Below are 45,299 nucleotides of genomic sequence, written 5' to 3' on the forward strand. Positions count from 1 at the left end.
ATGGTGACCTTGGTTGCGGGCCAGATTTCCTGCACCGCACGCGCCATGACATGGGCGAGGTCGTGGCGGATCAGCTCGTTGGCCTGCGCCTCGTCCTTGAGGGTGTGGATGGCGATGTCGGCGTCGGTCTCGATGGGCCATTGCAGGTCCCAGTGCCGGCCGTTCACCGTGGCCGAGATGGCCTTTTTCGCGAGCGAAGTCGAAATGTCGGCGGCGACCTGCGCGGGCGTGACGCCTGCGTCATAGGATCGTGCATTGCCATCGGGAAAGGTTAGGGAGACTGACTGTGAGTCCAGGGCCATATCGGCTCTCCTCGTCGGTTTGGCGCCCACTGAACGCCCGGTTGCGGGTTATTTGCGTTCGGGTCGTTTGGCAGGTGCCGGTGCCTGTGTCAAGGGCGGGAGCGAGGGGCGCTGCCCCTCGCGCTCCCCGGGGTATTTTGGACCAGAAAGAAGGCAGGGGCGATTGCGCTTGCGGGACCCGCGTGCATGATGCGGGCGATGAAGGAGACTGTTTGATGACGGCAACGAATTTTCTGGAGACGGAGCAGGGACGGCGGCTGGCCTATCACAAGACTGAGGGCGCGGGGCCGGTGATCGTTTTCCTGGGGGGCCTCAAGTCGGATATGGAGGGCACCAAGGCAGTGCATCTGGAGGCCTGGGCGAAGGCGCGCGGGCAGGCCTATCTGCGGTTCGACTATTCCGGTCACGGGGAAAGCTCGGGTCACTTCGAGGAAGGCTGTATCGGCGATTGGCACGAGGATACGGTGGCGGCGGTTTCGGCGCTGACCGATGGGCCGCTGATCGTGGTCGGCTCATCCATGGGAGGGTGGCAGGCATTGTTGCTGGCGCGGGCATGCCCCGGACGGATTGCCGGGATGGTCACCATCGCGGCGGCGCCGGATTTCACCGAGGATGGCTGGTGGGCGTCGTTTACCGACGATCAGAAAGCGGCCCTGGCTGCGTCGGGTCGGGTGGAGTTGCCGTCGGATTACATGGAGCCTTACGTGGTCACCCGGCGAATGATCGAGGATGGGCGCAACCGGCTGGTGCTGCGCACGCGGCTGGATCTGCCTTTTCCGGTACGGTGCCTGCAGGGTACGGCGGACACGGCGGTGTCGACGGAAACGGCAGTCCGCCTGCTGGACCATGCGACCTGCGGGGACATGCGCCTGCTGCTGGTCAAGGATGCCGATCACCGGTTTTCGGACGGCCCATGCCTGGGTCTGATCGAGGCGGCGGTGCTGGATGTGATGGGAGCGGGGTGATGCGGGCGTTCGGGAAGTTTCTGGGACGCCTTTTGCTGGTTCTGTTGGCCGCTGCGGGGGTGCTGTGGTGGTTCGGGCCGTATGAAGAGGTCGATCTGTCCCCCCGGTTTGATCGGCGCAAGTTCGGCGAGGGGGTGCAGGTCTATTTCGAGAGTGTCGAAGCACAGTTTGACGACATCACTCCGGGCGTTGAAAAGCGGGTGATCTGGCAGCCGGGCGCGGAAGAGCAGCGTACGCCCTATTCGGTTCTGTACATTCACGGGTTTTCGGCCACTTCCGAGGAAATCCGCCCGGTGCCCGATCGGGTGGCAGAGGCGTTGGCGGCGAACCTGGTTTATACGCGTCTGCAAGGGCATGGGCGCGGCGGCGACGCCATGGCCGAAGGCACCGCATCGGGGTGGTTGCGCGACACCGCCGAGGCGCTGGCCGCGGCGCGGGCGGTGGGGGAGAAGGTGGTGGTGATCTCAACCTCGACCGGGGGCGCGCTGGCGGCGGCTGCGGCGGTGGATGCGGAGATGAGCGAGGGCATTGCCGCGCTGGTTTTCGTATCGCCGAATTTCGGGGTGAATGACCGCGCGGCTTGGGTGCCGACCCTGCCGGGCGCGCGCCTGTGGCTGCCGCTGGTGATGGGAGGGGAGCGGGGCGCGCCGGACCCTGATCCCGACATCAACACCTTTTGGGCCACGCATTATTCCTGGGAGGCGGTGGTGCCGATGTCGGCGCTGGTCAGGGCGGTCGTGGCGCTGGATTTCTCGGGGGTAACGATCCCGGCCTTGTTCTGGTATTCGCCCGACGATCAGGTGGTGCGGCCCGACATGACGCATCAGATCGCAGGGCGCTGGGGCGGGGCGGTGACCGAGCATCTGGTGACGATGGGGGACGGGGATGACCCGTCATCGCATGTGATTGCCGGTGATCTGGTGTCACCCGGCCAGACCGAGGCGGCGGTCAGCGGCATTTTGGACTGGCTGACGCAGCAGGGGATCGAGTGATGGAGCGGTGCGCGACCAGCTATCGGAGGGCATGATGCGCAAACCCGGCAGCATGTGGAGTCTTGAAACGCTGGGCCGGGTGCGTTTGTCGCGGCATTTTTTCATGCGGGATTTTCTGTATTCGGAAATCGGGAATTTTCACGAGCGGCAGAACATTCCCGACAATCCTGATCTGGCGATCGAGACGGGGCGGGCGTTTTGTGAGGCGCTGATGGACCCGCTGGAGGAAACCTTTGGCCGGGTGGCGGTGCGGTCGGGCTATCGCTCGGCGGCGCTCAACCGGTTCGGCAACGAGAATCGGCTGAACTGCGCGCGCAACGATCATCCGCTGGAATGCCATATCTGGGACCGGGGCGAAGGAGATGCCCGCATCGCCGGAGCTTCGGTGGTGATCCCTTGGTTTGCCGACCGTTTTGCGCAGGGGCAGGACTGGCGCGATCTGGCATGGTGGATGCATGACCATCTGGATTACTCCGAGATCTGGTTCTTTCCCAAGCTCTGTGCCTTCAATCTGGTGTGGCGGCCCAAACCGCTCAGGCGCATCGACAGCTATATCGCGCCGCGCGGGCGGTTGCTGGCGCCAGGGGCGGAACCGGGGGAGCCACGTGAATCGCGCCGCGCGCGATACGCGGATTTCCCCGAGTTTCGCGGCATTCGCTATCCGTAACGTTCCGCTTGCCTGATCGTGGGCAAGGTCTCATTCTGGGACCGTATGCGCCAGGTGAAGCGCTGTTTGCAAGGACGGTTCAGATGGTCGAGCCTGTGGTTCTCCTGCCCGGAATGATGTGCGATGCGCGCCTGTTCGAGGAACAGTTGCGGTGTTTCTCGCGCGAGCGGGCGGTGACGGTCGGGGCGATCACGCAAGGGGAAAGGGTTGAGGAGATCGCCTCGGGGTTGCTGGACCAGTTGCCGCGCCGGTTCGCCCTGGCGGGTCTCAGCATGGGTGGGATTGTCGCGATGGAAATCATTCGGCGCGCGCCGGACAGGGTGTCGCGGTTGTGCCTGATGGATACCGATGCCCTGTCGGATACACCGCAGATCGCGGCATCGCGCGAGCCGCTGATGGTTCGGGCCAAGGCCGGGCGGCTGGAAGACGTGATGCACGAGACCTTCCGGGCCGAGTTTTTGGCGCCGGGGCCGCGCAGGATGGATGTGCTGAACCGGTTCTACAGGATGGCGATGGATCTGGGGTCAGAGGTATTCGTGCGCCAGATGCGGGCCTTGCAGCGGCGACCGGACCAGCAGGGCACGTTGTGCAAGATCAAGGTGCCGACGCTGGTTCTGTGCGGGGCGCATGACGGGCTGACGCCGGTCAGGCGCCATACGTTCATGTCGGAACTGATTCCGCATGCGGAACTGGCGATCATCGAAGAGGCGGGCCACCTGCCAACAATGGAGGCGCCGGACAAGGTGACGGGCGCCTTGAAACGCTGGCTGGGCAGGCCGCATCAGGGGTAGAGGGCAGCGCGTTCTTCTTTGCTCAGCACCGTGGGTCGGGCCGAGGGATGTCCGGTGGCGATGTCGAAGAACGGGGTCTTGCGCCATCGGCCTGACAGCCGGGCCGAGATCGCTCTGCGCAAGACTGCCATAAGGGCGGGGCGCAGGTTTTCGTGTCGCCGAACGCCGTCGTTACCCAGAACATAGCCTTTGGAGATGACAGGCCCCAGACGCTCGGGCTCGCTCAGGCGCTTGACGCATATCCCGGCAAACGGGATTTTGGGCGACTTCATCGTGTTGCCAATGGGGCTGTTGCAGCAGCGCGCGTACCAGCGATACAACCCTTTCGGTCCCAGCTGCATAAGCGCGAGGTGTTCCTTGCCGCTGTCGATCACGACGGTATCCGGGCTGAGCTGGAAAATGTCGACCGGCCCGGGGGCCGGGTCGGGTTGCCCGAAATAAAGTTCCGCCGCGCGACAATCCGGGCAGAAGCAGGCGACGCGGGTGCCGGATGCCACACCAGCAGCGGTGATATGGCCGGTCAGCTTCCCGCAAGTACAGGCGAAAGAGAGCGGCGTGCCGCCATGGACCGGCACGGATCAGGCCGCGGAGTTCTTGTTCGCCGCTTTTTTGGCGCTGGCCGGGCGGCGGACGTTTTTCGTCATGAAGTCAATCACCAGCGGGCGAATGTTGTCACGCCAGCTGCGGCCGGCGAAGATGCCGTAATGGCCCGCGCCGGGTTCGATATGGCTGGCCTTTTTGCTGGCGGGTACACCAGTGCTGAGGTCGAGCGCGGCGATGCATTGGCCCGGGGCCGAAATGTCATCATCGGCCCCTTCGACGGACATGATGGCCACGTCGGTGATCTTGCCGAGATCCACCTTGTGTCCATCGACGATGAATTCGTTGCGCGCAATTTCGCGGTTCTTGAACACCCGTTCGACCGTCGACAGGTAGAATTCGGCAGTCATGTCCATCACGGCGAGATATTCGTCATAGAATCGGTTGTGCGCGTCGTGATCCGACGCCTCGTCACGCATCACGCGGTGGATCTGGTCCGAAAAGGCCTTGGAGTGACGCTCGGCGTTCATCGACATGAATGACGCGAGTTGCAGCAGGCCTGGATAAACCATGCGCCCGACGCCCTTGTACTTGAAGCCGACGCGCTGAATCATCGACTGTTCCAGCTGGCCCATGGTCACGCGTCGACCGAAGTCGGTGACTTCGGTCGGGGTTGCGTCTGGGTCCACCGGGCCGCCGATCAGGGTTAGCGTGCTGGGCTGCGCTTTTGGGTCAAGCTCGGCCAGATAGGCAGTGGCGGCCAGCGTCAGCGGCGCGGGCTGACAGACCGCGATGACATGGGTGTCCGCTCCAAGTGCGCGCATGAAATCAACGAGGTAGAGCGTGTAATCTTCGACATCGAACTTGCCCGCGGAAACTGGAATGTCACGCGCATTGTGCCAATCGGTGATGTAGACTTCGCAATTGACCAGCAGGCTTTTCACCGTCGAGCGCAACAGCGTGGCATAGTGGCCCGACATGGGCGCGACCAGCAATACCTTGTGCGGCTGTTCCTCGCGCCCGTTGACCTTGAAGTGGATCAGGTCGCCAAAGGGGCGTTCGACGACCGTGTCGATTTCGACAAGGTGATCCTTGCCGTCTTCACAGGTGAAGGTGCGAATGCCCCAATCGGGCTTGGCAACCATGCGCTGAAAGGTGCGTTCCGTGACTTCGCCCCAGGCCGCCATCCAGTTGAAGGCGGGGTTGGGGAACATGCTGAACAGTGGGTAGGAGGCCATGGAATTGGCGGTGGCGCCAAGCCATTGGTTCGTGTTGCGGGCCGTTTCCATCAGGTCGTAGGTCATCATGTAGCGCATGAAACGGGCCTCCAGAGTCCCATTTTGAGAGTTCGGACCAATCGTCGCTTTGCCCCCAGCAACCTACGACGTTATTCTGCATAGCAGCGAGGTTAGGGGGATTTCCTTAAAATGACAACTACAGACGACAAGACGCCGGAACTGAGTGGCGAACATATTGAACAGCTTAAAGAAAACATGGCCAAGGTCGAAGAGCTGTCCAAGCGCCTTGTCGAGATCATGGCCGGGAAAAAACCGCATACCCCGGCGCTGGACGCCCCGAATCAAGAGCTTTTTGCAAAGGCAGCAACGGCTTATTGGGCCGAGGCTTGGCAGAATCCCGCCAAGTTGCTGGAACAACAGATCGAATATTGGGGTAAATCGGTGATGAATTTCGCCGCAGCGCAGCAGGCGATGGCGAAGGGCGCTGGGGTGTCAGAGGACGAGGGCCCGAAAGATCGGCGCTTTTCCAACCCTTTGTGGGACACGAACCCCTATTTCCGGCTGATCCGCCAGCAATACCAGACAAACGCCGAAGCGATTGCGCAGGCGGTCGCGTCGGTGGAGGATATCGACGACAAGGATCGCCGGCGTCTGAATTACTTCTCGAAGCAGATCATCGACATGATGGCGCCAACGAATTTCCTGGCAACCAACCCGGATGCGCTGGAAAAGGCCGTCGAGACCGAAGGGAAATCCCTGATCAAGGGGCTTGAAAACCTGGTCTCGGATCTTGAGGCCAACAATGGCGAGCTTGTTGTGCGGCTGGCGGATGAGAACGCGTTCGAGATCGGCGGCAATATTGCCACGACGCCGGGCGATGTCGTTTATCGCAACCGGATGATGGAACTGATCCAGTACAAGCCGGTCACCGAGACAGTGCACGAAACCCCCATCGTTCTGTTCCCACCCTGGATCAACAAGTTCTATATTCTTGACCTCAAGGCGCAGAACAGCCTGATCAAGTGGATCACCGAGCAGGGCTATACCCTGTTCGTGGTCAGCTGGGTCAACCCCGATTCCTCTTACGCCGACGTCGGGATGGAGGACTATATCCAGGACGGGTTCCTGACCGCCATCGAAGAGGTCAAGAAAATCTGCAATGTCAAGCAGGTCAATGCCGTGGGCTATTGCATCGCCGGCACGACGCTGAGCCTGACGCTGTCGCTGCTCAAGCAGCGCGGCGACAAGTCGGTGAAGTCGGCCACCTTCTTTACCGCGCTGACCGATTTCTCGGATCAGGGCGAGTTCACGCCGTTCCTGCAGGACGATTTCATCGACGGGATCGAGGATCAGGTGGCCAAGGACGGCGTTCTGCGGTCGTGGATCATGGCGCGCACCTTTTCCTATCTGCGCTCGAACGACCTGATCTATTCTCCGGCGATCCGCAGCTACATGATGGGGGAAACACCACCCGCCTTCGACCTGCTGTACTGGAACGGCGACGGGGCCAACCTGCCGGGCAAGATGGCGATGCAATACCTGCGCGGGCTGTGTCAGCGCAACGAGTTCGTCACCGACGGGTTCGAACTGATGGGGCACAAGCTGCATGTGCGGGATGTGGATGTTCCGCTGATGGCGATCACGTGCGAGACCGACCACATTGCGGCGTGGAAGGATTGCTATCGCGGGGTGCAGCAGATGGGGTCACGGTCAAAGACCTTCGTGGTTTCGGAGTCGGGCCATATCGCGGGCATCGTCAACCCGCCCAGCAAGAAGAAATACGGCCATTACACCAATCCCGACATGAAAGCTGATGCCGACACCTGGATGAAAGAAGCGGATTTCAATGAAGGCTCCTGGTGGCCAATGTGGGAAGCCTGGCTGAAGACGCGGTCGGGCAAGCAGGTTCCCGCGCGCGATACTGGCGATTCGGATCACCCGCGCCTGACCTCCGCCCCGGGAACCTACGTCGCGGTCAAGGCAAGCGACTGATTTCATTTTGAAACCAAACTTTTTCTGCATCGCAGCGAGAAAAAACTTGAAATGCTGCGATGCAGAAAGCATATTCCTCTCAAGCTGATGAACACCGGGGTGGGCCCGGACAGCAAAAGAGGATTAGGACAATGGCAAAGACCCAAGACTTTACCGCGATCATGAAAGACATGATGGGCGCATTCCCGGTTGACACCAAAGCCATGGAAGACGCGTTCAAATCGACCGCAAGCCTGAACGAAAAGCTGTCGGGCGTTGCCCTGGACGCTGCCGGGAAGTCGGCTGAAATCTCGAACAAGTGGACCAAGGAAACCCTGGCCAAGCTGACCGAGATGTCGAAAGCCAAGGCAGAGCCGGCCGATTACGCAAAAGCCGCAACCGATTTCGCAAGCGCCTCGGCCGAAGTTGCCGCCGAGAACATGGCCGCTTTCGCTGAAATCGCCAAGAAAGTTCAGACCGAAACCGTCGAGCTGCTGATGGCCGCTGGCAAGGACATCACCGAAGATGCAACCGCCGCTGTCAAGAAGGCCACCAACGAGGTGACCGCTGCTGCCAAGAAAGCTTCGGCAGCCAAGTAAGCACGACCGCGAAATTGCACCCTCTCCTCCCAAATCGGTGCAATCGCTGAGGGCAGATCGCAAGATCTGCCCTTTCTTTTTGGGCATGTTGGCAAAGAGTGTTTGTCAGTTTCCAGTCCCAAGCGGAGATGACAACACTGAACTGGGGCTGGTCCGGAACCACCGGACAAGAAGGCAATAGGATACTGTTGCCAGTCACCAGGTCTAAGTTGACGAATTTGCGAAAGTACTTGATTTCCAAGTCAAGGCCCTAGATTTTCCGACCGGAAATTCGCTGCGTAGGATTTGCCGTTTTCCGCAGAAAGAAAGCCCTCTGGTTCTAGAAAGAAATGAACAGTCCATTGCACAAGACAACTGAAGAAATTCGCAACCACACCCTTCAACTATTTGCGGGTGTGTGTGGGGAACGATCCCGCCGTGGGAACGCAAAATTCTACAGAAAGGGAAGTGCACGAATTCTCGATGACTTTTTCTTTAGTTTTCTCGAGAAAGCGCGCATTCAGAATTTCATGGAATGTGGAGCGCATGAGGCGACGGCCTCACGCAAATTTCTGAATAATGGCGGGGCAAGAGCCATTACTATTGAAGCGAACCCTGATATTTTTGAACGCAAAACGCGAAACGTGAGCGAGCTTGGCGCAGAGGTTCTGAACGTAGGGCTTGCGGAAAAGGCCGGAACACTTGATTTTCATATCCCCGACAAGAATCTGGGGGCTGCATCATTTCGATCAAAGACGGATGGTGAAACAACAATCAAGGTTCAGACGACTACGATAGATGATTTGCGATTGAACCATGGGCTGAAAGGCAGTTTGGCGCTTTGGGTGGATGTTGAAGGATTTGCTTTCGAGGTTCTGAAGGGCGCAGAGAAAACGCTTGGAGATCCAGAAACCTTAATTCTCAAGGTTGAGATGGAACACCGTCCACGTTGGCGGGATCAGAGAACGTATCTTGAAGTTGCCTCTTTGCTCGAGGGGGAGGGCTTCGTCCCTATCGTTGGCGACATCGAATATGTTGACCAGTTCAATATCGTGTATGCCAGAAAAGATGTGGTCGCAGAGCACAGGGAATTGGTGGACTCTGTGCATAGTCGGATGCGTGATCTTGTCGAGCAGGCGCCAACCTGATCAATGGATGAGAATTCGGATCGGTATCGGCCGGTTGTGCTGATTGCCACCGATGGAATGCCAAAGACCGTAGCCTGCCGCTCGGAGGCTCCCTCGTTCACAACGTGGGGCTGCGGTTCTGGATCATCCAGTCTCCACCCGGTTTCGTCGGTCTTTCTTTTTCTTCTGCACTCGCATAACCTCTGCTGCATTGCATCATCCTTGGGAGGGAACGGGGTGGCTGAACAGGAAAAACCGCTGCTGATCAAACGCTATGCCAGCCGACGGCTTTATAACACGGAAACCAGCGACTACGTGACGCTGGAAGATATCGCCGGTTTCATCCGGAGCGGGCGCGAGGTTCAGATCGTCGATCTGAAAAGCGGTGATGACCTGACCCGTCAATATCTGCTTCAAATCATTGCCGAACATGAAAGCCGAGGCGAAAACGTTCTGCCGGTGGGGGTGCTCAACGATCTGGTGCGCAGCTACATGCTGCCCGGTGGGGGTATGATGCCGCAATTCCTGCAAAGCTCGTTCGAGATGCTGCGCGAAAGCCAGACCAAGATGATGGAGAACATGAACGCAATGAACCCGATGAGCAAGATTCCCGGGTTCGAGGCGATGCAGGCGCAGCAACAGGCGTTTCTGAAGGCGATGACGGGCGGTTTGTCCGGAAACTGGTCGGCGCCGGGAAAACCCGACGAGGAAGAGAAATCGGAAAAGGGCGAGGATCTGGACGAGATCAAGAAGCAGCTGGCCGAGTTGCAGAACAAGCTGTCAAAGCTGAGCTGATGGTCTATTCGGGAAGGCCCGCGCGGCGCAGGCCTTCCAACCATCTTTCCCAATCTTCTTGGTAGCGAACGGGAACGATCTGGCGCACTTGGGAAATCGTCAGACCTGGCATTTTTTCCAGCAACCGGACGACGGATGCCTGTGCCTCCTCTGTCAGACCCAGCATGCCCAGCGCGGCCGCCTCCTGCCGCATCAGAGAGGCATAGGCGGGCGTGTCCTTCAATCCGGTGCGGGCGTTTTCGACGCAAATCTCGTATTGACCCGAGACATAGGCCGCAATCCCGTATCCTCCGCGCCAGAATGCGCGCAAGGGATCACGGGGCGAAAGAGCGATGGCACGTTCAAAGGCTGCACGCGACTCCTCGAATTGACCGCTCACACCATATAATGCGGCAAAGTTGCCGTAGCCGGTCGCAAGATTGGGGTTCAGCGTGACGGCGCGACCCAGATGGGTTTCGGCGTCTTCAAATTCGCGGGCGAATTGGTTGGCCATCCCGAGCAGCGCATGGGCATGCGCGTTGTTGCTGTCCAAATCGACGGCGATTTCCGCAGCGGACCTGGCGGATTGGATGGCGGCATTGGTGTCCCTGCGCCAGATATGCAGCATGGCGACCAGATCACACACAGCGATACCCGCATGCGCGTCGCCGAGATTGGGATCGGATGCGATGGCCTCGGTCAGCAGCTTGCGGGCAGTGTCGTTGTCGGATTGTGTGAACTTTCCCAGGTGCCAGCGGGCCTGAAGCACCTTGTCCCATGACGAGAGCTTGTCGGGCCGCTTGGCGCGAGCGCGCTGGGTTTCGGCCCCCAGCGTCTCGGGTGCGACCGCGGACACGATGGCCTGCGTGATCTCATCCTGAACCGCAAAGATGTCGTCGATGGCGCGGTCATAGCGATCGGCCCAGATATGCGCGCCGGTGGCGCCGTCGATCAACTGCGCCGTGACCCGCACGCGGTTGCCGGCCTTGCGCACACTGCCTTCGAGAAGGTAACGCACGCCAAGTTCGCGGCAGACCTGATCGACACGGATGGCCTGACCCTTGTAGGTAAATGTGGTGTTGCGGGCGATGACGAAGAACTCGCGGAAATGCGACAGGGCGGTGATGATGTCTTCGGCGATGCCGTCCGAGAAATATTCCTGCTCGGGATCGGTCGACATGTTATCGAAGGCGAGAACCGCAATGCCGGGATTGTCCGGTACCGCGGCTTGTGGGCTGGGCGCTTTTGGCCGATCCGCAATCCAATGATGCACGCGCACCGGGTGGTCGATGTTTTTCAGGCTCTGCGGCCCGGCGTCCTGGAACGCGGCCTCGATGCGTTGGCCGATTCCCTGCCGGACGATGTCCGATATGCAGATGCCGCCGGGTTCGGCCAAGGTTTCAAGCCGGGCGGCAAGGTTGACGCCGTCGCCATAGATGTCGCCCGCCTCGTTGATGATGTCGCCAAGATTGACGCCGATGCGCAGGCGCAGGTCCTGCGCCGCATCTTCGCGCAACCGGGTCTGAACGGCGATGGCACAGGAAACGGCATCGGCGACACTGGCGAACTCGACCAGTGCGCCGTCTCCCATCAACTTGACGATCCGGCCCGAATGCTGCGTGACCAGAGGGTCGAACACGGTCTGGCGCAGTTTGATGAGCCGGGACAGGGTGCCTTGTTCGTCCCGCGCCATCAGCGCGGAAAAGCCAACCACATCGGCGGCGAGAATGGCGGCCAGTCGGCGCGGCATCAGATTCCTCCGGTTGGCGGGCAGGTTTGCCCACTACCGGGTATTCCAACAGAAAAACGGTAACTTGCCTACAACAAAGGTGGCGTGTCAGGTGCCGTAGACGGGAACGGGGTGCGTCGCCTCTGTCATCGCGGCCAGCAGGATGTCGGCAATTGCGTCCAGTTCGTCACGCGTCAGGCGCACCGGCAGGCGTACGTCGCAGGCCTGCATCAACATGGCGCGGGTCCGGGGCAACTCGACCTGTTCGGGCAGGAACTGCCAGTTCCAGAAGGCGCGGGCGTTGTCCTCGCTCAGGCCGAAAACCTGAACCTTGACACCGCGGGCCTCTGCCGCAGCCGCAAAAGCGCGAATTTCGTCTTCGGTCAGGCCGACAAGATTGAACTGGATCGAATCCGGGGCGCGGCGTTCGGGGGCCAGCGGTGCGGGGACGCGGATATGGGGCGAGGCCTGCAGGCGATCGGCCACATAATCATGGTTGATCAGCCCGTGAAAGACGCGACGCGCAAGTTCCGGCAGTTGCGGGCGGATCACCGCGGCGCTGAGATTGCTCATGCGCAGATTGTAGAGTGGCAGCTTGTTCTGCCAGCGGGCAAAGGCCTGTTCCAGCTCGGGCGAGTTGTCGCCACGCGGGCCTTTGTGCTTTTTCCAGTTATGCTCGTAGGCGCCCGACATGATGACGGCCTGTGCGATCAGATCGGCATCATCGGTGATCAGGATGCCGCCTTCGCCGGCGTTGATCATCTTGTAGGACTGGAACGAGAAACAGCCAACCTTGCCGATGGTGCCGATATTGCGATCCGCCCAGGTGGTGCCAAGCGAATGCGCCGCATCTTCGATCACCGGGATGCTGCGCGCGTCGCACAGCTCCATGATCCTGTCCATGTCCGAGGTATGGCCGCGCATGTGGCTGATGATGACCGCCTGCACGTTGTCCAGTTTGGCGGTGAAATCGTTGATATCAATTCGATAATTACCGCCCACTTCACAGAGCACCGGAATGCAGTCGGCATGCACGACCGAGGACGGCACAGCGGCAAAGGTAAAGCCGGGGATCAGCACGCGGGCGTCGCGCGGCAGACCCAGCGCCTTGAGAGACAGGAACAGAGCGGCAGAGCAGGAAGATACCGCCAGCGCGTATTTCACGCCCAGAAGCTCGGCAAACTCGGCTTCGAGCAGCGCCACGGGCGCGTCCTGCGGCGCGGTATAGCGGAACAGGTCACCGGATTGCAGCAGCGCGTCGATGGCGTCGCGGGCGGCGGTGGGGATGGGTTCGGCGTCGTGAACGTTGGGCGGCTGTATCATATTTAGCTTTCCTGAATTCTAACTTCTGAAAAAGTAAATTCAGGATACGGCAATGCCAAGGCTGATTTTGCCGTTTCGGCGAAATTTCACTCAACTGTCACGATTATGGCTCAGACGCCGAGACGGTCCCGCAGCGAGAACCAGGTCATGGCCAGAACCAGCAGCGGATTGCGAAGGGCGGGGCCGCCGGGGAAGGGCATGGCGGGCACGCGAGACATGGTGTCGAACCCCTCGGCCTGTCCCTGAATCGCCAACGCCATGAGTTGCCCGGCATGGGTCGCCGTGCCGACGCCGTGGCCGGAATAACCCGAGGCTGACAGGATGTTGGGGGCCAGGCGGGTCAGATAGGGCATGCGGCGCATGGTGATGGCCAGCGTGCCGCCCCAGGCATAGTCGATGCGGATATCGCGCAGATGCGGGAAGATTTCGACCATCGGCTTGCGCACCTTGGCGGCAATGTCGGATGGAAAGCGATAGCCATAACTTTCGCCGCCACCGAACAGAAGCCGCCCATCGCCGCTGAGACGGAAGTAGTTCACCACGAATTTGGTGTCGGCAACGGCCACATCGCGGGTCAGTACTTTCGCGGCATCCTCTCCCAGGGGCTCGGTCGCAGCGATGAAGTTGTTGATCGGCATCACGCGCGAGGCCACTTTCCGGTTCAGCGTACCCAGATAGCCGTTGCAGGCCAAAACCACATGCTCGGCCGTTATCGAGCCGTTGGCCGTGCGCACCCTGGCCGGGCGGGCCTCTTCGATATCCAGCACTTCGGTCTGTTCAAAGATGCGAACGCCCGCCGCTTGCGCCGCGCGGGCAAGCCCCAGCGCGAAATTCAACGGGTGCAGATGCGCCGCCCCCATGTCCAGATAGCCGCCCCGGTAGGCCGGGGACGGGCAGAGACCCTGTGCTGCCTCGGCGTCCAGTGCTTCGATCTGGTCATAGCCGTAGCGAGCGCGCAGGTGTTCGGCATGGCCGTGCAGGCCGCTCCGTTCGGCATCGCTGAACCCAAAAGTGGCAATGCCGGGTTTCAGATCGCAGTCGATATCGTGGCGGGCAATCAGATCCTTGACCAGCGTCTTGGCATCCTCGGCCAAATTCCACAGCCTGGCCGCGTCGTCGCCGCCCATGAGTTTTTCAAGATCTTCCTGATCCATCCGCTGCGCGCTGCCCAGTTGCCCGCCGTTGCGCCCCGAGGCGCCAAAGCCAACGCGATGCGCTTCGAGCAGCACGACATCGAACCCGGCCTCGGCCAGGTGCAGCGCGGCAGAGACGCCGGTATAGCCACCGCCCACCACGCAGACATCCGCCCGCACATCGCCGCTCAACGGCGGGCAGGGGGCCTGTGCATGCGCCGTTGCCGCGTACCAACTGGGCGGGAACTCTCCGCGCCGGTCATTGCTGTACAGCAGGTTCATCCCGCCCCCTGTCTTTTACTCGTTTCCCATCTGGAAATGTGCGACCGCGCTGCCCGGTTCAGACGTTGAGCAGAAGGTGCTCGCGCTCCCACGGCGAAATCACCTGCAGGAACTCCTCGTATTCCGCCCGCTTCACGATGCCATAGACGCGCGCGAATTCCGGGCCCAGCACCTCGTGCAGCTTTTCGGCCTCGTCGAAGAGATCCAGGGCATTGCCCATGACCTGCGGGATGTCGCCATCGCCCTCATAGGCGTCGCCATAGAATTGGCGGCGCGGGCGTTCCTGTTCGATCAGGCCCAGATACCCGCAGGCCAGCGACAGCGCGATGCCCAGATAAGGGTTGCAATCCATCCCGGCAATGCGGTTTTCGATGCGGCGGCTTTCGGGCCCCGACAGGGGCACGCGGATGCCGGTGGTGCGGTTGTCGCGGCCCCATTCCAGGTTGATGGGGGCGGCGTGATCCTTCACATAGCGCCGGTACGAGTTCACATAGGGCGCCATCACCGCCAGACCGGCCGGCATGTGGTTCTGCAGACCGGCGATGAAGTGATAGAAGGCGTCGGTTTCGCCCCCTTGCGGTCCCGAGAACAGGTTCTGCCCGGTTTCGATATCCACGATCGAATGGTGGATATGCATTGCCGATCCCGGCTCGTCCTCGATCGGCTTGGCCATGAAGGTGGCAAAGCAGTCGTGACGCAGCGCGGCTTCGCGGATCAGGCGCTTGAAGTAGAACACCTCGTCGGCCAGTTTCACGGGGTTGCCGTGGCGCAGGTTGATCTCGAGCTGACCGGCGCCGCCTTCCTGGGTGATGCCGTCGATTTCGAACCCCTGTGCCTCGGCGAAGTCATAGATATCGTCGATCACGGGGCCGAATTCGTCGACCGCGGTCATCGAATAGGCCTGTCGCGCCGCCGCCGGGCGGCCGGAGCGGCCCATCATCGGCTCGATTTCCTTGGCGGGGTCGATGTTACGTGCCACCAGATAGAATTCCATCTCGGGCGCGACGATCGGTTTCCAGCCCTTGTCGAGATAAAGCTGCACCACCCGTTTCAGCACGTTGCGCGGGCTGAACGGAATCGGGTCGCCGTCGCGGTCATAGGCGTCGTGGATCACCTGCAGCGTCCAGTCGCCCGTCCAGGGCGCGGCCGTGGCGGTGGACATGTCCGGTTTGAGGATCATGTCGCGTTCGATGAACCCGTCCTCGCCCGCAGCCTCGCCCCAGTCGCCGGTGATGGTCTGGTAGAAGATGCTGTCAGGCAGGTGGAAATAGGTTTGGCGTGCGAATTTCGATGCGGGTACCGCCTTGCCGCGGGCAATGCCGGGCAGGTCCGAGATGATACATTCGACTTCGTCCAGCCGCCGCCCTTCGAGAAAATCGCGGGCGGATTGCGGTAAGTTGTCAGTCCAATCGGCCATCAGGCCCTCTCTTTCCTCAAAAAATCGGCCATGAAGCGTCCGATGGCCTTGCTGTCGTTTGGTCCGTCCTGCCGGTTCGCTGCCTCGAGCAGCAGATCGTCGGGCACCACACCCTTGCCGCGTGTGCGCATCAGGCCATGCAGGAAGTCGTTGTCATATTCGGGGTGTGGCTGAACCGTCCAGATGGTGTCGCCATAGGCCACCACCGCGTTGCGGCAAAACTGGTTGCTGCCCAGCACGGTTGCCCCTTCGGGAAGTTCCGTCACCTGATCCTGATGCCAGGCGTTCAAGGTGACGGTATCCCCGTTCAGATCATAGTCGGTGCGCCCGACGGCCCAGCCGCCCTTGAATTTTTCAACCTTGCCGCCAAGCGCCTGCGCAATGATCTGATGGCCGAAGCAGACGCCGATCAGCGGCTGCCCCTGTTGCCGGATTTCCCGGATCAGGGTCTCGAGTTTCGGAATCCATGGAAGATCCTCGTAAGCCCCGTGGCGAGAACCGGTGATCACCCAGCCATCGGCATCGCCGGGGCCTTGTGGAAAGACGCCGTCGACGACCGCGTAGGTTACAAACTCGAACCCGTTGCCGCCCAGAAGCGCGCGGAACATGGCGTCATAATCGCCCGTGCTGTCGATGAGCATGTCCGGGGCATGGCCGGTTTGAAGAATGCCGATTTTCATGAGTCACCAAATTTGATCAAATTAAACCTAGCCGATCTGAGCTGACCCGACAAGGGGGGTCAGACGGCCTCCAGATAGCTGAGCCAGTGCGACTCGGCGGGGCGGTCCGCGAAGCGGAGGATTTCCTGACGCTTTGTCATCGCCATGAAGCGGATCAGATCCGCTGACAGGATACGGGCGATCATCGGGTCGGTTTCGAAAGCTGAAACCGCCGCAGACCAATCCGACGCGAGTTGGGGCAGCCCTTCTATCTTGTAGGCGTTGCCCGAGATCGGGGCGGGCGGGGTCAGGGAATCCTCGATGCCGACAAGGGCTGCGCCAAGCACAGCGGATAGCATCAGGTAAGGGTTGATGTCGCCACCTGCGACCCGATGCTCGATCCTGCGCGCCACCGGTGCGCCGCCGGGGATACGGATGGCGGCAGTGCGGTTTTCGTAAGCCCAGCAAGCCCCTGTCGGTGCGTGTGCGCCGGGAACCAGTCGGTCATAGGAGTTGCCGTGGGGCGCGAAGATCAGCGAACTGCCCGGCATTGCGGCGAGGCATCCCGCGACTGCGGAAAGCAATTCCGGGGTGCCTTCGGATCCGCCGTTGTCGAAGATGTTTTTGCCCGCCGCGTCAAGAACGGAGAAATGCACATGCATTCCGTTACCTGCGTCATCGGCATAGGGTTTTGCCATGAAGGTGGCGGCAAATCCGTGCTTGCGCGCAAGGCCGCGCACCAACGCCTTGAATAGCCACGTATCATCGGCGCAGCGCATGGCGGCCTGGTGGTTCAGGTTGATCTCGAACTGGCCAATGCCGCTTTCGGAAATGGCGGTTTGCGCGGGAATGCCCATCGCTTCGCAACCGTCGTAAAGCTCGGTAAAGAAGGCGTCGAAGGCATCCATTTCGGCCATCGACAGCACGGATTCGTTGACCAGACGCCGCTTTGTGATCGGGTTGCGCGGCGGTCTTGGGCTTTCCCCCGACGCGTCCAGCAGAGTAAATTCAAGCTCGGTCGCCGCAACCACGGACCATCCCCGCCGGGCATAGCGGTCGAGAACGGCGGCAAGGGCATGGCGCGGATCGCCGGCAAACGGGGTGCCATTGTCGTGAAACAGGCACATCGGGACCAGCGCGGTGGGTGTTTCGAGCCAGGGCATCGGCACCGGGCCGCGATCAGTTGGCAACAAGGTGCCGTCCGCGTCGCCGGATTCGAAGACCAGGGGGCTGTCGTCAATGTCCGATCCCCACAGATCGACGTTGAGCGCCGAATACGGCATCCGCACTGCGCCCTTGTCGAGCTTGCCCGCGTAACCGGGCGGAACGCGCTTGCCACGCATCTGACCGTTCAGATCGCAAGCCGCGACGCGGAAAGTGTGCAGGGTGCTCAGGTCCATGGGTATCTCCATTGCTCTTGGCAAGAGATGTAGCCGAGCAAAAATGACTTGTCACGACATTTGATCAAATTATTTCCAGCTCTGAAACCGACCGGCGGGCGGTTGTTAGGAACTGGTTCAGGATCCGCAACAACTTTGGCCGTCCTGGATGGGCGGGCAGGGGACAGTGCCGTAGGAACAGAACACGCAGCAGTCGCCCGGCTTTGGCTTCAACAGGGTCTCGCAGGACGTGCACTCATAGAACCACTGGCAACTGTCTGTCGGCATGACTTCATCCTGCGCATGGCCGCAAATCGGGCAGGTGAGGGTGCTTTGAAGAACGAGATCGGTCATACGGGCCTCGGAACCAAGAAACGCCGGGCAGGCAGGCGTCGGGACGGAATCTGGTTCCCTCGGTCTGGATTGTCCAATCGCGATTGTGCGAGGGATTGCAGATCGAGTGCCTCCCAGGCGCGCCGTCCGAGTTGCGTTGAGGGGCGCTGCCCCTCAACAAGACATTCAATAAACGCGCTCAATGCGTTCTGTTGCTATTGCAACTGTTTGGCGTTGCATTCCCTTGCCATTTCGATGGCCTTGTAGGTTCCAGTCAGATCGACGGTGAATCCGAACTCTTTTTCAGGGAACACCGCCATGACCTTTTCCTTGGCTACCGCATCGACAAAGCCGGGATCGTCGGTCAGGACATATCCGCCGGAATACCCCTTGGTTATGTTCCCGCGCATGCCGGTGGCTTCTCCGACATAAAGGTTGTCGCCAAGAAGGATGGCAACGCCCTCTTTCTCGCCTTTCTTGATTTTGGTTTCGGCCTTGGTGAACACACCGACATATGCGACTCCGCGGTCGTCGGTCAGGCCCATCTGGACTACGTTCTCGGCCTCGTCGACGGCTTCGATCAGGCAGGATTTCTTTTCGTTGTCGATGAAGACCTTCCATCCCTCGACTTCGCCATATCGCTCAAATGTGTCGGCCAAAGCACTCAAAGGCGCCAATGCGCCAAATGCCAGGGCAATTGTTGTTGTACGAAAACTCAATGATTTTCCTCCATGTTCCGGCGCCCGGTTGTCAGATAACGAAAGCCCTGACCTTGCCGGAGCGCCCCGGGGGCAATGATCGCCACGCCAGCCCGGGTTTTGTCAAACGGAAATCTCCATGCCGAGATATCCGAACTTGATCTATGTCATGCAGTTCTTGGAATATGAATTATATTCTGATAGCAGAATGTGAAATCCGAAAGGAAACGCCATGCCTTTGAACTGGAAAACCGGAGGGCTTTTGCTGGGACTGGTCTTTTTTGCCGCCGTCCTGCTGGTCAAGCCCATCGGTGTTTCGACGCAATTCGTGATCCTTGACGGGATTGTGGCGGATATCGTCAATCCGGAACTCGTCACCCAAACGGACGAGGGGTACACCTCGACCAACGCCTATCTGGCGAAATCGGGTGGCAAATACGCCAAATCGGTTGCCAATCCGCTCAACTATTCCTTTGTCTTCGTGATCGCCATGATGATCGGCGGGTTCCTGTCTGTGCTGGCACGCGGCGGTCTGAGCGCGTCCGAACGCACCATGCCCGCCCTCTGGCGCGCCAATTTCGGGGACAGCCCGGTCAAACGCTATGCCGCCGCGTTCCTGGGCGGTTTCGTCGTTCTGTACGGCGCGCGCCTGGCGGGGGGATGCACATCCGGCCACATGATGTCGGGGATGATGCAGACGGCGCTCAGCGGTTACATCTTTGCCGCCGGAGCCTTTGCCGCCGCCATACCCGTTTCGATCATGATGTTCAGAAAGGAGGTCTGACCATGACTTCGATTCTTCTTGCCCTGCTGATCGGCGCCGCCTTTGGAGTGGTGCTTGATCGGGTGGGGGCCGCGAACCCCTCTTATATCAATGCGATGCTGAACCTGACCAATCTCAACCTTGCCAAGGCGATCCTGCTGGCGATCGGCACCGGTTCGGTCCTGATGTTTGGCGGCCAGATGCTGGGTCTGGTCGATGTGGGGCATATGTCGGTCAAGTCGGCCTATGTCGGCGTGTTTATTGGCGGTCTTTTGCTGGGCGCGGGCTGGGCGTTTTCGGGGTATTGCCCGGGCACCGGCGTTGTCGCCGCAGCATCCGGACGCAAGGATGCGCTGTTTTTCATTGCCGGCGGGTTGCTGGGCGCCGCAGCCTATATGGTGACGTATCCAGCATGGAAAGCCTCGGGTCTGTTAAGCGACATCGCCGGCGGCAAGGTCACGTTGGGCACGGTTCCGGGATCGAAGTTCGATGGGTTGACGGGGCTGCCCGGGGATGTTCTGGGCATCGCGCTTGGCCTGGTTTTCATCCTTGTGGCCTTTATCCTGCCTGAGCGGCTGGTCGGACAGGCGGCCGAGACCCAACCCGCCGAATAAGCGCCTACAGAATACGCGTGGCGACTCGCGCTATCATTCCCGCCACGTGTGTGCGGCCCGGCGTTCCGTGTTCCCGCCGGGCCGCTTTTCATTGCCCGATTCCTCCCTATGTTGGACGCAAGGACCCTGGGAGGAGCAGATGGACCGATTCGACAACAGTCCCGAAACCGCATTGCGCTGGCACCGGAAGGGTACCGGCGCGGCATTGGCGACCGTGGTCGAGACCTGGGGCAGCGCGCCCCGCCGGGTCGGAGCGCAACTGGCCATCGGTGGTGACGGGCGTATCGAGGGATCGGTTTCGGGCGGCTGCGTCGAGGGCGCGGTGATCGTCGAGGCGTTGGAGGCCATCGACGAGGGCGAGGCCCGCCTTCTGGAGTTCGGCGTCAGCGACGAAGACGCCTTTGCCGTCGGCCTGGCCTGTGGAGGCACCATCCGCGTGCTGGTGGAGCCGGTCGGATCGGTTCTGCCCGAGGTGATGCTGGCAGAACTCGTAACCGCGCGGGCCGGGCGTCAGCCGCTGGCCTATGAGGTCAACCTGGCCACCGGCCATCGGGAGTTGAAGCGCGGCGCCTATGCCGAGCGCATGCGCATGGATCGGTCGGGCTTTGAAGAGGACGGCCAGACCTTTGTGGCCGTGCACAACCCGCCCTTGCGCCTGATCGTCGTCGGTGCTGTCCATATCGCGCAGGCGCTGGTGCCGATGGCCCGCATCGCGGGTTATGACCCGGTGATCATCGACCCGCGCGAGGCGTTTGCGTCGGCCAAACGGTTTCCGGGCGAGACGATCCTCACAGACTGGCCGGACGAGGCGGTTGCAAAGCTCGGGCTGGATGCGCGCACGGCACTGGTGCTGCTGACCCATGATCCCAAACTGGATGATCCCGCGTTGAAGGCGGCCTTGCGGGCGGACGTTTTCTATGTCGGCGCGCTCGGGTCGAGCCGCACCCAAGGCAAGCGGGTGGAGCGGATGAAGGCCGCAGGTTTCAATGACGCGGATATCGCGCGCATTCACGGGCCTGTCGGTCTGGATATCGGTGCCGCGGGGCCGGCGGAAATCGCCGTTTCGGTCCTAGCCGAGATGACGGCCGTGCTGCGGGGCAAGGCGTGAAATTCGGTCCGATCCCTGTCGCGCAAGCCAAAGGCGCGATCCTCGCGCATTCGGTGAAGGCCGGTGAACGCAAGCTGCGCAAGGGCATCACGCTGGGCGCGGATCATCTGGAGGATTTGTCCCGGGCGGGTGTCGTCGAGGTGATCGTGGCGCGGATGGAACCCGGCGATTGCCACGAAAACGAGGCGGCACAAACCCTGGCCGCAGCCCTGGTGCCCGATCCCGAAAAGGCCAACGTTCGTGTGACGGAGCCGTTCACCGGTCGGGTCAACATTCTGGCCGACGGTCCCGGTGTGGTCGTGCTGGATGTTGCGGCCATCGAGAAGTTCAATCAGGTGCATCCGATGATCACCGTCGCCACTGTGCCGCAATATCAGCAGATGGACGCGGGCGGCATGGTGGCGACGATCAAGGTGATTTCCTATGCCGTGCCGGGCATCGATGTCGAACGGGCTGCATCGCTGGCGCAAGGTGCGATCCGGCTGGTTCGGCCAGTGCATGCCTCTGCCGGTCTGGTGGTCACCGACATTCCCGGCGGCCCGCCGAACGACAAGGGCATCGCATCGGTCCGCGCCCGAATCGAGACGCTGGGCATGGAACTGGCGGATATCCGGACCGTGCCGCACACGATGCAGGATCTTGCTGAGGCGCTTGCCGTGGTGCGTGGGGACATCGTCTTGATCCTCACCGGCTCGGCTACTTCGGACCCGCATGATGTTGCGCCGGACGCGGTGCGCGCCGCCGGGGGGCAAGTCGGCCGGTTCGGCATGCCGGTCGATCCGGGCAACCTGCTGTTTTTGGGGCTGATTGGCGCGCGCCCGGTGATCGGCCTGCCGGGGTGCGCGCGCTCTCCGGCGTTGAACGGAGCCGACTGGGTGCTGTCGCGCGTGGCTTGCGGAATCCAAACCACTGGTGCGGATATCGCCGCCATGGGCGTGGGTGGTTTGCTCAAGGAAATCCCCACGCGTCCGCAGCCGCGCGCAGGCAAAGCAAAGTGACGCAACGGCACTTTTGGCACCGTTCCAAGCTGGCTTAGATGGTGCAGGTCAGGCGCGAAGCTTGCCCGGAAAATTGACAAATATTTTTGTTCTCAAAAGAAATTTGCCGTGTTTAACTCCGAAACAAGGGAGAAAAAATCAAAAGGGAGGATCTCATGACACAGGTCACCATGACCGTGAACGGCAAGTCCGTGAGCGGTGATGTCGAAGGCCGGACGTTGTTGTCCAGCTTTCTGCGCGATCACCTGTCGCTGACCGGAACCCATGTCGGATGTGACACCGCGCAATGCGGCGCCTGCGTGGTTCACGTCAACGGCGAGGCGGTCAAATCCTGCAACATGCTGGCGCTCGAGGCCGACGGGGCCGATGTCGGCACCATCGAGGGGCAGGCCAATGCCGACGGCTCGCTTAACGTGATCCAGCAGGCATTTCAGGATCACCACGGTTTGCAATGCGGCTTTTGCACACCCGGCATGGTGATGAGCGCATCGGCGCTGCTCAAGGACAATCCCAAACCGACCGAGGCGGAAATCCGCAAATACCTCGAAGGCAACCTGTGCCGCTGCACCGGCTACCACAACATCGTCAAGGCGATCATGGCCGCGTCCGGGCAGGACGTCGGTTCCATCGCCGCCGAATGATGCCGCTGCGGGCGTGACGACGACGCCCGTGGGAGAGGAGAGGGTGCGCAACCGCACCCGTTTATGGGAGGAGAACAAGCAATGCCCAAAGACAGTGGCATCGGAGCCAGTTCCAAGCGCCGCGAGGACGTGCGCTTTCTGACCGGAGCGGGCAATTACACCGACGACATCAATGTGCGGGGACAGGCCTATGTCTATTTCCTGCGCTCTGATATCGCACATGGAAAGATCAACAGCATCGACACCACGGACGCCGCGGCGATGCCGGGCGTGGTGCGCGTGTTCACCGGCGCCGATTTCGAAGGTGTGGGGGGCATACCCTGCGGCTGGCAGGTCAGCGACCGGCATGGAAACCCCATGCAGGAACCGCCGCACCCGATCCTGGCACAGGGCAAGGTCCGGCACGTGGGCGATCCCATCGCGGCGGTCGTGGCCGACAGCCAGGAACAGGCCCGCGACGCGGCCGAGGCCATCGTCTTTGACATCGAAGAACTGCCCGCGGTGATCGATATGAAGGCGGCGGCACAGGGCGGCGCCACCAAGGTTCACGACGATCTGACTTCGAACATCTGCTATGACTGGGTGATCGGCGAAACCGACGACGCCAAGGTGAACGAGGCATTTGCCAACGCCGCCCATGTCACCACGCTGGAACTGACCAACAACCGACTGGTCGCCAACCCGATGGAGCCGCGCGTTGCCGTGGCCGAGTACAGCCGGGGAACGGACGAATACACGCTCTACACCACCTCGCAGAACCCGCATGTGATCCGGCTTTTGATGTGCGCTTTTGTGCTGGGTCTGCCCGAGCACAAGGTCCGTGTCGTGGCCCCGGATGTGGGGGGCGGTTTCGGCTCAAAGATCTTCCACTATGCCGAAGAAGCGTTCTGCACTTTTGCGGCCAAGGCCTGCAACCGCCCGGTCAAATGGACCGCCAGCCGGTCCGAGGCCTTCCTGTCGGATGCGCAGGGCCGTGACCACGTCACCAAGATCGAACTGGCGCTGGATGCGGATAACAATTTCGTCGGGTTGCGCACGGATACCTATGCCAATCTCGGCGCGTATCTGTCGACGTTCTCCAGTTCGGTGCCGACCTATCTGCATGGCACGCTGATGGCGGGCAATTACACGACGCCGGTCATTCAGATCAACGTCAAGGGTATGTTCACCAATACCGTGCCGGTCGATGCTTACCGCGGCGCAGGTCGCCCCGAGGCGACGTTCCAGCTGGAACGGGTGATCGACAAGGCCGCGCGCGAATTGGGGGTCGATCCAATTGCGCTGCGCCGGCAGAATTTCATCACCCAGTTCCCCTATGACACGCCGGTGGCGCTGACTTATGACACCGGCAATTATCACGGCACGATGGACAAGCTTGAGGCCGCCGCCGACATCGCCGGTTTCGCCGCCCGCCGCGCGGAAAGCGAGGCCAATGGCAAGCTGCGCGGGCTGGGCATCAATTGCTATATCGAGGCTTGTGGCATCGCGCCGTCGAACATCGTGGGCATGCTGGGCGCGCGGGCAGGGCTTTATGACGCCGCGACAGTACGGGTGAACGCCACCGGCTCGATCAGCGTCATGGTAGGCGCCCACAGTCACGGGCAGGGGCACGAAACCTCGTTCCCGCAGATCGTGGCCGAGATGATCGGTATCGACGAGTCGATGATTGAAATCGTGCATGGCGACACCTCCAAGATCCCCTTCGGAATGGGGACCTATGGCTCGCGCTCGCTGGCGGTCTGTGGCTCTGCCATGGTGCGGGCGACCGAGAAGGTCATCAACAAGGCCAAGAAGATCGCGGCCCATCTGATGGAAGCCTCGGACGCGGATATCGAGCTCAAGGACGGCCAGTTCACGGTCGCGGGTACCGACAAGTCGGTGGCCTGGGGTGATGTCACGCTGACGGCCTATGTGCCGCACAACTATCCGCTGGAAGACCTTGAACCGGGGCTGGAGGAAACCGCGTTCTACGATCCGGCGAACTTCACCTATCCGGCGGGCGCCTATGCCTGCGAGGTCGAGGTCGATCCGGATACCGGCCAGGTTTCGATCCAGCGCTTCACCGCGGCGGACGATTTCGGCAATATCATCAACCCGATGATCGTTGACGGCCAGGTTCATGGTGGACTGGGCCAGGGGATCGGCCAGGCGCTGTTGGAAAACTGCGCCTATGACGAAAACGGTCAGCTGCTCAGCGCATCTTTCATGGACTATGCCATGCCGCGCGCCGATGACGTGCCGTTCTATGCGGTTGATCATTCCAGCCAGACGCCGTGCACCCACAACCCGCTGGGCGTAAAAGGCTGTGGCGAGGCCGGGGCCATCGGCTCGCCGCCTGCGGTGGTGAATGCGGTGATCGATGCGCTGCATTCGGCGGGCAAGCAGGTCGGTCATATCGACATGCCGGTCAGCCCGTCGCGCGTCTGGACCGCGATGCATGGTTGATCTGATCAGGGCGGACCGGGGGCCAGCCCCCGGACCACCGAAGTATTTGGGAAAAGATGAAGCAGAAGCCCTGGGCTTTGAGACTTCAGGAGGACGAAATGTACAGTTTCGAATTTGAAAAACCCTCGACGATTGCCGAAGCGGTATCTGCGCTGGCTTCCGAGGAGGCGCAGGCGCTGGGTGGCGGGCAGACTTTGATCCCGACGCTCAAGCAGCGTCTGGCGGCCCCTGCCAGGCTGGTCAGCCTGAGCGGGATCTCCGAGATGCAGGGCGTGTGCGTCGAAGATGACGGCTCATTGGCGATCGGCGGTGCCACGACACATGCCACTGTGGCGCGGGAGGCGGCGGACAAATATCCGGCGCTGGCCGATCTGGCCGGCCATATCGGTGATCCGGCGGTGCGCAATCGCGGCACGATCGGCGGTTCGCTGGCCAACAATGACCCTGCGGCCTGTTATCCGGCGGCAGCGCTTGGATCGGGCGCGACCATCGTCACCAACGGGCGCCGGATTGCGGCGGATGATTTCTTTGAAGGCATGTTCACCACCACCCTGGCGGATGGCGAGATCATCACCTCGGTCCGGTTTCCGGTGCCGCAGACGGCAAGCTATCAGAAGTTCCTGCAACCTGCCTCGCGCTTTGCGCTTGTGGGGGTCTTTGTCGCCCGTTTCGCGGATGGCGTGAGGGTGGCCGTGACAGGAGCCAGCGAAAACGGCGTGTTTCGTTGGACCGAGGCGGAACAGGCGCTGAACAAGGAGTTCCGCGCGGACGCCCTGATGGATCTCAGGATCAATCACCTGAACATGATCGGGGACCTGCACGGCAGCAAGGAATACCGCGCGCATCTGGTCGGTGTCATGGCGCGGCGCGCGGTTCAGGCTGCGGGCTGAGCTCAACTCCGGGCATGACCTGCCACAAACGCAGGTTCACGCCCCACGGACGCGCGGAGGTTTCGGGGCTTTCCAATAGGCCCCGGTATCTTCGCGCATCGCCTCGTAGTCCGAGATGCGTTTGCGCGCCTCGTGCCCGCCTGCGGCGACGAGATGGCCGAGCAGGCATTCCAGCACCACCATCGCCCCGGCGAAGCAGCCGAAATGATGTTGCGACCGGGTGCTGACCGGAAACACGATGTCGGGATCGATCTTGGGGGCGATGATGTCGCTGTCGGAAACCAGAATGATCCGCGCCCCCCGTCCCCGTGCGAATCTCAGCGACTTGATGGTCTCGGCGGAATAGGGGGCCACCGTGACGGCCAGCAGGCAGTCGTCCTCATCCGCATCCAGCAGATCGTCCACCGCCGATCCCATGTGACGCGGGACCAGTTGCAACCCCGGCAGCGCCATGCGCCCGACATAGTGAAAATAATAGGCCAGCGCGTAACTGACCCGCGTCGCCGTGACAAAGCAGCGGCGCGACCGGGTCATGAAGTCGACGGCTGTTTCCACCTTGGCCGGGTCCATCTGCCGCAGCGATCGGGACACCACGTTGATCTCGTTGCGGGCCAGACCGGCCTGAACCTTTGCGATACCGTCACCCTGCGCCAGACTGTCCAGCCAATCAGCGCCAAGCCGTTCTTCGCCTTCGGTGACAAGAGCGTTGCGGAACGGCGCGCGAAAGTCTTCGAACCCGTCAAAGCCCATGCGGTCGGAAAGCCGAACCAGCGAGTTCGAGCTGACACCGACCTTGTCCGCCGTCAGCCGGATCGGATCAATCCCGAAATCGCCGGGGTGGTCAATGATGTATTTCGCTACGGCCTGCAGTTGCGGCGGCAGGGTGTCAATTTCCGTCCTGAGGCGGTCGATGATTTGCAAGTGTGATTGAGTCGGCATGACAAAACAAAAACATATGTTCTTATTTTTTCAAGTTGAAAACGTCGGAGGCTCCTTTCATGTAAACCACGATGCCTTCTTACCGGATGAACGTCTTGGAAAATGCCCGCACAACGCCTCAGGAAAAAAAGCGAGATCCCTACCTGCTGGTCGCGATGAACGGTGCGCGCCGAACTCATGCGGACCATCCGGCAGTTCCGCTGAGCCCTGATGAGATCGTGGCGAGCGCAGGTGCCTGTCACGCGGCCGGGGCGCAGGGGGTGCATCTGCATGTGCGCGATGATGAAGGCCGCCATTCGCTGGACGCCGGGCGCTATCGCGAGGTCATCGAGGAGCTTCGGCGAAAGGTCCCCACCATGGACATCCAGATCACCACCGAATCCGCCGGCCTTTATGATGTTCCCGAGCAACTGCATTGCCTGACACAGGTGCAGCCCGAATGGGCCTCGGTCTCGGTGCGTGAAGTTGCGCGCGCGCCGGACCTCGCAGACAGGATTTACGGGGCCTGCGCTGAACAGGACACGCGTGTTCAGCATATTGTCTATGACAAAAAGGATGCCGCACTGCTGGATCTCTGGCAGGCCAGGGGAACCGTGCGTCCGGAACAAGTGGATCGGTTGTTCGTTCTGGGCCGTTACACGGCGGGTCAGAAATCATGCCCGGACGATTTGAAGCCTTTCCTGCCAACGGGTGCGCCGTGGATGGTCTGTGCCTTTGGGCCCGATGAACACACCTGCCTGATCGAAGCGGCCCGACGCGGGGGCGATCTGAGGGTTGGATTTGAAAACAGCCTGACCGATTCTGAAAACACCCCCTGGGCCGACAACGCCGCTTCGGTTGCGGCCCTTGTTCAAGCGCTCGAAAGGAGCCGGATATGAGCCATGTATTCCCCCGCCACACCAAATCGGTTTTGCCTGTCGCCGTGGGCGGTGACGGCTGTTACCTGATCGACGCGGCGGGCAAACGCTATTTGGACTGCGGAGACGCCGCGGTATCCTGCCTTGGACATTCGAACCAGAACGTGATCCGCGCGGTTCAGGAACAGGTGGAAAAGCTGGCTTTTGCCCATACGGGCTTCATGACTTCGGACCCGGCTGAACGGCTGGCGGATTTGCTCATCGAACATGCGCCGGGAGATCTTGGCCGGGTCTATTTCGTCTCGGGCGGGTCCGAGGCGACCGAGGCCGCAATCAAGCTGGCGCGACAGTATTTCCTGGAAACCGGACAGCCAGAGCGCCGCCGCGTGATCGCCCGTCGGCAAAGCTATCACGGCAACACGTTGGGGGCGCTTTCGGCAGGGGGCAACGCCTGGCGTCGGGCACAGTTCGCGCCGCTGTTGATCGAGATGAGCCACATCCCGGCCTGCTACGAATACGCTGAAAAGCCCGAGGGCGAGAGCAGTTTTGACTATGGTCAGCGGGTCGCGAGCGAGCTGGAGGCCGAAATCCTGCGCCTTGGGCCGGAAACCGTTATGGCTTTCATGGCGGAACCTGTCGTTGGCGCAACCCTTGGGGCGGTGCCTGCGGTCGAGGGGTATTTCAAACGCATCCGCGAGATCTGCGATCAGTATGGTGTGCTGCTGATTCTCGACGAGGTGATGTGCGGTATGGGGCGCACCGGGCACCTGTTCGCCTGTGACCATGAGGGCACAGCACCGGATATCCTGTGCATCGCCAAGGGGTTGGGGGCCGGGTATCAGCCGATCGGTGCAATGCTTTGCAGCAAGACGATCTATGCCGCGATCCGCGACGGGTCGGGGTTTTTCCAGCATGGGCATACCTATGTCGGTCATCCCGTGGCAACCGCCGCCGCCCTGGCGGTGGTGACCGAGTTGACCTCGAAAGACCTGCCAGCGCGGGCAGGCGTCATGGGGGAAAAACTGCAATCGGCGCTGGAAGCGGCATTTGGTCAGCACCCGCATGTCGGCGACATTCGAGGGCGGGGGCTGTTTCGCGGCATCGAACTGGTGCGCGATCGCGACAGCAAGGAGCCGTTCGATCCGTCCTTGGGGATCGCGGGCAAGGTGAAAAAGGCAGCCCTTGAAAGCGGGCTGATCTGTTATCCCATGTCCGGCACGCGTGACGGGAAAAACGGTGATCACATCCTGCTGGCGCCACCTTTCATCATTGAAGAGGCGCAAATCGGTGAACTGGTTGAAAAGCTATCCATCGCTCTCGCCGAAGCAGTGTCCGGGTGAATGGCATAAGTCGCAAAAGGCTTGAAATGGAAAACCCCGCCAGACGCTTTCTGACGGGGTCGAAACAACGAATATCAGTCGGGTTATTTCTGCGGCAGCGGGCCGATCATCATGATCATCTGACGGCCTTCCATCTTCGGCATGTTCTCAATCTTGCCGATTTCCTTGATGTCCTCGGCCACCCGTTCCAGCAGCTCACGGCCCAGATTCTGGTGGGCCATTTCACGGCCGCGGAAGCGAAGGGTGATCTTGACCTTGTCGCCGTTTTCCAGAAACTTCACGACGTTCCGCATCTTCACATCGTAATCATGCGTATCGGTGTTGGGACGGAACTTGATCTCCTTCACCTCGATGATTTTCTGTTTCTTGCGGGCTTCGCTCTCGCGTTTCTGCTGTTCGTACTTGTATTTGCCAAAGTCCATGATCTTGCAGACCGGCGGCGTGGCGTTCGGCGAGATCTCGACCAGGTCGAGACCGGCTTCTTCGGCCATTTGCAGGGCTTTTGCGGGATGAACCACCCCGACATTTTCGCCGTCAGCGCCGATCAGGCGGATTTCGGGGGCACGGATCTTTTCGTTCACGCGCGGGCCGGTTTCGCGTTGCGGCGGCGCGTTGTGAGGTCTGCGGGCTATGGGTTCATTCCTTTGCTGATTGCAGAATAACGAGGCCGGAATTTAGACCGGCGCGTCAGCCGTTTCAAGCGGCTTCGCGCCGGCAAAGGCGGAAATATCGTCTATATGTCACAATGATACTGTGAAGAGTCCCGACAAATCGGGGGTTCTCGCCGTCTTACCCGACAAAGGCCTTTTCGATCACGAACTCTTTGGGTTCGGAATTCGCGCCCTCGCGCAGGCCGAACTCTTCGAGGATCGCCTTGATGTCGTGGTTGAACGCCAGCGAGCCACAGACCATCGCACGATCCGTTTCGGGCTTGATGCCGCCGTCGATGCCCAGATCGGCAAACACCGTGCCATCTTTCAACAGGTTGGTGATGCGGCCCATCTTGGGGCTCTCTTCGCGCGTGGTGGTGGGGTAATAGCGGATCTTGTTCCCAAAGCCTTCGCCGATCAGTTCGGCCAGCATTTCGTCCTGCTTGATGCTTTCGATCAACTGGCGGCCATATTCCAGTTCGGCCACGTCGCGGCAGGTGTGGGTGATGATCACCTCGTCGTAATCCTCGTAGGTCTGCGGCTCGCGCAGCAGCGAGGCGAACGGGGCAAAACCGGTGCCGGTGGCAAAGAACCAGATTCGCTTGCCGGGCAGCAGCGCGTCATGCACCAGCGTGCCCACGGGCTTGGGCCGCAGGATGATCTGGTCGCCGGGCTTGATATGCTGCAGCTTCGAGGTCAGCGGGCCATCCTGGACCTTGATCGAGTAAAACTCCAGTTCTTCGTCCCATGACGGCGAGGCAATCGAATAGGCGCGCAGCAGCGGTTTGCCGTTGTCACCCAGCAGGCCGATCATCACGAACTCGCCCGAGCGGAACCGCAGCGATCGAGGGCGCGACACCTTGAACGAGAACAGGCGGTCGGTCCAGTGTTTCACATCCAGAACGGTCTGGGCGTCGGGCAGGACGGGGGCTTTGACTGCGGTGGCTTCGGTCACGGATTTCATCTCTGTCATCGTTTCACTACCGGCCTGCTAGACCGGCGCCTCTCCATATTCTTTGATATACGTCATGAAAAGGGGAAAGTCTCCCCTTTTGTTAGTGTACAAATGATTGTGATGATCAGCCGCGCAGGCGGGACTGATAGTTGTGAGACTGCCAGTCGGCACGGGCCAGCCACTGATCCTCGGGCTGGCGGTTGGCAAGATTATGGTCGATCTCGACTTCATCAAATCCGCTGCGCCGTGCCATCGCATACTGGTCTGCCAGTACATGCCCCTTGGCGCGCAACCGGCCCGCATAGCCTTTCAGGCGCAGGGTGCGGGCAATGGTAAAGCCGCGGCCGTCGGCGAAGGAGGGGAAATCCACCCGCACCATCCGGGTGTTGCCCAAACGGTCGTACAGCTCGTCCGGGTCGGTATCCGAACTTACATCGAGTGCCACTACATCGTTTGCGGCATCGTCGAGGGTGACAAAGCCGTCGGTCCAGTCATCTGGGGCAAAGCCCTCATCGGTCACGATTACATTCATTTCGTCTCTCCAACGCGGACCATCTTGCCATCTACAAAATGGATGCCGCATTCTTCCTTGTTCTGATCGCGCCAGCGTCCGGCGCGGGGGTCTTCGCCTTGCTTGACGACTGATGTACAGGGCGCACAACCGATCGACGGATAGCCCTTGGCCACCAGCGGGTGCCGGGGCAGGTTGTTTTCTTCCATATAGGCGCGCACATCCTCGGGCGCCCAATGGGCCAGCGGGTTGACCTTGATCCGTCCGGTACCGTCCTCGACCTCGAAGAAATCGAGCGTCGCGCGCGTGCCCGACTGGAACCGTTTGCGCCCGGTGATCCAGCCGTCATAGCCCGCAAGCGCCCGTTGCAGAGGAATGGTCTTGCGCAGTGTGCAGCAGGCATCGGTATCCCGCAGACGCAGAGCGCCGTAAGGGTCGGAACGATCCAGATCCTCTTGATCCGCGCGTATGATCCGCACATTGCGCAGGCCCAGCCTTTCGCTGACCTCCTGCTGATAGATCAGCGTTTCGGTGAACAGCATCAGCGTATCGACAAACAGCACCGGTGTGGCCTTGTCGATCACCGCCGCCATGTGCAGCAGCACAACCGATTCCGCGCCAAAGCTGGATACCAGGACGATCTCGCCAGCCTCATCCAGTGCGCCATGCATGACGTCATGGGCGCTGTGGTGACGGAACCGGGCATTGAGCGCATCGACCTTTTCGGTCAGCGCGCTGCGATCCTTGCCCAGTTCGGTCTGGATCTCGTCAAGCGGCATTGGCCCGAGCCTCGGGGTAGAGGGCAGCCTTGAACGGTGCCATGCCCAGACGGCGGTAAGCCTGCAGGAAGCTTTCGTCGGCCCCGTCGCGCAGGTCGAGATAGGCGTAAACCAGACGTTCCACTGCCGGAACTATCTCGTCATAGGCAAAACCGGGTCCGACCCGCTCGCCAATCGCGGCGGTTTCGGTTGCGTCGCCGCCCAGCGTGATCTGGTAGTTTTCCACGCCCGCGCGGTCGAGGCCCAGAATTCCGATATGACCGACATGGTGGTGACCACAGGCGTTGATGCAGCCCGAGATCTTGATCTTCAGTTCGCCGATGTCGTTTTCCAGCTTCAGTTCTTCGAACCGGGTTGCAATCTGTTGTGCGACCGGGATCGACCGCGCCGTCGCCAGCGCGCAATAATCCATACCGGGGCAGGCGATAATGTCACTGATCAGGCCGATATTGGCGGTGGCCAGTTCGTATTCCTTCAGCTTCGCATGGATCGTGGGCAGGTCCGACTTGTGAACATGCGGCAGGATCACGTTCTGCTCGTGGCTGATGCGCAACTCGTCATAGGCGAACTCTTCGGCCAGATCGGCCATCACGCGCATCTGCTCGGCAGTTGCGTCACCCGGCGTCTGGCCATGCTTCTTGATCGAGATCGTGACAATCGCGTGGTCCGCGTTTTTGTGCGGCGCGATGTTGGTATCGACCCACGAGCGGAAAACCGGGTCGTTGGTATAGGCGCTTTCAAACGACGCGACCGAAGCTTGGCGGAAGGCAGGCGGCGCAAAGTGGCCCTTGATCTCTTCCAGCAGGTTCATATCCGCGCCTTTGAACTGCGGGCGCACCTTCAGAAATCGTTCGTTGACCTTGGCGCGGATAGCGTCGATGCCATGCTCGTGCACGGTGATCTTGATGCGCGCCTTGTACTTGTTGTCGCGGCGGCCGATCTGGTTCCACACGGAAACGGTGGCTTCAAGATAGGCCAGCAGATCATCAAAGGCGACGAACTCGGACAATTCCTTGCCGATCATGGGTGTCCGACCCAGACCACCGCCGACGATGACACGGGCGCCCAGTACCCCGTCACGTTCGACCAGTTGCAGGCCGATGTCATGCGCCTTGATCACGGCGCGGTCGTTTTCGGACCCGGTGATGGCAATCTTGAACTTGCGCGGCATGAACTGGAATTCCGGGTGGTCGGTCGACCACTGACGCAGAAGCTCCGCATACGGGCGTGGATCAGCGACCTCATCTGCGGCGGCACCCGCAAAGTGGTCGGCGGTCACGTTTCGGATGGTGTTGCCGCTGGTCTGAATGGCGTGCATGCCAACTTCGGCCAGCGCATCCAGCATGTCCGGCACGTCCTTCAGCTTGGGCCAGTTATACTGGATGTTCTGCCGCGTGGTGAAATGGCCATAGCCCTTGTCCCACTTCTCGGCCAGCAGGGCCAGTTGCCGCATTTGCGCGCTGTTGAGCGTGCCATAGGGTACCGCGACACGCAGCATATAGGCGTGCAACTGCAGATAGAGGCCATTCATCAGGCGCAGCGGCTTGAACTCATCCTCGGTCAACGACCCGTCAATGCGGCGCTCGACCTGGGCGCGGAACTGGGCGTTGCGTTCGGCGAGGAAGGCGTGATCAAACTCGGAGTAGCGATACATGGTTTGCTGTCCTTGTTGCAGCCCCGAACCCGGGGCCTAGATGGGGAGAAGGGACCTGTTTCAGGTCCGGGGCTGCGGGGAAGATTCCTGTTTGCCGTGGGCATAGTTGGACGGACCAGTCCGGCGGAAATCTTCCCGGAAATGCGTTGGCTCGGGGCCGTTCGCACCCGGCAGAGCATCGGCCAGATAAACCCCGACCACCTTGCCGGTTTGCTGTTCGGCATCGAGCAGGCGCAATTGCGCGTGGGCTTCGTCGGTGATCAGCTCTGCTTCGGACAACTCGCGCGACCAGCGGTCGTCCTCGGTCAGATAAACGACGTCGCCTTCCAGCAGATCATTGGCGGTGACGATTTTGGGCGTGAATGCGCGGGCCATCAGGTAAACTCCTTGTTAAAAATCCGTCACGTCCCGACCCGCGACAAGCGGTCGGGGGGCTGTCAAAATCAGGGTGTCCAAGTTGGCGTACGTCGTGGGCATTGGTAGTCCGTGCGATGTGTTTGACTTGCTCTGCAATATAGGAAATATTCCCGGTAATTCGCCATACGGGCGAATAAATAAGGACGCATGTTCCGGTTTTATAAGAAAACGGAACATTGGTTTCGAATATGGGGAAAAACAGGAATGACGATGCGCCTGGACGACACGGATCGAAAAATTTTGGCCGAGCTGCAACGCGATGCCAGCCAGTCTCTGGACGAAATCGCCAGCCGCGTGGGCAGTTCCAAGACCCCGGTCTGGAATCGAATCCGCAAGCTCAAAAGCGCGGGCGTGATCGGGCAGCAGACGGTTTTGCTGGATGCCGAGGCGCTGGGGTTCGAAGCCACGTTCTTTGTACTCATCCGCACCTCCGAGCATGAGGCCGAATGGCAGAAACGGTTTCTGCAAGCCTTGCGAGATCGCCCCGAAGTGCAGGAGGCCCACCGCCTGGCGGGCGACATCGACTATATCCTCAAGGTCAGGGTGAAAAACGCCCGCGCTTATGACGCTTTCTATCAGGCGTTGATTTCGGAAGTGCGCGTGCACAACGTCACCGCGTTGTTGTCGATGGAAGAGATCAAGTCCACCACGATGCTGCCGCTTGACGCGCTGTCAGATGGCTGAGGTCGCCAACTAACACCGGACCATCAGCGACTCGAGTCCGTGGAAATGATAGCTGTTGGAATACCTTGGCTTTCCAACAAGGTGCAGGCCGGGGCAGCGTTCGAACAGGATCGGCAGCGCGATCCGCATTTCCAGCCGCGCCAGTGGTGCGCCGACGCAGAAATGCAGGCCTGCGCCAAAGCTGGTGTTGGTCTGGATCTGCCGCGACGGATCGAACAGTTCGGGCTGCTGCCACATCGCCGGGTCGTGGTTCGCGGCGCCCAGCAGCAGCGCCACCTGATCGCCACGTTGGAACCGATGGCCGCAGACTTCGACCGGTTCATAGGCATAGCGCGTGAACATATGCAGCGGCGGATCGAACCGCAGTATTTCCTCGACCGTTCGGTCGATCGCGCCTGGCGCAAGAACCGTCGGATCGGTTCCGGTTTCCAGCAAAGCTTTCACACCGTTGCCAAGTGCGTGAACCGTTGCCTCATGGCCGGCATTCAGCAACAGTATGCAGGTCGCGATCAATTCGTCGGTCGACAGCCGCTCGCCCTCTTCCTCGGCGGAGATGAGCCGCGTGATCAGATCGTCGCGTGGGTCCGAGCGGCGTTGCCCGACATAGTCCCGCAGAAAATCGGTGAACTCCTGCGCCGCTCGCGCCGCCGTCTCTTCCGTTTCCCGTGTCCGGCTGGCCTGGTACATCGCCACCATCGCGTGCGACCAATGCAGCAGCTGTGGCGCCATAGCTTCGGGTACCCCCAGCAGGCGGCAGATGGTGATAACCGGCACCTGGGTGCAATAGGCCTGCAACAAATCGAAAGGCCCATCTGGAAACCTGTCCGCCAGATCATGACACAGCGCTTCGATGTCGGGGGCCAGCGCCGCGATCGCGCGCGAGGTAAAGGCCCGCAGAACCAGCGCCCGCAGGCGGGTATGCCGGGGCGGCTCGGCCTCCAGCAGGCTGTGCGCCTCGACGGCCAGCCAGGGCGCAAGATGTGACGGACCCTCGGTGGCGAGTTCGACAGGAATCTCGCGCCCGAACCGCCGGTCGCGCAACAGGCCGTGAACAAGGTCATAACTCAGCGCAGCGGGCTTGCCATAGTCGGCCCAGTATACAAGCGGCCCCTCGGCCCGTGCGGCCTGATAGACCGGATAGGGGTTCTGGACAAAACCGGGTTCGGTCGGGTTCTGGTGCAGCGTCTTCATCGGCTGCACACTTGCCATGAGGCGCTGTGAATGCAAGACCCTAGAACATGCAAAGAGTCCTGATCATTCTTGGTTTCCTGTGCGCCGTCGGGCTGCTGTCCGTCGGGGTCTGGACATATGGGTATCGTCAGGCATTGTCTCAGCTCAGTGAAAAGGCCGAAGCTGATCTTGAACTTGCCGCTGACCGGCTGACCGCGCAAATGCAGGTCTATCAGGAACTGGCGGTATTGATGGCCGATCACCCCGTCTTGCGAAGGCTCGAAACGCCAGCGCAACAACAGGCGGCGCAGGCCATGCTGCTGGATGTGGCCGACAAGACCGCCGCGGAAAACATGATGTATATTGATCGGAATGGGCGGGTGCTGGCCGCGGCGCAGCCGGTCGAGCAAGACAGCATGGCCGAGCACCCCGCCTTCAAGCGCGCCATGCAGGGTGCGCTGGGCAGTGCGCATGGGTTTCTGCCGGCCAGCGGCGACAGGTTCTATACCTATGTCGCACCTGCCTTCGGCCCTTCGGGGCAGGTCGAGGGCGCGCTGATGGTCGATGCCGATGTGCAGGATGTCGAGCAGACCTGGCGTGGCAGCACCGAGACGGTGTTCTTCATCGACGCGGACGGGATCGTCTTTATTTCAAACCGGTCCGACCTGCTGTTCTGGCGTCGCGACGACGGGCAACCGGGGCTGACACCACCGGGAGGAGAGCCTGTCGATTTCGCCTCCACGCGGGTTGGCGGGCATGAGATATGGAAGCTGAACTGGGCCCGCTATCTGCCCGGTCGCGCCTTGCATCTGACGCTTGATCTGCCTGTGATCGACATGACCGCCGAAGTGCTGGTGGATGTGGGGCCGGCCCGACGACTGGCGACGTTGCAGGCGGCGGCGGTGGCGGCCATCTGCCTGGCGTTCGGCGCGATGCTTTATCTTGCCACCGAACGCCGCCGGACGCTGGCAGAGGCAAATCTGGTTCTGGAAAGCCGGGTGGCGCAACGTACCCGTGCGCTGACGGCGGCCAACACCGCCCTGCGCCGCGAGGTTGTCGAGCGGCAAGAGGCCGAGGCCGCGCTGAAGCGCGCCCAGGCGGATCTGGTGCAGGCGGGCAAGCTCAGCGCTCTGGGGCAGATGTCGGCGGGGATCAGCCACGAGCTCAACCAGCCGCTGATGGCAATTCAGCAGTTTGCCGACAATGGCGCGGCGTTTCTGGAACGTGGCAAGGATGAGCGGGCCAGTGAAAATCTGGGCCGCATCTCGCAGATGGCGGCGCGCATGGCGCGGATCATCAAGAATCTGCGCGCCTTTGCCCGCAACGAAAGCGAGCCGATGGGCAAGGTCGATCTGGTGCAGGTGCTGAACACCGCCGTTGAACTGACCGAGGCTCGCCTGCGGGCTGACGCCGTGACGCTGGACTGGCAGCCGCCCGACGCACCGGTTCTGGCCTGGGGCGGCGAGGTGCGGTTGGTGCAGGTTTTCGTCAATCTCATCAACAACGCCGCCGACGCCATGTCCGAGCATCCAGACAAGCACATCTCGATCACCTTTGCGACCGGCGACCGGCTTTCGGTTTCGGTGCGCGATACCGGTCCGGGCATCAAGGACCCGGAACGGATATTCGAGCCATTCTACACCACCAAGGCGGTCGGTACCTCAGAAGGCATGGGGCTGGGCCTGTCGATTTCGTATGGTTTGGTGCAGAGTTTCGGCGGTGAGATCAAAGGCGCGAATACGCCGGATGGCGCCGAATTCACGGTCGAACTGGACCATTATCGCGAGGAACAGGCCGCATGATCCGCAAGGTTCTTTTGGTGGATGACGATGCGGCGGTGCGCGAGGCGCTGGGTCAGACGCTGGAGCTGGCGGATTACGAAGCTATAACAGCCAGTTCCTTTGTTGCCGCCAAGGATCATATCCGCCCGGATTTTCCCGGTGTGATCCTGTCCGATATCCGCATGCCCGGGCGCGACGGGTTTCACCTGTTGGGATATGCGCAAGGCATCGACCCGGACTTGCCGGTGATCCTGCTGACCGGCGAGGGCGACATTCCGATGGCGGTTCAGGCGATGGGGCAGGGGGCATTCGACTTTCTCGAAAAACCCTGCGCTTCTGCCGATCTTCTGGACGTTCTGGAACGGGCTTTCGATATCAGGTCGGCCGTACTGGAAGACCGGGCGCTGAAACGGCAACTGGAAAGCGGCGACCCGGCGGCGCGGATGCTCTTTGGCGTGTCGGCCCAGGCCGAAGCGCTGCGGGAAAAGGTTCGCAGCGTTGCGCCAACAAGGGCCGAGGTGCTGGTAACCGGCCCGCCGGGCAGCGGCATTTCAAAGGTGGCCGAAGTCATTCACCTGATGTCGCCCTCGGCTCAGGGACCTTTCGTGAAGCGGCCCGCCTCCGGTCTGGATGCCGAGGAGTTTTCCCGGCTTTGCAATGATGCGGCTGGCGGGTCGATTTATCTTGACGAGGTTTCCGCCATGCCCGAAGCGACCCAATACGCCGTTCTGGAACGGCTGGAGCAGGGGGCGGGACTGCGCGTTCTGGCCGGAACCACCAGCGATCTGGCCAATCTTGCCGCCGGCGGCAAGTTCAATCCGGACCTGTTCTATCGCCTTGATGTGATGCGCGTTCGCATTCCGTCGCTGTCCGAACGTCCCGAAGATATCCCGGTGATTTTTCGCCACTATGTCGGGCAGGCCGCCGAACAGGCCGGCATCCCGGAACCTGAAATCAGCCAGGATCATCTGGCCGGGTTGATGGCGCAGGACTGGCCAGGCAATGCGCGCTCGCTCATGTCGGCGGCCATGCGGTTTGTTCTGGGAATGCCCGAAGATGTCGCGCAGGCATCTGACCTTGGGCTGACGGAACAGATGGCAAGGGTGGAACGCAGCCTTTTGACGGCGGCACTTGGACGGCACAACGGCAGGGCGGCCGAAGCGGCGAAGGCGCTGAAACTTCCAAGAAAGACATTTTACGACAAGCTCGCCAAATATGGCATTCGTCCCGACGCTTACCGCCGCTGACGGCGTCGGAAAATGGTCCGACACACCTGCCGGGGAAGACTGTCCAAGTCGACCCTTGGCGTATTCCCGACTTGACTGAACCGCAGACCTGCCCGTTACTGAAGGTCAAGGGAGGCCAGAATGGGAAAAAAGTCAAAGTCCGAATTGGCGGCCGAAGCCAAGGAAGTGTCCGGCATCATCGCGGCAGCCCGAAAGATCAGGCACAACTTTGCCCTGTTTCATGGGCCGGACGACCTGATCTTCAAAGCGCATAAGTCCAAGAACAAGTCCGCGCTCAGAAAGATGGCCAAGGACGATGGCGCCGGTGCAAAAGGCGCCGTGGGCGCGCTCGAAGTTGACGGGAAGATTGCCGACCTGATTGTCGAAGACCCCGACTCGACGCCAGCGAACTTTGCCAAGACCTTTCGCAAATATCTCAGCGCTCGTGGCATCAAGATGAAAGTGCGCTTGCTGTCCGAGACGGGCGATGTCATCGACGACGGCGACGAAGAGGACACAGGCAAACCGGATGCGCCCGCAGAACTTGGCGACGACATCGAGAAGGTGCTGGAAAAGATCGCCAGCCATTTCGATGCAATGAAGGTGCCCCTGGTGCGCAGCCTGAATTCCGCGCCTCCCGATCATCGCGAAAAGATGGCCAAGGTGGCTGCCCTCTATAAAAAGGCAATGACCGCAAAAAGCCCGGATAACGCGGTCAAGGCGCTGACTGCGTTGCGGAAACTGGTCATGTCCACACCGTCGGCGGTGCGGCTGTCCGACTGCCTGAAATCCGCTGGCGAGGATCCGAAGGAACTCGGAAAACTGGACGGGATGGTCAAATCCTGCGCGGCACGCGTCAAGGCTGAACCGGAATTCATGGATCAGGCCTTTCCCGAAATGCGTGACATGCGAAAGGCATTGAAAGGTGCGCTGTCCAGGAAACCACCACCCGACAACGCGACCGAACTTCAGGCGATCAAAGACGAGATGGATGCGCTGTTTTTCGATCACGTGGACAAGCCGCCCAAGGCGCATGGCCCAGAATGCCATGGGCCGGGATTGTCGATCCAAAACCAGGAAGACCGGATATTAAAGAAAAAGAACCCGCGCACCGGAAAAAAGTTCAAGGGCAAACCGGTTCACAAGGCCTCGAACTTCACCGACAAGGGCGCCTATGTCGACAGCCAGATGGCCTTGCGGACACAGGCGTTGGCGCATATCGAAACCAACAAGATTTCGCCACCGCCGAAAGGGGCTCAACCCGTCAGGTTGGTACCGCCGATGGAAGCAAAGCTGGTTGATGTCCTTGGCGCGCAATGGAAAAACTACGTTCAAGGGGTCAAGCGCAAGAAGAAGAAAGGTCAGCCCGACACCTGCATAGACGCAACCTGGGGTCCCAACAGCACGTGCAAGGCGATCTATGACCTTTTGGACGACGGAACCTTGCGATTGGTGACGCTTTATCCCAATCCGGTCGCATGACGGGGCGGACAGGAAGACCGGCAATGAAACCTGAAGACGGAGACTCAAGACATGGCTGACCGCGATCCCATGCAGGTACTGAATGACATGGCCGGTGGGTATCTGAATCCCCAGGCCTACGACCTGGAGGACCTGAAGGCGTTTCTTGAAGAGGCGCACAATGCCGAAGCTGCACAAAAGTTCAAATCCGCCCTGGCCGAGACCGTGAACGGAAATGGCATGAGCCGAGCGGCATGGGAACAAACGACGGACGACGAGTTCGATGATGACGAGGAATGGCAAGCCTATCTGGCGTCTGTTCAGGCGTTCCTGTTCAACGGTGGACCCTATCCCTTTCCCGATGACGACGAAGAATGAATTCAAGACAGGCAAGCGCATGGAATTCAGATCGTGACCATCGATCCCGAGATCTGTCAGTGGTGATCGAACGCAATCTCCGGTCACGCTCAGGATAATGTTTGGCGGCACAGTTGGGCCGCACTTCCGCAACAAGCGAATCAAGTTGTGCGAAATCCCGCACTAGGGCCGCCGAGAGAGTGCGGATTTCCGCACACGATTCGCCTCGCCCACAACGACATCCCGCGGACGGGCTATTTACCCTGTTGTAAAAAATAGAAAAAAATAAGAAGGGGGCAAGGTTTCACAAATCGTTGAGCCAAGCTTCATGATTCGCTTCACTCCCTCACAGCGGCGTCTGTCCGGCGTCCGACAGAGATTTTACTGAACTTCGGGAGGAGTAGAGAAATGAAATTCCTGACTACCGCAGCCACCGCCCTGGCGCTGTCCGTCACCGCCACCGCAGGTTTTGCCGCCTGTGATGACGGTGAAATCGTGGTCAAATTTGCCCACGTCACCAACACCGACAAGCACCCCAAGGGGATTGCAGCCTCGCTGCTGGCCGATCGGGTGAACGAAGAGATGAATGGCGTCATGTGCATGGAGGTGTTCCCCAACTCGACGCTCTACAATGACGATCAGGTCCTCGAAGCGATGCTGCAGGGCAACGTCCAACTGGCGGCCCCCTCGCTGTCCAAGTTCGAAGCCTTCACCAAGCAATTCCAGATTTTCGATCTGCCTTTCATGTTCAAGAACATCGAGGCCGTCGACGCATTCCAGAAATCCGACACCGGTCAGGCGATGAAAGAGTCGATGACACGCCGCGGATTGCTGGGACTGGAATTCTGGCATAACGGCATGAAACAGATGTCGGCCAAGAAACCTCTGATGACGCCGCAAGACGCCCAGGGTCTCAAGTTCCGCGTACAGCCCTCGGACGTGATCGTTGCCCAGATGGAAGCGCTGGGTGCCTCGCCGCAGCCGATGGCCTTTTCCGAAGTCTATGGCGCGCTGCAGACCGGCGTTGTCGACGGGCAGGAAAACACCTGGTCAAACATCTATGGCCAGAAGTTCTTTGAGGTTCAGGACGGTATCACCGAAACCAACCATGGCATCATCGACTATCTGGTCGTGACGTCGGTGGACTGGATCGACAGCCTTGATCCGGCGGTGCGCGAGCAGTTCACGACGATCCTGAGTGAAGTGTCTGATGAGCGCAACTCCGCCGTGGGCGAAGTTGATGCAAGCGCCCGCCAGTCGGTTCTGGATGCCGGTGGCGTGATCCGTGAACTGACGCCCGAACAGCGTCAGGACTGGGTCGACACGATGAAACCTGTCTGGGACAAGTTCGAGGCCGGGATCGGCGCCGACAACATTGCCAAGGCGCAGGAATTCAACGCCTCAAGCTGATGCGACGATCTGGGCGGCCCGCGATGCGGGCTGCCCTTCCTGACGCTTCGAACGAAACGCATCTTGCTCCCGGAGAGAGATCATGTCCCGTCCGTCGCATGACACGGCTGGCCAGTCGGTTTCCACACTTGGCCGCGTGATCAACAACATCGAGGAGACCGGCATCGCGGTCATTCTCGGGCTGATGACAATACTGACCTTCATCAACGTGGTGCTGCGCTACGTGTTCAACAGTTCCCTGATCTGGGGACTTGAAGTCGTCCTGATCCTGTTCGCCTGGCTGGTGATCTTCGGTATCAGTTACTGCGTGAAAATCACCGCGCATCTTGGCGTCGATGTGGTCATCAACCTTCTGAAACCTGGTGGGCGGCGCATTCTGGCGCTGGTTTCAGGCGCTTGCTGCATTGCTTATGCGATGCTTTTGCTCAAAGGGTCGTGGGATTACTGGGCGCCGTTTGCGGCATTGCAGCCAACCGAAGGCCGCTGGTTCCCGCTTGGCTTTACCGAAGGCGTTCGGGACCGGGCATTCTATGTAACCGATCAGGTTCCGATGCTGGGAATCTTCCGCTGGCTGGAACCATTGATCAACTATGGCGATACCTACGAAAAGCTGCCGCGGGTCATCCCCTATTTCATTCTGCCTTTCGGGTCGGCGCTGCTGCTGTTGCGGTTCGTGCAGGCGTTCATTGGCGTTGCCACGGGAGCCCGTGAAAGTCTGATCGTCAGTCACGAAGCTGAAGACGCCGTGGCCGAAGCCGCAGCACAGAACAAGGAATAAACCGATGGATGTTGTCATTCTGTTTGCAATGGTCATTGGTTTTTTGCTGATTGGCGTGCCGATCGCGATTTCGCTGGGCCTCAGCTCGATCATCTTTCTTCTGGCCTTCTCCGATACGTCGCTGGCCTCGATTGCGCAAAGCCTCTATCAGGCGATGGCGGGGCACTACACGCTGTTGGCAATCCCTTTCTTCATCCTTGCGTCCAGCTTCATGTCTACCGGCGGCGTGGCCAAACGCATCATCCGCTTCTCAATCGCCTGTGTCGGGCATCTGCGCGGCGGATTGGCGATTGCGGGCGTGTTTGCCTGTATGCTGTTTGCGGCGCTGTCCGGGTCCTCGCCGGCTACCGTTGTTGCCATCGGCACTATCGTGATCGCGGCCATGAGGCAGGCCGGGTATACCCGCGAATTTGCTGCGGGCGTGATCTGTAACGCCGGTACGCTGGGCATCCTGATCCCGCCCTCGATTGTCATGGTGGTCTATGCTTCGGCCACCGATGTCAGCGTGGGGCGGATGTTCCTTGCCGGGGTCATCCCAGGCGTTCTCGCCGGTCTGATGCTGATGGTCACCATCTATATCATGGCAGTCCTGCGCGGCATGCCCAAGGGCGAATGGCAGGGATGGGGAGAGGTCTGGGCATCCTTCCGCGACGCGTTCTGGGGATTGATGCTGATCGTCATCATCATGGTGGGTATCTACGGCATCCCCGGCGTCACCGGCGCGATCTTCACGCCTACCGAAGCTGCAGCCGTCGCGTCTGTCTATGCCTTCATCATTGCGATGTTCGTCTATCGTGACATCGGCCCGCTGCGCCCGCGCGAGGCACGCAGTCTTTCCGCTGCGGCGGTGACCGAGGGACTGCCCGAGCCAAAGCCGCTGTCGCTTTTGGACAAGCCTCAAGCCCTGGTCACGGCGTTCTTCCACAGCGACACCAAGCACACGCTGTTCGATGCGGCCAAGCTGACCGTCACGCTGATGTTCATCATCGCGAACGCGCTGATCCTCAAGCATGTGCTGACGGATGAACAGATACCTCAGGCCATCGCGGGGTCGATGCTGAACGCTGGTTTCGGCCCGGTGATGTTCCTGGTGATCGTCAACGTGATCCTGCTGATCGGCGGTCAGTTCATGGAGCCCTCTGGCCTGATCGTCATCGTGGCGCCGCTGGTCTTTCCGATTGCCATCGAACTGGGCATCGACCCGATCCATCTGGGCATCATCATGGTGGTCAACATGGAAATCGGCATGATCACGCCGCCAGTGGGCCTGAACCTCTTCGTCACTTCCGGCGTGGCGGGGATGCCGATGATGAGCGTGGTGCGCGCGGCGCTTCCCTTCCTCGCCGTGCTCTTCGTGTTCCTGATCATGGTGACCTATATCCCCTGGCTTTCGACACTCTTGCCGACTGCGCTAATGGGGCCGGAAATCATCGTGAAATAACACAAAACCGGACTGCTGAACAAAGCCGGGCCTGATCCAGGCCCGGTTTTCACGGTCTCGCTGATCACGGCAATGTCATCGGAGGAAGACACCGGATGTTTGCCGTTGGCGAAATCCGTGTCAGGATGGCGCCATGCGCCCCAGTCTTACGACGCCCTCATGAAACGCCGCCTTGCCGCCATAATGGCCGCGGATGTCGTCGGGTTTTCGACCCTCATGAGTGCAGACGAAGACACAACCCTTTCCGCCCTTCGTGCGCACCGGGCCGAGGTGTTCGACCCCGAGGTCGAACGCTACGGTGGGCGGATCGTCAAGCTCATGGGAGACGGGGCGCTTGTCGAATTCGGCTCGGTGGTCGACGCCATCGAGTGCAGCCGTTCAATCCAAACCACTCTTCACGCCGGGGACGGGCCGATCAATCTTCGCATCGGCGTGAACATGGGCGACGTGATTGCCGACGGCGATGACATATATGGCGACGGGGTCAACATTGCTGCGCGGCTCGAAACCCTGGCCGATCCCGGCGGCGTGT

At 60.7% G+C, this 45,299-nt stretch carries 45 protein-coding genes; 26 read left to right on the forward strand and 19 right to left on the reverse strand.

The annotated features are described in order from the left end of the window. Positions 1–302 (reverse strand): TGS domain-containing protein (locus tag AC2FNB_RS09495; RefSeq protein WP_496745901.1); only part of this gene is annotated, 302 nt, incomplete at its 3' end. Between the two features lie 215 nt (positions 303–517). Here AC2FNB_RS09495 and AC2FNB_RS09500 point away from each other — a divergent pair. The 4 genes from AC2FNB_RS09500 to AC2FNB_RS09515 all read left to right on the forward strand — a co-directional run bounded on the left by AC2FNB_RS09500 (position 518) and on the right by AC2FNB_RS09515 (position 3,717). Continuing rightward, positions 518–1,267, forward strand: coding sequence for an alpha/beta hydrolase (locus AC2FNB_RS09500; RefSeq protein WP_496745903.1), 750 nt, complete (start codon positions 518–520; stop codon positions 1,265–1,267). Continuing rightward, positions 1,267–2,259: an alpha/beta hydrolase gene (locus AC2FNB_RS09505; protein ID WP_496745904.1), complete on the forward strand. Its 993-nt coding sequence runs from the start codon at positions 1,267–1,269 to the stop codon at positions 2,257–2,259. The genes AC2FNB_RS09500 and AC2FNB_RS09505 overlap by 1 nt, the downstream gene beginning before the upstream one ends. 52 nt (positions 2,260–2,311) lie before the next feature. Further along, on the forward strand, positions 2,312–2,926 hold the full coding sequence (locus AC2FNB_RS09510; RefSeq protein WP_496745963.1) for a hypothetical protein: 615 nt from the start codon (positions 2,312–2,314) through the stop codon (positions 2,924–2,926). Between the two features lie 83 nt (positions 2,927–3,009). Continuing rightward, positions 3,010–3,717: an alpha/beta fold hydrolase gene (locus AC2FNB_RS09515; protein WP_496745906.1), complete on the forward strand. Its 708-nt coding sequence runs from the start codon at positions 3,010–3,012 to the stop codon at positions 3,715–3,717. Here AC2FNB_RS09515 and AC2FNB_RS09520 read toward each other — a convergent pair. Both AC2FNB_RS09520 and phaZ read right to left on the reverse strand, forming a co-directional pair. Further along, the gene (locus tag AC2FNB_RS09520) at positions 3,708–4,292 is read right to left on the reverse strand and encodes a DUF6151 family protein (protein WP_480749633.1); all 585 of its coding nucleotides are present in this window, start codon (positions 4,290–4,292) and stop codon (positions 3,708–3,710) included. The two genes, AC2FNB_RS09515 and AC2FNB_RS09520, sit on opposite strands and share 10 nt — an antisense overlap. A gap of 3 nt (positions 4,293–4,295) precedes the next feature. Beyond that, positions 4,296–5,573: a polyhydroxyalkanoate depolymerase gene (phaZ, locus tag AC2FNB_RS09525; RefSeq protein ID WP_496745908.1), complete on the reverse strand. Its 1,278-nt coding sequence runs from the start codon at positions 5,571–5,573 to the stop codon at positions 4,296–4,298. A 111-nt stretch (positions 5,574–5,684) separates the two neighbouring features. On the opposite strand from phaZ, the gene AC2FNB_RS09530 reads away from it, so the two are divergent. From AC2FNB_RS09530 to phaR, 4 genes are all read left to right on the forward strand, one after another. Then, positions 5,685–7,487 (forward strand): PHA/PHB synthase family protein, encoded by a 1,803-nt coding sequence (locus AC2FNB_RS09530; protein ID WP_480749635.1) that lies wholly within the window; start codon positions 5,685–5,687, stop codon positions 7,485–7,487. Positions 7,488–7,618: 131 nt separating this feature from the next. Next, positions 7,619–8,065 carry a phasin family protein gene (locus tag AC2FNB_RS09535; RefSeq protein ID WP_496745910.1) on the forward strand — a complete coding sequence of 149 codons (447 nt, stop codon included), beginning with the start codon at positions 7,619–7,621 and terminating at the stop codon, positions 8,063–8,065. A 341-nt stretch (positions 8,066–8,406) separates the two neighbouring features. After that, positions 8,407–9,192 carry an FkbM family methyltransferase gene (locus AC2FNB_RS09540; RefSeq protein ID WP_496745912.1) on the forward strand — a complete coding sequence of 262 codons (786 nt, stop codon included), beginning with the start codon at positions 8,407–8,409 and terminating at the stop codon, positions 9,190–9,192. Between the two features lie 216 nt (positions 9,193–9,408). Next, complete coding sequence (phaR, locus tag AC2FNB_RS09545; protein ID WP_480749638.1) at positions 9,409–9,966, forward strand: polyhydroxyalkanoate synthesis repressor PhaR; 558 nt, start codon at positions 9,409–9,411, stop codon at positions 9,964–9,966. Between the two features lie 4 nt (positions 9,967–9,970). Here phaR and AC2FNB_RS09550 read toward each other — a convergent pair whose 3' ends face one another. From AC2FNB_RS09550 to AC2FNB_RS09585, 8 genes are all read right to left on the reverse strand, one after another. Next, on the reverse strand, positions 9,971–11,695 hold the full coding sequence (locus AC2FNB_RS09550; protein WP_496745914.1) for an adenylate/guanylate cyclase domain-containing protein: 1,725 nt from the start codon (positions 11,693–11,695) through the stop codon (positions 9,971–9,973). Positions 11,696–11,782: 87 nt separating this feature from the next. After that, complete coding sequence (locus AC2FNB_RS09555) at positions 11,783–12,997, reverse strand: DegT/DnrJ/EryC1/StrS family aminotransferase (RefSeq protein ID WP_496745916.1); 1,215 nt, start codon at positions 12,995–12,997, stop codon at positions 11,783–11,785. A 110-nt stretch (positions 12,998–13,107) separates the two neighbouring features. After that, positions 13,108–14,412 (reverse strand): NAD(P)/FAD-dependent oxidoreductase, encoded by a 1,305-nt coding sequence (locus tag AC2FNB_RS09560; protein ID WP_496745918.1) that lies wholly within the window; start codon positions 14,410–14,412, stop codon positions 13,108–13,110. 58 nt (positions 14,413–14,470) lie between these two features. Then, entirely contained in the window at positions 14,471–15,829 is a 1,359-nt protein-coding gene (locus tag AC2FNB_RS09565; protein WP_496745920.1) for a glutamine synthetase family protein, read from the reverse strand. Then, positions 15,829–16,509 (reverse strand): type 1 glutamine amidotransferase, encoded by a 681-nt coding sequence (locus AC2FNB_RS09570; protein WP_496745921.1) that lies wholly within the window; start codon positions 16,507–16,509, stop codon positions 15,829–15,831. Before AC2FNB_RS09570 ends, AC2FNB_RS09565 begins: the two co-directional genes overlap by 1 nt. A 59-nt stretch (positions 16,510–16,568) precedes the next feature. After that, positions 16,569–17,888 (reverse strand): glutamine synthetase family protein, encoded by a 1,320-nt coding sequence (locus AC2FNB_RS09575; RefSeq protein ID WP_496745923.1) that lies wholly within the window; start codon positions 17,886–17,888, stop codon positions 16,569–16,571. A 117-nt stretch (positions 17,889–18,005) separates the two neighbouring features. Continuing rightward, a complete protein-coding gene (locus AC2FNB_RS09580) occupies positions 18,006–18,221 on the reverse strand; it encodes a GDCCVxC domain-containing (seleno)protein (RefSeq protein WP_480749645.1) in 216 nt (71 codons plus the stop codon). Positions 18,222–18,415: 194 nt separating this feature from the next. Beyond that, positions 18,416–18,919 carry a hypothetical protein gene (locus tag AC2FNB_RS09585; RefSeq protein WP_496745925.1) on the reverse strand — a complete coding sequence of 168 codons (504 nt, stop codon included), beginning with the start codon at positions 18,917–18,919 and terminating at the stop codon, positions 18,416–18,418. Positions 18,920–19,130: 211 nt separating this feature from the next. On the opposite strand from AC2FNB_RS09585, the gene AC2FNB_RS09590 reads away from it, so the two are divergent. From AC2FNB_RS09590 to AC2FNB_RS09620, 7 genes are all read left to right on the forward strand, one after another. After that, positions 19,131–19,682: a YeeE/YedE thiosulfate transporter family protein gene (locus AC2FNB_RS09590; protein ID WP_480749647.1), complete on the forward strand. Its 552-nt coding sequence runs from the start codon at positions 19,131–19,133 to the stop codon at positions 19,680–19,682. 2 nt (positions 19,683–19,684) lie between these two features. Next, on the forward strand, positions 19,685–20,275 hold the full coding sequence (locus tag AC2FNB_RS09595) for a DUF6691 family protein (RefSeq protein WP_496745927.1): 591 nt from the start codon (positions 19,685–19,687) through the stop codon (positions 20,273–20,275). Between the two features lie 139 nt (positions 20,276–20,414). After that, the gene (locus tag AC2FNB_RS09600; RefSeq protein WP_496745929.1) at positions 20,415–21,383 is read left to right on the forward strand and encodes an XdhC family protein; all 969 of its coding nucleotides are present in this window, start codon (positions 20,415–20,417) and stop codon (positions 21,381–21,383) included. Then, positions 21,380–22,381 carry a molybdopterin-binding protein gene (locus AC2FNB_RS09605; RefSeq protein WP_496745931.1) on the forward strand — a complete coding sequence of 334 codons (1,002 nt, stop codon included), beginning with the start codon at positions 21,380–21,382 and terminating at the stop codon, positions 22,379–22,381. The genes AC2FNB_RS09600 and AC2FNB_RS09605 overlap by 4 nt, the downstream gene beginning before the upstream one ends. A 155-nt stretch (positions 22,382–22,536) precedes the next feature. Next, positions 22,537–23,022 carry a (2Fe-2S)-binding protein gene (locus tag AC2FNB_RS09610; protein WP_496745933.1) on the forward strand — a complete coding sequence of 162 codons (486 nt, stop codon included), beginning with the start codon at positions 22,537–22,539 and terminating at the stop codon, positions 23,020–23,022. An 81-nt stretch (positions 23,023–23,103) separates the two neighbouring features. Further along, a complete protein-coding gene (locus AC2FNB_RS09615) occupies positions 23,104–25,467 on the forward strand; it encodes a xanthine dehydrogenase family protein molybdopterin-binding subunit (RefSeq protein ID WP_496745935.1) in 2,364 nt (787 codons plus the stop codon). 98 nt (positions 25,468–25,565) lie between these two features. Continuing rightward, complete coding sequence (locus AC2FNB_RS09620; protein WP_480749653.1) at positions 25,566–26,357, forward strand: FAD binding domain-containing protein; 792 nt, start codon at positions 25,566–25,568, stop codon at positions 26,355–26,357. A gap of 36 nt (positions 26,358–26,393) precedes the next feature. Here AC2FNB_RS09620 and AC2FNB_RS09625 read toward each other — a convergent pair whose 3' ends face one another. Further along, positions 26,394–27,296, reverse strand: a complete 903-nt coding sequence (locus tag AC2FNB_RS09625; RefSeq protein WP_496745937.1) for a MurR/RpiR family transcriptional regulator — start codon at positions 27,294–27,296, stop codon at positions 26,394–26,396. A gap of 95 nt (positions 27,297–27,391) precedes the next feature. Between AC2FNB_RS09625 and AC2FNB_RS09630 the strand changes: the two genes are divergently transcribed. After that, positions 27,392–28,174 (forward strand): beta-keto acid cleavage family enzyme, encoded by a 783-nt coding sequence (locus AC2FNB_RS09630; protein ID WP_496745939.1) that lies wholly within the window; start codon positions 27,392–27,394, stop codon positions 28,172–28,174. Next, a complete protein-coding gene (locus AC2FNB_RS09635) occupies positions 28,171–29,493 on the forward strand; it encodes an aspartate aminotransferase family protein (RefSeq protein WP_496745941.1) in 1,323 nt (440 codons plus the stop codon). The genes AC2FNB_RS09630 and AC2FNB_RS09635 overlap by 4 nt, the downstream gene beginning before the upstream one ends. A gap of 83 nt (positions 29,494–29,576) precedes the next feature. Here the strand turns inward: AC2FNB_RS09635 and infC are convergent, their stop codons facing one another. The 6 genes from infC to AC2FNB_RS09665 form a co-directional block, all read right to left on the reverse strand. Continuing rightward, entirely contained in the window at positions 29,577–30,074 is a 498-nt protein-coding gene (gene infC / locus AC2FNB_RS09640) for a translation initiation factor IF-3 (RefSeq protein WP_480749657.1), read from the reverse strand. 208 nt (positions 30,075–30,282) lie between these two features. Further along, positions 30,283–31,116, reverse strand: coding sequence for a ferredoxin--NADP reductase (locus tag AC2FNB_RS09645; protein WP_496745943.1), 834 nt, complete (start codon positions 31,114–31,116; stop codon positions 30,283–30,285). 106 nt (positions 31,117–31,222) lie between these two features. Beyond that, on the reverse strand, positions 31,223–31,630 hold the full coding sequence (locus tag AC2FNB_RS09650; RefSeq protein WP_496745945.1) for a DUF934 domain-containing protein: 408 nt from the start codon (positions 31,628–31,630) through the stop codon (positions 31,223–31,225). After that, a complete protein-coding gene (locus AC2FNB_RS09655) occupies positions 31,627–32,388 on the reverse strand; it encodes a phosphoadenylyl-sulfate reductase (RefSeq protein ID WP_496745947.1) in 762 nt (253 codons plus the stop codon). The genes AC2FNB_RS09650 and AC2FNB_RS09655 overlap by 4 nt, the downstream gene beginning before the upstream one ends. Then, positions 32,378–34,042 (reverse strand): nitrite/sulfite reductase, encoded by a 1,665-nt coding sequence (locus tag AC2FNB_RS09660; protein WP_496745949.1) that lies wholly within the window; start codon positions 34,040–34,042, stop codon positions 32,378–32,380. The genes AC2FNB_RS09655 and AC2FNB_RS09660 overlap by 11 nt, the downstream gene beginning before the upstream one ends. Before the next feature lie 60 nt (positions 34,043–34,102). Further along, a complete protein-coding gene (locus AC2FNB_RS09665; RefSeq protein WP_480749662.1) occupies positions 34,103–34,417 on the reverse strand; it encodes a DUF2849 domain-containing protein in 315 nt (104 codons plus the stop codon). A gap of 246 nt (positions 34,418–34,663) precedes the next feature. Between AC2FNB_RS09665 and AC2FNB_RS09670 the strand changes: the two genes are divergently transcribed. Then, positions 34,664–35,143 (forward strand): Lrp/AsnC family transcriptional regulator, encoded by a 480-nt coding sequence (locus tag AC2FNB_RS09670; RefSeq protein WP_480749663.1) that lies wholly within the window; start codon positions 34,664–34,666, stop codon positions 35,141–35,143. Positions 35,144–35,152: 9 nt separating this feature from the next. Here AC2FNB_RS09670 and AC2FNB_RS09675 read toward each other — a convergent pair whose 3' ends face one another. Next, positions 35,153–36,334: a cytochrome P450 gene (locus AC2FNB_RS09675; protein ID WP_496745964.1), complete on the reverse strand. Its 1,182-nt coding sequence runs from the start codon at positions 36,332–36,334 to the stop codon at positions 35,153–35,155. 47 nt (positions 36,335–36,381) lie between these two features. Here AC2FNB_RS09675 and AC2FNB_RS09680 point away from each other — a divergent pair, with 47 nt between their 5' ends. The 8 genes from AC2FNB_RS09680 to AC2FNB_RS09715 all read left to right on the forward strand — a co-directional run. Then, complete coding sequence (locus tag AC2FNB_RS09680) at positions 36,382–38,115, forward strand: sensor histidine kinase (RefSeq protein WP_496745952.1); 1,734 nt, start codon at positions 36,382–36,384, stop codon at positions 38,113–38,115. After that, a complete protein-coding gene (locus tag AC2FNB_RS09685; RefSeq protein WP_480749665.1) occupies positions 38,112–39,341 on the forward strand; it encodes a sigma-54-dependent transcriptional regulator in 1,230 nt (409 codons plus the stop codon). Before AC2FNB_RS09680 ends, AC2FNB_RS09685 begins: the two co-directional genes overlap by 4 nt. Before the next feature lie 120 nt (positions 39,342–39,461). Further along, a complete protein-coding gene (locus tag AC2FNB_RS09690; RefSeq protein ID WP_496745954.1) occupies positions 39,462–40,802 on the forward strand; it encodes a hypothetical protein in 1,341 nt (446 codons plus the stop codon). Between the two features lie 51 nt (positions 40,803–40,853). After that, positions 40,854–41,159, forward strand: a complete 306-nt coding sequence (locus tag AC2FNB_RS09695) for a hypothetical protein (protein ID WP_480749667.1) — start codon at positions 40,854–40,856, stop codon at positions 41,157–41,159. A 387-nt stretch (positions 41,160–41,546) separates the two neighbouring features. After that, entirely contained in the window at positions 41,547–42,548 is a 1,002-nt protein-coding gene (locus tag AC2FNB_RS09700; protein ID WP_480749668.1) for a DctP family TRAP transporter solute-binding subunit, read from the forward strand. Positions 42,549–42,630: 82 nt separating this feature from the next. Beyond that, the gene (locus tag AC2FNB_RS09705) at positions 42,631–43,326 is read left to right on the forward strand and encodes a TRAP transporter small permease (protein ID WP_496745957.1); all 696 of its coding nucleotides are present in this window, start codon (positions 42,631–42,633) and stop codon (positions 43,324–43,326) included. A 4-nt stretch (positions 43,327–43,330) separates the two neighbouring features. Next, positions 43,331–44,767: a TRAP transporter large permease gene (locus tag AC2FNB_RS09710; protein ID WP_496745959.1), complete on the forward strand. Its 1,437-nt coding sequence runs from the start codon at positions 43,331–43,333 to the stop codon at positions 44,765–44,767. A gap of 159 nt (positions 44,768–44,926) precedes the next feature. Then, the coding region (locus AC2FNB_RS09715; protein WP_496745961.1) for an adenylate/guanylate cyclase domain-containing protein at positions 44,927–45,299 on the forward strand (373 nt) is incomplete at its 3' end.

The organism is Ruegeria sp. BHSB058 (assembly GCF_059613285.1).

Bases quoted from the DNA above. Each gene is read 5' to 3' on its own strand.
- AC2FNB_RS09615 (WP_496745935.1), top strand. From the start codon at position 23,104: ATGCCCAAAGACAGTGGCATCGGAGCCAGTTCCAAGCGCCGCGAGGAC.
- AC2FNB_RS09700 (WP_480749668.1), top strand. From the start codon at position 41,547: ATGAAATTCCTGACTACCGCAGCCACCGCCCTGGCGCTGTCCGTCACC.
- AC2FNB_RS09590 (WP_480749647.1), top strand. From the start codon at position 19,131: ATGCCTTTGAACTGGAAAACCGGAGGGCTTTTGCTGGGACTGGTCTTT.
- AC2FNB_RS09505 (WP_496745904.1), top strand. From the start codon at position 1,267: ATGCGGGCGTTCGGGAAGTTTCTGGGACGCCTTTTGCTGGTTCTGTTG.
- AC2FNB_RS09665 (WP_480749662.1), bottom strand. From the start codon at position 34,417: ATGGCCCGCGCATTCACGCCCAAAATCGTCACCGCCAATGATCTGCTG.
- AC2FNB_RS09550 (WP_496745914.1), bottom strand. From the start codon at position 11,695: ATGCCGCGCCGACTGGCCGCCATTCTCGCCGCCGATGTGGTTGGCTTT.
- AC2FNB_RS09515 (WP_496745906.1), top strand. From the start codon at position 3,010: ATGGTCGAGCCTGTGGTTCTCCTGCCCGGAATGATGTGCGATGCGCGC.
- AC2FNB_RS09690 (WP_496745954.1), top strand. From the start codon at position 39,462: ATGGGAAAAAAGTCAAAGTCCGAATTGGCGGCCGAAGCCAAGGAAGTG.
- AC2FNB_RS09555 (WP_496745916.1), bottom strand. From the start codon at position 12,997: ATGATACAGCCGCCCAACGTTCACGACGCCGAACCCATCCCCACCGCC.
- AC2FNB_RS09645 (WP_496745943.1), bottom strand. From the start codon at position 31,116: ATGACAGAGATGAAATCCGTGACCGAAGCCACCGCAGTCAAAGCCCCC.
- phaZ (WP_496745908.1), bottom strand. From the start codon at position 5,573: ATGCGCTACATGATGACCTACGACCTGATGGAAACGGCCCGCAACACG.
- AC2FNB_RS09500 (WP_496745903.1), top strand. From the start codon at position 518: ATGACGGCAACGAATTTTCTGGAGACGGAGCAGGGACGGCGGCTGGCC.
- AC2FNB_RS09530 (WP_480749635.1), top strand. From the start codon at position 5,685: ATGACAACTACAGACGACAAGACGCCGGAACTGAGTGGCGAACATATT.
- AC2FNB_RS09650 (WP_496745945.1), bottom strand. From the start codon at position 31,630: ATGAATGTAATCGTGACCGATGAGGGCTTTGCCCCAGATGACTGGACC.
- AC2FNB_RS09595 (WP_496745927.1), top strand. From the start codon at position 19,685: ATGACTTCGATTCTTCTTGCCCTGCTGATCGGCGCCGCCTTTGGAGTG.
- AC2FNB_RS09695 (WP_480749667.1), top strand. From the start codon at position 40,854: ATGGCTGACCGCGATCCCATGCAGGTACTGAATGACATGGCCGGTGGG.
- AC2FNB_RS09560 (WP_496745918.1), bottom strand. From the start codon at position 14,412: ATGAACCTGCTGTACAGCAATGACCGGCGCGGAGAGTTCCCGCCCAGT.
- AC2FNB_RS09710 (WP_496745959.1), top strand. From the start codon at position 43,331: ATGGATGTTGTCATTCTGTTTGCAATGGTCATTGGTTTTTTGCTGATT.
- AC2FNB_RS09620 (WP_480749653.1), top strand. From the start codon at position 25,566: ATGTACAGTTTCGAATTTGAAAAACCCTCGACGATTGCCGAAGCGGTA.
- AC2FNB_RS09675 (WP_496745964.1), bottom strand. From the start codon at position 36,334: ATGAAGACGCTGCACCAGAACCCGACCGAACCCGGTTTTGTCCAGAAC.
- AC2FNB_RS09600 (WP_496745929.1), top strand. From the start codon at position 20,415: ATGGACCGATTCGACAACAGTCCCGAAACCGCATTGCGCTGGCACCGG.
- AC2FNB_RS09575 (WP_496745923.1), bottom strand. From the start codon at position 17,888: ATGGACCTGAGCACCCTGCACACTTTCCGCGTCGCGGCTTGCGATCTG.
- AC2FNB_RS09670 (WP_480749663.1), top strand. From the start codon at position 34,664: ATGACGATGCGCCTGGACGACACGGATCGAAAAATTTTGGCCGAGCTG.
- AC2FNB_RS09680 (WP_496745952.1), top strand. From the start codon at position 36,382: ATGCAAAGAGTCCTGATCATTCTTGGTTTCCTGTGCGCCGTCGGGCTG.
- AC2FNB_RS09610 (WP_496745933.1), top strand. From the start codon at position 22,537: ATGACACAGGTCACCATGACCGTGAACGGCAAGTCCGTGAGCGGTGAT.
- AC2FNB_RS09655 (WP_496745947.1), bottom strand. From the start codon at position 32,388: ATGCCGCTTGACGAGATCCAGACCGAACTGGGCAAGGATCGCAGCGCG.
- AC2FNB_RS09625 (WP_496745937.1), bottom strand. From the start codon at position 27,296: ATGCCGACTCAATCACACTTGCAAATCATCGACCGCCTCAGGACGGAA.
- AC2FNB_RS09685 (WP_480749665.1), top strand. From the start codon at position 38,112: ATGATCCGCAAGGTTCTTTTGGTGGATGACGATGCGGCGGTGCGCGAG.
- AC2FNB_RS09660 (WP_496745949.1), bottom strand. From the start codon at position 34,042: ATGTATCGCTACTCCGAGTTTGATCACGCCTTCCTCGCCGAACGCAAC.
- AC2FNB_RS09705 (WP_496745957.1), top strand. From the start codon at position 42,631: ATGTCCCGTCCGTCGCATGACACGGCTGGCCAGTCGGTTTCCACACTT.
- AC2FNB_RS09570 (WP_496745921.1), bottom strand. From the start codon at position 16,509: ATGAAAATCGGCATTCTTCAAACCGGCCATGCCCCGGACATGCTCATC.
- AC2FNB_RS09535 (WP_496745910.1), top strand. From the start codon at position 7,619: ATGGCAAAGACCCAAGACTTTACCGCGATCATGAAAGACATGATGGGC.
- AC2FNB_RS09565 (WP_496745920.1), bottom strand. From the start codon at position 15,829: ATGGCCGATTGGACTGACAACTTACCGCAATCCGCCCGCGATTTTCTC.
- AC2FNB_RS09580 (WP_480749645.1), bottom strand. From the start codon at position 18,221: ATGACCGATCTCGTTCTTCAAAGCACCCTCACCTGCCCGATTTGCGGC.
- AC2FNB_RS09510 (WP_496745963.1), top strand. From the start codon at position 2,312: ATGTGGAGTCTTGAAACGCTGGGCCGGGTGCGTTTGTCGCGGCATTTT.
- AC2FNB_RS09635 (WP_496745941.1), top strand. From the start codon at position 28,171: ATGAGCCATGTATTCCCCCGCCACACCAAATCGGTTTTGCCTGTCGCC.